This is a genomic window from Roseibium sp. (assembly GCF_051016195.1).
Classification (GTDB): Bacteria; Pseudomonadota; Alphaproteobacteria; order Rhizobiales; family Stappiaceae; genus Roseibium.
The window spans coordinates 1,806,026-1,863,225 of sequence record NZ_CP134616.1 but is presented as its reverse complement, the minus strand read 5'-3'; the positions used below and the strand labels follow the sequence as shown (position 1 = coordinate 1,863,225).

The following is a 57,200-nucleotide window of genomic DNA, read 5'->3' as shown; positions in this document are numbered from 1 at the left end:
CGATACCGGAACCAGCGAATGCTTTCATCTTTGCACAGTCGCAGAAGCAGCAGGAAGAAGAAGAGGACCTTAAAGTTCGACGTCCACGCCGCCCAAGACGGGTCGGCCTACGTGGACCGCAGAGCCTGAACGAGGACACGTGGCGCAAGTTTGGACGCATATATGGTGTCGATCTTTCACCTCCTCCTGCGCGCTTTATTCGGGTCTCGCGCGCCTTCGCGGAAACCGCGAACACAGGAGCGCTCGCATCGGATGAAGAGGTGGAGGATCTGCCTGCTTTTCCGCCGGTGCGCGCGGCGGCCTACAACGAGATCGACGTTCCGGCAGGTTATCTGGCAGATCGCGCCTGGGTGCATGGCGGGGGCTTGGGCAGCACACCAGATGGCGGGCTTGCCCGGGCTGGGATCACGGTCGGCCACATCCGTTTTGAACATGACGACGAACCCATAGATCTACCGGACATCGCCAACATCGTTCCGGTTCTCATCACTTCGCAACTTGAGGGAGCCTATTCCACTGCCGTTACAGTGCGCTGCCGCCGCAGCGCCCAAATCTATCGGCAATGGCAGATGTCATCCTACACAGCGCTGATTGAGGCCTATCGAGCGAAAAAAGACGCCTATGACGATGCGCGTGAAGACCATGAAGAGGCTCAAGCGGAGCTCGACCTGAATCCGCGCTTCAAGCGCCAGCATATGGAGCGCGAGATCAAAAGGCTGTGCATAGAGATGTTAACCAATCGCTTCGATATCAATGTCAGCGCAAATCATTACGAACAGGACGATGAAGATTGCTTTCCCAAGGTCCGTCAACACCCAGCGCTGGATCGTCATGCCGAGATCGTCAAGTTCTTCGAGCAAGCCTTTGACTGGGCAATTATGTCATACATTTTCTATCCCTACTTCTACGGACCGAAGCGGAGCTGGTCAGTTAAACTGTCGCTTGAGGCCACGCGCAATCGCTTGTTCTCGTCTTTCCTCACCAGCGGCATGGCAAGAGTGATGCTGCCTGTACGGATTGGGATGGAGGAAGCCGTGAATCTATTCATGGACACGGGGGAGATCTGGTTCGGTGGTGGACTTGTGCTCGATTCTCACAACGACCTCTACTTGTCCATCGCAGACGAGCTCTCAACGGGAATAGGCCGCGAACAGGAGATAGAGGCCGAGTGGGAGGTCAAGCTGCCAACGCATCACACGATCGTTCAATCCGCGGCATCTGCACTGATCGAAGACGGTCTTCCGTGTCGCGACGAAGAAATGCGTATCGGTCGCGGCAACAGCACTTTGGCGCCACTCCTGGACGATAACCAATCGCCATCGGGTTGACCTATGGGACGCCCCCTCGACCCAACCGTTGTTGGCGCAATTGAGCCGCTTCTGCCCTCCGAAGCTGCACCGCCCTCTTCGGTTCCCGGCCTGCGCCTCGGGGCCGAAAGCACCGACATGGTCGGGCATCTGGTTTTCTTACGCGACCCACTTGACGATGATCCTGTGGCGGAAATCGAAGTTTTTGCGAGCCGACAGGCCACGGCCCTTTTGAAGCTGGCTGCCGAAAAACGGCGCGACTTCGGGTCCTCCGGTTCGAGTTCGCAGGCCAAGATATTTCTCTATGTGGAATTGGAAGCCAGCCGCAATTCCCAAAAGGACGTTTTCTCAGAACTGGCATTTTCAGCGGTGCTCAATCCCGCATTCACCGAGGACGAAATTCGGCGGGCGTTTGAAGGATCGATAAGAATGTCCGGCGATATGACAGTACGGCTCGGGTATTCCGAGGACGCGTTTCGCCGAAGGATAATGGCGGCGCTTGAAGACCCGCCCTGGAACCTGCTCGACATTGCGGCGGACAACATCCTCGGTGGGCTGGCCTTTGCCGCAGACTTCCTCGGCAGCACATCCAGATCGCTATCCCACTATCTTGAGAACGAATCGCACATGACGAAGGCGTTCTGGAGCCCCCCTGACCGACCTGACAACTGGCGTGAGTTTTTGGACGACTTCGCCGGGCTGATCGACAGCTCTCTGGCCACAATCAAGGCAAAGCTCTCAGGGTTCCGCATTGACTTGATTGCCAAGATCGAGAAGTTCCTGGGCTTCAGCCTGCCGGAGTTCTTTACCGAGCCGATTAAGAAGGTCCAGAACAAATGGAATGCCGGAATAGACTTCCTAATCGGCAGGGTCAACGCGATTGGAAGCCTCAAGCCCACTGTGAAAGAGACCACGGACGCGGTCCTTGGTTTCCTGTCGGGGCTCTGGGATGGAATCGCCGACGCGCTTGCAGGAATATTCGATATGGTTGCCTTGGTTGCGTCCCTCATGGCCGCCTGGCTGCGCGCGAACAAGAACTTGAGCGCTGCAACTCAGGTTGTTCTCGAAACCGTTGATGAGATAGTCGGGGCGTTGACCCGCATCGAATGGTTGAAGCTCTGGGATTGGCTGGAACGAAACGCCGAAACACTGTGGGATGCAGCAACTGAACGTGCGACGCAGTTTTTTGACAGGGTTGTCACAAACACCGCCCTAGCAGGCTACTATTTCGGCTATCTGGTCTACATCATCATCGAGTTCATGTTACCACCGTTGAAATTCTCGACGATCATCCAGAACACCCGTCGTTTGCAAAGCGCAGCCTTTTTCCGAAAGGTTTTCGCCTGATGGTTGGCAAGATCGTTAAAAGCGCCAAGAAGGTTCCCAGCCCGCTGACGAAACCCAGCTTATTGGAAGAAATGTTAGGGGAGATCTCCAGCTTGGTTGTGCGGCGGACCCGGGGCGGTACGTCCGGCCTTGTACGGCAACTGGACCAAGCACTGATCGAAGTGCTTGAGGCAACGAGCGCGGTTGTCCAGCATTCAAACAGGGTCTTTCGCAAGCTTGCGGCCAGTCTCAATGACGTCGAACGTGCGTTCTTTAAGCGGATCACAAACGGTGACTGGGCGGAGATGCTGCAACTGGCTAAAAAATATTTGGGCAGCTACAAGTCCCCGCGCACTCCAGACTCCAAAGAGGCAGCGGTCCGTACACTCAAGGGATTCATCGCCGAGGTCCTGTTTTTTCGCAGCGATGTTTACCGCAAGGCCTTAAAGGAGGCCAGGGACCGCGCCAAAGCTCTCAAAATAGAGGGTCACGTAGTTCCTATCCGAGATGTTTTTGCACGAACGGTGGATGCTGCAGGAAAAGTCAGTCACGAGGCACTGACCGATGGCATGTTGGCGATCAAACGACCGGACGGCATCTGGCAGGTGCTGACTGTTTTTGAGCTCAAGTCGCGGTCTAATTTCCGCGACCTTGCCCGCGGGCGCGGAAAGAAGCTGAAGCCTGACGCAGAGACCGAAGGTCTGTTGGACGAAGAGATCGATGCCTGGCGCTTGTTCCGGCGCGAAGGCCAGCTGTCACGCGACTTTGAGCGACTTTCCGAGGCAACGGTTGAGTTCAATGGTCAACAATTGCCAGGAGGCACCCTTGCGATCAGCAAAAAGAACACTGTTTTCATGGGAATCCTGCCGGAGGGAAAACGACTCTCGAAGAAATCGAGAGATGCGATCAAAAGGGAGTTTCCAACCTTTGAACAAGCGCAGCACGTTGTCCGCGACCAAACGCTACAAGGCATCGCACGTGAACTTCTCGAGATTTTGTCAGGGCCCTGACGTGTCCAGTGTTGATCATCAAAAGTCGGGCTTGGCCCTTTTGCTGCTTGCTCATCATTTCCAGAAGTGCCACGGACAACAAAAAAGTAATATTTCAAAAACACTTAATCTCCTTCGCAAGCCAATACATTGATGATGTAGACGCGCCTGCCAGCGCAGCGCCAATTACGGTGTTGAGAAAGAAGTGTAGGTAGGAAGGAATGTAAGTATGAACATCACAATACTCGGGCCGGGTCTGGCGAAGAGTTTTTTCCAGGCGCATGGGATAGATGCATCCGGTAAGATAGTTCTGGTGAAAAGCTACATCGCAAAAAGATGCTGCCAGTCTTCTCGAAGCTGGCACCCTGTCTGATCGGGGTCAAGGCCTTCGCGACGGCCCATTGCTGGGCGCGTATGCTGATTACCATGGGCCATGACGTCAGGATCATGCCGCCGTCTTACGTAAGTGGGCCGGTCGGGTCTTTGCCGCAATCCGCAACAATAGCTGGAATGAACTAAAAACAGATATGTCTTGCTCGAGCAGGTTGCGGGCATTCACAAAAGTGCGAAGGAATATACAGACGGGAAGCCACTAACCCAAAACTCGGCGTTAGCCAGAGGTAGCTACACTTTTGTTAAATGATGCGGGAAGTGTTCGTTCTGCTAATTAACCTGTGGGTTTCAGATTGTCTTTGTGATTGTCTCGTCTTAAAGCAGACATCAATGTTGTTCACTCTTTCGATCGCACTCGCCTACGCGTTAACCAATATCGACGGCCTCTTTGCTTTCTTCGCAATCGCGACGTCAGGAAGGTACAGGCAGGCGCTGATCGGTTTCCTGTTTGCGCAGATGCTGGTCGTTACCGGAGCATATGTTGCCGGCGCAGGCGTGACGTTTTTGACACCGCACGCTCTCGGCTATCTCGGTATTGTGCCGTTATCTCTCGGTGTTTGGGAAGTTTGGAGAAACATGTCTCGCTCCGGAGACGAGACGGACACCTTAAAACCTGCACACTCTATCTTCAGCGCCGCAGTGATCTTCCTTGCTTTAAGTGCAGATACGTTCATCCTAATCGCTGCTTTTTTCGCCGATACAGCCGCAGTGCTCGACCGACACGTCCTTCTAGGCGCTCTTATCGCGGTAACGGGGCTTGTGGCCGCTGGCACCCTGCTTACCAAAAGCCTTGGGAACAACCGAAAAGTTCAGCTATTTTTCGAGAACCTCTCACCTTTCGTTATGATCGCCGCCGGGATCTACATCCTACTCGACACAGCAACGGATACCCTCTGAGGATCACTGGTCAGTTGAATTTCCATACGACTGGGTTTCACTTAACGCATTTGACCCGTCACCGCTCCTGCAATGCCAAACGGGCACCGAGCGCGCAATAAATACCACCAACGACTTTACTTTGCCATTTCACGACGGCCGGGTGCTTCTTAAGGAAACTACCGAGCTTGCCGGCCCCAACAGCGAAGATCACGGTACTGAATAAGCCTAGCAGCACGAAGATTGCACCGAGCACAGTCAACTGAAGCATGACCGAACCGTTTTCCGGTTTCACAAACTGCGGCAGGAAGGCAAGAAAGAACAACGCTGTTTTCGGATTTAGGAGTTCTGCGATGATAGCCTGGTTGAACGCCTTTTTTGCCGTGATCGGCTTGCTCCCCCGAGCGAGATCCAGAGGTGCCTTGTCAAAGATTGCGACAATGCCGAGATAAACAAGATAGGCGGCTCCTGCGTATTTGATGATGCTGAAAAGAAGCGCTGACGTCGCAATTATCGCCGATACACCGATGATCGCCATGAAGGTGTGCACAACGTCCCCGGCAGCAATACCTGCTCCTGTTGCGATTCCCGCCTTTGTTCCCGAACTCGTCGCCCGCGCCACGGTCAGTAGTGTTGCCGGTCCCGGTATGAACACGAACCCCAGGACGATAGTGACATAAGCAATCAGCGTAGCTGTATCGATCATTGATGTCTCCAACTGACGTTTGCCATGATGTTAGTTACGCGTCGCGTCGGCAACAAGCGTTGATACATCGACTTCGAATTGGAGCGGCTTATACCGTTCTTTTGAGTGTGCCGTTGCTCAGTTTGGAGCATTCAATTTTGAAGTTTCGTCAATTTCAGAGATTTTTTGAAACTCGGTCAACAACTCGGGGAAACTCTGGGCGAGATAGCGAACCACGCGCGCATTCTCGATCAAACGTTTCACGTATCCAGTTGCAATCACCAAATCGAGATGATCCTGGCCATAGGTTTGTTCAAGCAAATGAAACTCACGGTCTAGTTGAGCTGACTCTTGCTCCATACGCGAAATCTGTTCTTCGGTAAGCCCTTTTATTTTCTTCGGTTTTGCAGTCTCAACTAACTGCGAGGCAGGTGTCGCTCCAACGAGTGATTGCGCGTATGGACAAGAGTATTTGTTCATCGCGATCATAAGCTGGGCAGCTTCGATCTGCCTCAGGGGCTTCATTTTCCGCAACTCTTTGAAGGTGTTAATTGGGACATGCTTGTCCTTGAGAAGTTCGGCCACTTCGGCACAGATTCCTTCAAGTAGTCGGCGTTTCCGTTTGATGTTCTTGATGTTGACATTCAACACACGCGCCAGAACCTCTTCTGAAACTCCCTTTTCAATCGCTTTCAGGATCATTTGATGTTCCTGAATGGTCGCAAGCCGATTGACACGCTTGTTGTACGTGTAAGCTTCATCATCCGTTGCGATCAAACAGTCGACTTCTTCATGTCCAAGTTCCGTTAAGACCGATACTCTCATGTGTCCGTCCAACAGAAGGTATTGCCCCTTTTCGTCGCGGTCCGGGACAACAACTGGAGGCTCCGCTAAACCGGAATAGAAGATCGAGGACCGTATTTGACCGTATTTCTTGGACTTCTTTATCCTGTCCGACACAATTCGAAGAGGCATTATGCTAGAGATGGGTAACCTGATCGGCTCACGATGAAATGCCAGTTTAATCAATGGAGCTTGTTTTTGGATCATCGCGTCAGCTCCTGACGCTCCATCCGATCCGCAAGCTTCTTAGGTATTGTGTCTAATTGCTCGGATTTGAGCAGGTCAAGGAAACCATCGTTCGTGAGAAGTTCCTTCAGCGCGTGTGCGATGAAAATCAGCCGATTGCGCGTTGCATCCGCTTTTCGAATGAGGAGCTTTTTGCGATCAGTATCTTCCCGATATGCACGGACCAACGCCTCAGACGAAATCTTTCGCTTTCGCCTCACGCTGCTTAGAAGAGCCTTGCCTCGACGGTTTCGGCTCTCAACAACTTTCTTAGCAATTAGAAGCTTTCGTCCTCTAAGGATGTTGTTTTCATAAGCATTTTGAAGCGCGTCCTGAACTCCGTCGTCATCCGCATCAACAATCTCAACAGCAACGCTGATCGGAATGTGCCCAGCTTCAACAGAACGAAGCAAACGCTGCTCACCCTGACGTATGAGTTTGCCGATACCCTTTACATACTCGGTTGAAAGCCCTGTTTTTCGTGCGATTTCTGGTTCGTTGTAGCCGCGCTTTTTCATGCCTTCTATGTCACGAACCAAATCGATAGCTTGATGCTGCCGACGTGCGCAGTTTTCAACCAAGCTCTTCACCAAGCTTGTTTGAGTATCTGCCCGAATGACAATCGCGGGTATTTCCGTTTGCCCCAACTGTTTGAAGGCCTCTAGCCTGCCCTGCCCGCAGACCAGTTGGTAACGCGCTTCTGTTTCCTCTTCCGTCTTTGAAACGGTGATGGGCCGCTTTAAACCCACATCGCGAATGCTCGAGACGATTTCTCTAAAAACTTTCTTGTTACGTGCCCGAGGATTCAAGACCGAAATCTTGTGAACGGGAACCAGCTCGATTTGCAGTGTTTCGGCATCTGGTATCATGCGGCCACCTCGTGAATTGAGATGCGCTCCGCCAAAGCAAATAGTGGCCTCAGCGTTTCAAATCGATAGGCGTCGATCCAAATCCCATTGTCTTCAGAGAGCCTCAGAGTTTCGGCTTCAACATCGAACGTTGGGAGGATCAGATAATCCTTCGCGCTGGTGTTCTCCGCATTCATCCGCACCGCGATTGTAATGTCCGGATGCAGGCCCCGATCGAGCCGCACTTTCCAACGTAAAGAACCTGCGTTCGTTTGAAAACAACGACTTATTGTAAGCGAAGCTGTAAATTCCTGATTTATCGTCAGAAGGTCAGTAATCTCGTCTCTGGAGACAGCCCCTCCGGCCTTCTCGATCCCTGAGATCGTCTCATCGACCGTATCAGGGTAGCGCCGCCGTAGAGCCCTGTTTACTTCGATATAGCGATAGTCTCTTTCCGGAGTGTATCCAATCAGCTTGTACGCTTTCAGCAGCCCGCCAAAGCGATGGCTAAAGGCTTTGCTCGAAGGACAATCTTGCGTTTCATCGATTATCAATCCAGAAAGTACGCCTGTCCGTTCATAAACCGATCTCAACTGATCAAGCATCTCTTCATTGGTTAGATGATGTGAGCGGGCTTCAATTATTGCCCGAGCAGCATCGAAAGCGCGCGGGTCAACGATTGCCTCAAAAACATTGTCAGCGCGAACGAGCATCGACGCATCGTTTTTCAGTCGATACTGCTTGAGTTTGAAAGAAACGTGGTTCCAAACATTGTTGCCGATGTATTTTTCGTTGATGAGAATTTGATGCACGGTGCCCCTTGTCCAGGGACGGTCAAGGTCTGTGGTAACCCCGCGTTGGTTTAGCTGCTGGGCGATCGCTGTTTCATCCAAACCGTCTTCCACGAACCGTTGATAGATCCACCTGACAATTGCAACCTCCTCTGACGGCCCTGGAACGAGCACAACCCTATCAGTTTGAATGCTCTTTCTTTCACCGCGCGTCAGAAGACCTTTTGGTCGGCCATGCTCATCTCTAAGTTCACGGCGTAGCCCAAATCCAGCCATTCCACCTTGTCGGTAGCCCATTTCAATGAGGCGACACTGCCCAGCAAAAACCTTGACAGAGAGCTCTCGGCTGTACTCCGCCGCCATTCGTCGTTTGACGACCTTTTGCACGTCGGATCCAATACTGCCGTCATTTTCGAACTGTTCTGCGCAGTACTCCACCTGCACACCCGCGCGACGACACCGATATTCGTAGAACGCACTCTCGTCTGCATCTTGAAACCGCCCCCAACGGCTGATGTCGTAGACTAGGATCACCGAGAAATTTGCCTTGCCGCTTTCGATATCTAAGATCAACTGGCTGAGTCCGTCGCGACCTTCGATGTTTAAGCCACTTCGTCCGGAGTCGACGTACGTGCGAACGATCTTGAGACCACGCTTGTTTGCATAACGACGGATTGCTTCTGCTTGGTTTTCTGTCGAATACCTCTGATGTTCGGTAGACATGCGAACATACTCGGCGGCGTACGTGTTCACTTCGACACGCTCACCATCTTCGCTCTTATCGATCTCCTCTCTCGAACCCATCTTCCAGCCGTTAAGCGCAGGTACCAAAGACGAGTTTTTGCTGCTCAATCCGCAACAGCGAAAACCCCGTGAAAATTGTATCTGGAGAGGGGATGCAACATGTCGCCGAAAATGCGCAACAACTTGCATGCTGGTTCAATCGAACAACTGAGCTCAGAGGCTTATGCGGCGATCATTGCGACCGCGCTGCGTAGAGAACTTGGAGGTACACACAGAGCTGTAAAAACGGTGCGTCGATGGACCGGCGCGGGCGAACGTACAGTGACAAACTGGCTTGCTGCCGAGCACGGGCCAAGCGGGCCTCACCTAGCCATGCTCTCCCGTCATTCTGACGCGGTTCTTGAGGCGTTTTTGATCATGTCTGCAAGAGAACGAGCCGTGATCGGCCTGGAGGTTTCTCGTTTCAGAAAACTACTTTTGGGCACGCTGGAGCGACTGGAAGAAGTAATCGAGTGAAAAACGGAAAACCTTTAGTTGTCGCTTATGACAAACATTTTAACCATGGTTCCAGGATCGTTCCGACGGTACAGTCATTGGCGGATTTGAGATGGAAACATCGGCATCTTCGACTACTCCGCCACTCATCAGCGCCGAAAATATTCAAGCATCTCGGAATAAAAAAAACTAACTCATTAGTTTTCAAGCTCAATCGCAAAACAAAAATCGTCAGAACATTTGGACATGTTAAAAGGGATTTTCGGAATCACTCTAGTTTTAGGTTTATTACTTATTGACACAGTGTGAACATGCACATACGTGCAGCGCAGAAAAAAGAAAAATAAGGAATAAGCCAAATGAGACGATCAATCCTAGTGATCGCCACAGCGCTATCGTTTTTTGGTATCGCCGCACAAGCAGGCGCAACAGAATTCACCGGTAAAGTTGTCCGCGTTACAGACGGTGACACACTGCGAATTCAATCTACCGAGTACGGCGCACTTACTATCCGGCTTAACGGACTGGACGCCCCGGAAACCGGACGCACAGGTGGTAATGACGCGACGAGATTCATGCGGGACTTGGTAAGTGGGCAGCAATTGCGTTGTAAGGCAGTTGACCAAGACCGATATGGCAGGGTTGTCGCGATCTGTTACAGAGACGGCAAGGATATCGCCGCCCAAGCTGTCGCCGCCGGTGTCGCGCTAGATTGTCGACGTTATTCCGGTGGGCGCTACGCCAAGTTTGAACAGCCGGGAGTGGCCAACAAGATTGGTCGCAGGCCCTACTGCTAACAAAAAGATGCGGCAACAAAAACAACTCAGGCACAACTTTTAATTATTGATGAGCGCAATATACACTCAAAATGCGCCTTGTCGTTCAAAGTTCTCTTGCGAACTCGAACCATGCCGGTTGGCTAAGCTGAGCTGCCTGCAAGCTCGTGAGGAAATGTTATGGAAGAAAGTCAAACGAAACTGACCGCTGCAGAGGCTAAGGGCCTTCGCACCGCCAAAGAGCTTGAAGGCCATCTTTCTTGGCTTGAAACGTTTACTCCGGCAGCTTTGGGCGTCCTGGCAATCGCCTCGGGTATCTACACTTACCTGGGCGTCTCCTCTTTGCTGGAGGATACTGGTGCAATGAGTTTCTTCGCTGCAGTTGCGTATTCGATCGCCGTTTCGGTCGGGATCTTTGTTTTTTGGAGTTACATGCTTCGTTTAATGCCTGCGATGCGAAGCGCAGCTGGGTTCATTGGGCTTTCAGTCTCGATGCTAGCTGGATCAGCTGCAATAATTGCCATGTCAAGCTGGCTGAACGCGGCTGCGCTCGCGGGATCAGCGGCCGTTGAACAGCATCTCGACACTACAGTCCGTGACTACCAAGCAGCTCTGGAGCAGGCACACGAGATTGCCCTTTCCGGGCAAGCTCTCGGACGTGAAGTTCAGCGGGCGAAAGAGGCGTTCGAAGCGCTCGCCCAGCAAGAACGTTCTGGCGAGCTTTCAGGCACAGCTGGGGAGGGAGCAGTCTTTAGCGTTCTCACACAAAAAACAGAAGAACTACAAAATCTCGAGGAGCAGATAAGGGAACAGCAGCCGCTGATTGATTCTGCCTTTGACGAGGGCAACGAGATTCTTGGACGAATGAGAGCCCTGACTGTTGCGCCTGGTCCGGTTGAACAAAGATCAGTGGCGTTCTCTGAAGAAAGCGTTCGCCTAGCTGGGGTGATTACCAACCTGAATCAATATTCAGTTGCCCCGCTTGTCACACGAGCTGCTGAGGACCTGCCTGCATCTGTTGTTCTGCCCGAACTCGACGGTCGAAACAGCAGCGTGCGAGAAGCCCAATCAAGCACCATTGCCTCGGTTCTGAATGCGCTCGACCAACGCAGCCAGACCCTTAAACGTGCGGCTGATGAAGTGCTGGCTTTGGAGCCGCCGCAAGAGACTGCCTACAATCCGATCTCGAGCGCTGACGCAGTGATCAAATATGCTGGGAACTTCGTCCCCTCTTGGGCTGGCGCGATTGCAATCGATCTTTTGCCCGCCGTGCTAGTCTTCGTCCTCGCAATCACACAGGCATCGATCCGCAGTGGTCGAGACGGACTTAGCATCGAAGAGACCCTCACCTTGGCCGACCTGAAGGCAGCTATCAATGCGATGAAAGATGTCGAGGCTGCGATGGGCGCCGCGGACAAAGAAGTCTTACGCCGTGTCGCGAATGCGGAAGCTTCAGAACCTGCGAACTTAAATGCTGCGGAGTAGCGCGTCGTGTTTTCTGAACGCTTTGATACATCGCGGATCACTGTCCAACGCAGTTTGAAGTGGATACTGATCGCACAGGCAATATTGGCAACCGTACTGGTCCTTTCGCACTTACAAAGGCAATGGTTCCCTAGCTTCAGCGGGAACAATGCACTGCCTACCGGGCCAGCGACGCCCGGTGATCAAGTAAGGCGTTACGAACCAACCCGAACGCTCCCTGACCTTACCAAAACGCTGATGCCGTTAAATATCGACGTTCCAAGTGAGCTGCCTCCAAGGCTTCAATTCAAACTGATAGATGCTGGCGATTTGGGAGAAGCACTCTTTATGCATGGTCGCATTGAGACCGGTGATGCCGAGCGCCTTGCGAATTTCCTTGCTAGCACTCCGGAGCCACCGGGGTTGATAACCCTCCACAGTCCTGGCGGGGATGTCCAAGAGGCACTGACCATTGGACGTAGCCTACGTGCTACTGAAGTCAACACCACTATGTTGCCAGGCATGGTTTGCCTTTCTTCATGCCCATACATTTTTGCTGCAGGTGTCGAGCGGTCAGCGTCGAAAAGCTCAGCCATAGGGATGCATCAGCATTACTACAGGGCTCCGGGGTACATGCCCGTTCTCTTAGCCGTGGAAGGAATACAGTATGGTCAGGGTGAAACAATGGAGTATCTGATTGAGATGGGGATCGATCCCGGCTTGATGGTTTACTCGCTCAAAACGCCTCCCGAAGAAATCTACATTTTGGTTGAAGACGAGCTTCTCAGCTCCAAGCTTGCAACGGCAATGCTCGACTAGCACGAGCGATGTTACTGATATGCCGCAAACTTTCGTGTCGTTAGGAAATTGTGGAAAGCGTTTAGCATGGTCTTGAAGTGGCCCCGCTCGGTAGTTGGTGGGGATTGCTACAAATGACCGGAAAGGAGTCCAAATCCGACTCGGGATCCGGAAGGTACAAAACCCATCGGCTTGAATGGCGCTCTCGGCTGATTCACTCCGCACAAATTTTTTCTGGATCCAATGCGAACTAGAGGGCGAACGATTGTTCAAGTAGCCGCACGCACCCAATCCACGATAGTTTGTTTTACATAGCGCAGAACAAATTTTAAGCTTTCGATTTTGACTTCAGCTTCAATAGAAAGGTTAACTCACCTGAAACAAAACTGCTATTCGGTCTAATATCTTTGAGTTTGCGTTACGCGATGCTTGATCTGCAGCTTGAAACAACTCTTCCATTCTGGAGCGTACCCCTGCGAGCGTGTGTGCGGGTTGCTGCTCAAAGAAGGTGTAAATCGCATCAATTCCTAAATAGTCAGGGATCTCCCTACGCTCAGCGCTTCGAAGGCTAACGTCCTTTTTTGCTTCAATCCAGTAGGGATCTAGCTCTCTCGCCCAGCTTTCCGCCAGTTTCTCTAAGGACGGCAACGTTAAATGTCCGAATCTGTTGTAACCTTGGTTCTTTGAAGGTTGAGAAGATAGAAAACTATCCAAAGACTCTAGAAGAGAAACTGTTCGCTCGGGCCGAATATCCCAATGCGTTAGGCCTTCCAAGGTCGGCTGAAGCTCCTCAATCATCGCGCTCAATCTTGCGCCAGTCGGTCGTTCCATGTGTCTACCAGCTTTGACAGTTTCACCGTAGGCTTGGTGAAGCAGTCTAGTAACTTCCGGCTGATCTCGGATAATTTCCTGGCGATCTTCCCTCTCTCGCACAGCTAGCAGTCGCGGTGGCAAATACGAAGAACTGACCAGCGACGGAGAACGCCCACCAAGGGCAATTACGGTCATCGGTGACTTACCAACCAGAAGGCAAAGCTCAGCACCCCAAAGAGTTTGCGGCTCGATGCGAGCCATGGTCTGAATAAGGTCATTTGGCAATTCGCGCCGCATCTCCTCGAACAGGTCATACAGATTATTCTGTCGAAGCGGTCGTGGTTTCTTGTGCTGCTCAAGGATTAGGTCTGTAAGGTCACCGGCCGCGAACTCGAGAGACTCGTCTTCGAGGTCTGCAGCACCAACACCAGATAACAGAGCAATCGATTCAATGCGATCTCGACCCTTTTTGTCAGACGACAGAACAAGGCCTGGTAAGTCAAAGGTAGTGTAAGTTATTTTTCCATGAGGACTGTCGATGCGGTCAATGCGCCCCAGACCTTGAAGCATGCTTTTGATATCTGAGGTTACACCGACAATTCCAAGGGCGCGTGCTCTTTGAAGGTTGATGCCCTCAGCCATTTGAAAGGTCATGAACATAGCCCGGCGGCGATCGTCGGACGCCTTCTTACCATCAAGAGCGAGGTATTCTTGAGCTTCTGCACCATTTCGGGCAACTGTAACACCACTGCCAGGGCCCAATTTGTGATTGGCAGCCACGAGTATCACGTCGGGTTTTGGTCCCTTTCGGCTAGAAAGCAAGCGCGCAAATACCTCCAGAACGCCGATCCGCTCTGAAAGGAAAATCACCTGGCGATACTGACTAAGCATCTCCCCCATATGTTCCGAACGCTTCTCGTCGATCGCATCAAGTTCTGAACTCTGAAGCAATTCTCCTATGCGATCGCAAATCGGCGTTCTTGTCCTTTTGTCGAGGGGGAGTTCGCCGTTCTTTGGTATGACGGTAATCTTCGCAGCTTTACCGCCACGGCTTTCTCGCTCTGAGCGTCTGAGACTCTCGCCAATCGAGGTTCGGCCGCGGGCATCTGAATCCGCAGGCCGGCGGCGTTCCCAATCTTCTCGTGCGAAAGTGATCGACGACCTCAAAATCGCCAGAAAATTCCGAATATGGATTCGAGCCTTATCATGAAAGCGGACTTCGGTGTGGCCAGCGCGTTTTGGATCGGCTGACACAAGGGTGGTTCCTGTCGAAATGCTCTCAGCCAGCTCTCGAATTTCGTCCAGAATGTTTGATTGTTCCGGCGTTAAATCAGCATCGATCCTGATGCTTTCGGTCTCGGGATACGCGAAGATATCTGGTCCTCGCTCTTTGCTTTCTCCGACGCAGTGGCGCTGGCGCCTGACAACGTAGGGCGCCAAAGCGTAGGCCATATCTGCTTGGATTTCGCGTGGGTCGAGACGTTTCCCCGCAAGCCTTTTTTCGGCTTGCTCGATCGGTTTAGCGAGGTCAGCCTCAGACAAGAACATGTCATCCATGCCAGTTCGCCGACGATCTTCGAAGTTTTGCCGAAGCGCCCGTAGCTCATTAAGTTCGGACGCTCTTTCGCGCCCGCGCCGAAGGTTCTCGTTTATCCTGGCAGTGATCTCGGGGGGTACATAAATAGATGCCCGTCGCTCATGGAAAGCAAGCAATCCATCCAAGCCTTGATTTCCCATAAGCGTTGCCGACAAGCAAGACGTCCATATCGCAGGGCTTTGTTCAAAAACGAGCGAACGCCGCGAAGGTGCCAAATATCGAGAGTTCAAACGATGACTTTCGTCCACAATCACCGAAGCCGACGAGCGAGCGCCTCGATTGATTTCGGCCAACTCTTCCGCTTGGTCATTGTGCTTTTTTGATAATTGGCTGTGTTTGATGAGATCGAGGTTCGAAGGCTTGTTTTTGCTCCAATTGCTTAGAACGCTTGCTGGTATGATACCGAGAGCGCCATTGCGCGTTTGATCGGGACGTTCGTTGCCCTGCCTTAGTACTACGCTCGACTGCATCGTCGGCAGAACGGTGGCCAAATGCTTGCCGATGTCAGTCTTGCCGGCACCCGTCGGAGCTTCAATGAAGGCAAACCCGTGTTCATAGGCAGTTCCTGCGGCCTCGTAGACGAGTTCAGTCTGGAACTTTAAGGGGGGACGCCCAGTAGCGCCGTCTCCTCCGACACGCCAGGGTGAATATGAAGTCATTTCGTAAACGGTTCGCGCGAGCGCTTCTTCCGCACTCACTGGCTTCAGAAGCCCACGTAGAATCTCGAGGGCCTGTTCGGTCCAATCGGCTCCAAGCGACCAAAAATCTTCAGCAACCTGACGACGCATTTTGGCTAGGTCAGGGAACGCACGGAGATCATCAACGTATTCGAGATTGCGCCTGAGGCCGCCAAGTGAAAAGTTCGAGCTCCCTGCTAAAGCACCGTCACTACTCAGAAACAGCTTCGCATGCAGCATTGCATGACTGCGACCGAAACGGTCCCGCGCCCGGTCCGCATCGAATACTCGAAGCGATATGGCACGTGACGCAATTGCATCGTGAGCTAGAACAGCTCGAAGCTCGTCGAGTGATCTGAGCGAAAGACCACGGGTTTCGAGAAAATAATCTCGCGCTTCTTCTGACAGTTCGCGCCCGCCACCTTCCAGCCCGGTTTGATTGTCAGTATTCGTACCAAAAAGGATCCGGATCGTTTCGGCCGGCTCACATACGATACTCGGCCTTGCCTGAAGAATGATCGACATCGCGGAAAGGAAGTCTTGGTAACCAGTGATGACCAAAACGTCCGCTCCATCGAGAACGCCCTCAACGAGTTGTTGTACAGATTGTTCGCCGTTTGTCGCAAAGGCCAAGCCATGGCCTTTGAAGCTTTCGGTCGGTGGCATCGACTCAGCGTCGGCGTTCTCGGGCTCACGCACCTTGGTACTACGAAACAGAAATCTAGATATGAAACTGTCTTCTCGCTCACGCGCCATTCCGGTCACCTCAAGAGCTGACTTATGTTGCAATTGAATTGTTAAGCGTTGGCACCCCGACGCAAGGTGCGCTTTTTGAAGGTTACCGAAGTCTTACTACCGGCAAAAATACAATCCTTTCACAAGGCGAACCAACTCAAGTTGGGTTTTGTTACGAGTGCAGCTATTGGCCGTTCTTGCCAAAACGTTGACATTCCCAGCCAACTTTCAGTTCCACAAAAATGGGTTAATTCTGATAGTAGTTTTCAATCTATCCCGTTGCTTGGAGAGAAATCTTGCGCCCAAGCTTTCAGAGGCGCGAACTAGGGCAGTGGAGCTGACCTGCTCCCCTGATTGTCCGCATTCATAAGTTAGCGCTGTTCACGTTGTGATCCGTCATGGACTGTTTTGCAAATTCGTATGGTGTGAGCCCGTCGAGGCTCGTATGCGGTCGGTTCAGATTGTAGTCTATCCTCCAGTTTTCGATGATCTCACGAGCATAACGATAGCTTTGGAACAGGTGCTCGTTGAGACATTCGTCTCTCAAGCGTCCATTGAAGCTCTCGACAAAGCCGTTCTGCATGGGTTTGCGTGGGGCGATGTAGTGCCATTCCACGCTGCGATCCTGTTGCCATTTGAGCATGGCGTTTGACGTCAGCTCAGTACCGTTGTCGCTGACCACCATCAAGGGATAGCGACCACGGCGCTCCGCGATCATGTCCAGTTCCCGCGATACCCGGGTTCCGGAGATCGAGTTGTCGACGACAGTTGCCAGACATTCCCGGCTGAAGTCGTCTATGACACACAGGATACGGAACCGGCGTCCGTCAATCAGGGCATCGGAGACAAAGTCAAGCGACCACCGCTGATTGGCGGCTTGCGGCACAGCCATCGGCACCCGCGTTCCAAGGGCTCGTTTCCGGCCTCCACGCTTGCGCACCGTGAGACGCTCTTCCCGGTAGATCCGGTAGACCTTCTTCCAGTTGGCCTCGATGCCTTCGCGCTTCAGCAGCATGTGCAGCCGACGATAACCAAACCGCCTGCGCTCTGATGCCAGTTCCCTGAGCCTTTGGCGCAGGTCAGCATCGTCGGATCTCGTGGACCGATAGCGGTACACGCGCGGGTCGATACCGACCAGCCCGCAGGCGCGGCGTTGCGAATATCCCTTGGTCTCGATTGCCCAGCTCACGGCATTCCTCCTCAAGCCAGGCGTCAGAAGTTTTTTCCGAGCATCTCACGAAGCGTCGATACATCCATCATCGACTCCGCGAGCAGCTTCTTAAGTTTCGTGTTCTCTTCTTCGAGGGTCTTCAGACGTTTGGCCTCAGACACCTCCATGCCGCCGTACTTTGAGCGCCACTTGTAAAACGTCGCATCGCTGACGCCATACTTGCGGCATAGCTCGGCGGCTGAGATACCCGCCTGATGCTCTTTCAAAATGCCAATGATCTGTTCTTCAGAGAACCTGGATCGCTTCATCGTCTGTTTCCTTCAATTGGGAACAGACTAACCTCAAAACGAGGAAATTTCAGGGGAGCAGGTCACAACTAATAGGCCCATTAAGTCGAAATACCCAACGAATACTGAAGGCTGATTTTGAATTCCATATTCGATTTTATGCGAATTCATTCTTATTTCTATTTGAAAAAATAAGTAAAAATTAATTTTAGATCTATTTTAATTAAATTAATTGAAATATATAACGAATCTATCCTATTAGATCAGAGTTATACAATTGGATAAAGGAATATATTTACTTAACTTGAAGCTAGCCGTTTGTTTGAATGATTAGCTTACCGTCTCGATATAACGATATTGGTCCATCTTCGGAAACCTTTACCGCCAACCCAAATTTCGAACTAGCGGCAGCAGCTTGCGTTCTCCCCCCGCCTGGGATTCTCTCGGCTGAAGTTCCGAGTGAAATAATGTTCCCAGCAGATTCGATAGTTCCGTTTGGCTTCACGACGGTAAGTCCATCTGAACCAAAAACGCCAAACATACCAGCCCCGTCTAAAAATTCACTAATGTTCATTCCCTCGATCGTTTTAGATATACTGTTTTTAACCTTAGAGGTATCAATTGCGGACACGTAACGGGGTCGTTCTTTGCGGTCCGGTATAAGAATAAGACTCCCTATCCGCATAAGTGAAAGACAAAAAGCCACTCTAAATATTTTGGAAGCGGCCTCAACATTCTCCATATACTTAGAGATAAAACTCACTATATTTTCGACATGCACATATTGCCACTGACCGTTATTCAACCGAATTTCGGGTCCTTGTGACGTAAAAATCTGAACATCCCGATTGTTTCCGACTATCACTGCCCACGATGGGCCTGTCGTTGCCTGAATAAGTGGCATCAAATGTCGTCCATAGGCTCTATCAGACAACGACCAGTGCAAAGGTTCGCGTACCCTCAAAATCCCGTGCACATCCGACTGTCGATCGAGTATGTAGAATGCATTTCGACCATCAATGTAGCGATATGAAATTGGTTGGGAGAAAAAACTCTCTGACAATCGGATCTTCGTGTCAAAAGCTTCACATCAAAGTGTTTTTGCACCGCCTGTGAAAAAAGCTGGTTTACTTTTGGTATGACGACAAATCCGGATGTCGCGTTAACTCCCTCATAATTCTGCGATAGTAACAATTGGAGAAGTGACAAAACAAATGCTGGGCCCCAAAATCCCTCGCCAAGTTTATTATGCAAGAATTTGGCAACAATAGCGGTTCCAAGGACCAGGCGGCCAGAAAGTCGATGCATTTGTTGTGCCTCAGACTCGCCAATAGGTAATGTATGCTCCAGGACGTCAGGTACAAACTTTAAAAATTTTTTCTCTCTAGATGTGAAAGTAATACCATTTCTACTCAGCTTGAAAAGTATTGTTGATCCAGCATCAATATCAGCCCAAATTACAATATGTTTTTCGTCTCGAAAAAAGCCAGATCTCATATCTGAGGCTTTAACAACGTATTTCGCGTGTGCATCAAACGTAGGTACATATTCCACGTCCACTTTCGCACCCGGCACCAATTTTCTAATTGTTGATGCAATGAATTCTCGATCATACTCTCTCATGGTATACCTCAAATCTGTTACAAGACGACCCTTCAAAAACGGAACAAGACCACAGGTAATAACTAAATTTCCCGCAAGCCTACTTATACATCTACAAAACATATTGAATTAATTTAATATATTGGCGTTGTGACCATAAAATATATTGAATCTCTTCCAGATCGTTTATCTAATTCATCCCCGCAAGAGCCATACTATTTGTCTGGGCTTTGTGTTTTTTGCCTCAAAACAATTTCGCCTTCATTGGACCATGCGCAAATGTATAGATTTCGCGGCAATTTCCCCGTGCCAACTATTACATAGATGAAAGCATTTAATTCATGCTCCGACATTTCGAACAGTGTGGACATAGTTTTTATATCGTCTGTCGAAGGAATAGGTTTGGATTGTGGGTGAGAATGCCATGTACCCACAAAATGTCGCCCAAGAGAATACTGGTAATCGATAAATTCTTGTGTCGAAGGGCGGTGTGGAATAAAGGCGCTACGCTTTCGAATGTCTTTGGGAAACGGTCCTCCTGCCAATACAATTCTATGTTCTCTGTCAGTGCTAATAGAAAATAGGGGGCCGCCAGCTTCACGAGAAAACCAAGTAGTTTGTTGGTACTTTTTGAAATGATTCAATACGCTTTGTTCGATACACAGCGTCTCGCCGCTTGTACCTAACGCAAACTTTGTCATTTTCTACCCTTGCCACATACCCAGCAGTCTGGATTATGGGGCCAACTAAGGTGCTCCGAAAAGCCTCCTGACAGACGACTTCCCGCGATCTTTTCCCAGTCTTCACTCCAACTTCCACCATTGCTTTTTACGAGATCTGTATTTGCGCACCAAATCCGGTGCGAACGATCTGCCTCTACTCGGTCAAGGAGCGTATCAATTGAGATCTGGGCAATATGGGCATTTATCTGGGCAAGTTCGATTGGTCCGTAAGGCTGAAACATTGCTCCGCAGGCAGGCTCTTGCCGTAGTAGGTTTTTTGGCCACCTGGATACGCGTAATTGAGGAGTACCCAGCCTGTCGGTTCCGCAGGCAAAACAGCCGGTCTTCTTGTTGATAAGCAACGCGTGTCCCGCAGCAGCAAACGGTTCTACCCAACCAAAAACAACAGGAATGTCTTCGTACTGCTCCCGAAGATACTTGTTTAAACTTCCCTCGGCCTGCCAGCTTCCCATTGCACTTACGATTAAGTTGGATTCAGAAAAGAGGCTAGCTCGGTCATGAACAGCCTCCTCCCACCTTTTTGGAATACCAAAGACAGATTGCATGTGAGGAAACTTTCGAAGTAGGTAACGTGCCATACTAATAGCTTTGAACTTCCCCACGTCAGCAATGCCGAGCTCATGCCTTCCAACGTTAGCCGTTGTGAGCGTTTCCATATCTATAATAGTAAACCGGCCCACTCCGCACGCCATTCATTCATATCAACCTTGCAGGCGCAGGGCATCGAAATAGGGCTCGTTGCTCAGATCGCGGGCCATGCAAATCCAACCGTGACGCTTGGCCACTACACGCAGGCTGTTCGCGACGGCAGCGAGGTCATTGAGGCCCTGGATAGGGCCTACGGAACTCAAACAACCACCTAACAAACTGGGAGCGAATAGTTATGGGAATCGTCGTTGAAATCGGTGGGATGTCGTTTCCCACAAAGACGGCCTTTATTGAGCACTGCCAAGCAATTCTGCGCAAAGCGGAAGACAACAGTGAGATTGTCGGCGAGGACGCTACGTTCGTCGAGGCAGTCTTGAAGGCGCGCCCTGAAAAGGTCGAAGAGATTGGAACAAGGACAGCAACTCGATATTTGAGAATAAAACATAGGCACAACACGTCATGTTTTGCTGCAGAATTGGACGACGGGTCGTTGGTCCACTTTAGTTTCATGAAGTTCATTAATGCCTACCCGAAACCGACAGGTTCATAGGGTGTAGGGGTGCAGCCCTGCAGGTACGCTGCGGCCTGCACGCCGTACGTCCGTTAGCAGGGCTGCTTCCTACACCCCTCCATACCGCCCAGTTACAGTGGCTGCCCTGCCCGCCGATGCTGCAAGAACGCTGTATGGCGCGGCTGCAATATCAAAATACCGCTTAACTATCTGACTTTATTTGAGTAATTGCGCGCAAGTTCTCGCCGTGTTTTCCTGTCCTGTTCAGCACAGGAGATCGCCATGCAGGTCTTGGTTAGAGATAAGCGCACCAACAAAGAGAATTGGCTTCCGTTGGAAAAGGCGGCGGAATTGATGCACCTCGCCGCTGAGGAACTTGAGTGGGCGTTTGAAGAATTCGGGCAATGCGAGTGCGAAGACCACATTGCCGTCGACCAGAAATGGTAGGCTGACAACACCACTTAGCTAGTTCGAAAAAGCGCGGGCATCGGCAACACTGATGCTCGCTCAATTGCATATCCCTGCTTCTCGGGGAAAATGCTTCAACCCTCCCCCCTTGCGCGGGTCCCTTCCGAACTGCTGCCGGGGGACCCGTCTGGGCCTGGAACGTTCATTGCTCAATTTGCTCTCGTACGTCTCGGTGCGTCGTTTCGAAATTTTGCATGAAAAAATGAAGCCGACTCCACCACGAGTTACCGTGGGCAAAGAAAGGCTTGCCGCATCGCTAGCCTTACCGCCTCAAACGAGTTGATCGATTTAAGTTGGATCGAAGCACTGATTGTACGTTCTACGGCTGTCACAAGGTCGGTCCGGGTCACACCATTTGGGATGCAAACACCATCTCCAACACTGAGACTATCGACAGTGGCTTGGACATAGCCATTACAAAAACTTATCCAACTCTCGTCTGCACGCGTGCTCGCATCAGAAAAGTTTGATCCGCTCATTTGCATTCCTGGGTCGAAAGCCCAGGCAGGAAAAGAGACTAAACTCGCGGCCAAAAACAACTGAAACCGTCGCATTTCCAAGGCTCCTCAAATTCATCAAAAACGAAAATCGAAACATGAGGAGGCAGAAGCGTCAATTATGGTGTAGCGAACCAACTAAACGACACGATTTCACGCTTTGACGATCTTGGCTTGTTGTAACCGCGCCGTAACCTTGGCTATCGAGACCCTATTGCAAGCAAGACTGAGCTGACGCCAAAAACAACAAAAGCCGCGGCGAACCGCGGCTTTTGTTTATTCAAAATCTGGAGCGGGCGATGGGATTCGAACCCACGACCCCAACCTTGGCAAGGTTGTGCTCTACCCCTGAGCTACACCCGCATAGTGTCCAGCGCTCGGGCCGGTCGGCCTCCGCGTCGGTGGCGCAGTATATGGACCAAGCCGGATCGGATTGCAACAAGGAAATTGAAGAAATTTTTTTAGGCGTCTTTTTGTGGTCCACGCGAAGGTCAAGGCGCGAAAATCGGCGGAAAACAGGGGGTTTTCCGATCGATTTCCGCTTGTCGAGAGGTCCGCAATCGCGTTAAACAGCCCGGACCAACACATACTCGGGAGAAAACATGCCTGCGACACGCGACGACCTCCTGTCCTTTTTGGCCGAACTCGGCATTCCGGTTTCCACCGTCGATCACCAGCCGGTTTTCACCGTGGCCGAATCCGGCGACCTCCATGACCGGATCCCGGGCGGGCACACAAAGAACCTGTTCGTGAAGGACAAGAAGGGCCGCCTGTTTCTGATCGTCGCGCTCCATGATGCGGAGATAGATCTGAAGAAAGTGCACCAGATCGTCGGCGCCCAAGGCCGGGTTTCCTTTGGCAACGCGGATCTCCTGATGGAGGTTCTGGGTGTCGAGCCGGGATCGGTGACGCCGTTCTCCCTGATAAACGACCGCGGCAATCTTCGGGTCACGCCAGTGTTCGATGCGGCGATGATGCAGCATGATGTTCTCAACTACCATCCGCTCAAGAACGACGCGACCACGGCAATCAGCGCTGCGGATCTCCTGAAATTCGCCGAAGCCTGCGGTCACGAGCCGCGTGTCCTGGCCGTCAGCGAACAGGCGAAGGAGGCCGGGCTCTAGGTGATGGACTCATAAATGAGGCCGTAATGGTTTGAGGCGGCTTGCTTCTGGTCAAGGCGCGGAAGCGCAGGAAATGTCCCTCATTTTCAAGCCTTTCGCAACGCCGAGGAGGAGCAAGCCGGTCAAATCCGAAGGACATGGAAATGGCTTCACCCCGTGGCGTCAGCGTGCTTGACCGGGCAGGAAGCCCGCTCCGCACACCCTTCCTAACGGGATTTCGCCATTTCGCATGCCATTTCAGCCTCATTTATGGGTCCATCACCTAGGGCATGGGCTCATAAAAGAGGCCGCAACGCGGCCCTCCCGATACGGGAGTTTGTATTTCAACCGCGGCGGCTCCATGTTAGGAGCAGATTCGAAGTATCGAGATGCGAGATTGGCCGGTGTGAAATCCACGGCCGGAAAACACGAGGCGGGCATATGAGCAATGGCAACTACAGCGTCGGCGGCCAGGTTGGCGGCGGATTCGGTGCCAGCATGGGTGGCGGCTACGGCGGCCAGGGCGGCGGTTTCGGCGGCGGTGACGGCGGCGGCAACGGTGCGTCCGGCGGCGACCTGATTTTCGACGTCACCACGCAGACCTTCATGGCGGATGTTCTGGAGGCCTCCCGGCATCAGCCTGTGCTCGTCGATTTCTGGGCGCCCTGGTGCGGACCGTGCAAACAGCTGACGCCGATTATCGAGGCTGCGGTCAAGGCCGCCGGCGGTACCGTCAAGCTTGCGAAGATGAACATCGACGACCATCCGGAAATCGCCGGGCAGATGGGCATCCAGTCGATTCCGGCCGTGGTTGCGTTCAAGGACGGCCAGCCGGTGGACGGTTTCATGGGCGCGCAGCAGGAAAGCCAGGTCAAGGAATTCATCGAGAAACTGGCCGGCCCGGCCCCGGCGAACCAGACCGATGCCTATCTGGAACAGGGTGCGGCCCTTCTGGCGGAAAACGACTTTCCGCAGGCAGCCCAGATGTTCGGCGCCGTCATGCAGATGGAGCCGGACAATGTGAAGGCCATTTCCGGCCTCGCGCAGTGTTATCTCGGTGCCGAGGAACTGGACCGGGCCCAACAGGCGCTTGAGCTCATCCCGGAAGACAAACGGTCGGACGAGGCTTACGTGGCCGCGAAAGCCGCATTGGACCTTGCCGAACAGGCCGCCTCCCTCGGAGACCTCGCCGATTTCCAGGATCGCATCGCCAAGGATCCTCTGGATCACCAGGCGCGCTTCGACCTTGCCCTCGGCCTCAATGGCAAAGGCGACAAGGAAGGTGCCGTCGACCAGTTGATCGAGATCGTGCGCCGGGACCGGGAGTGGAACGAGGACGCGGCCCGCAAGCAGCTTCTGCAGTTCTTCGAAGCCTGGGGCTTCAAGGATCCGGCCAGCAATTACGGCCGCCGGAAACTGTCGGCGGTTCTGTTTTCTTGACGATTGCGATGCGTGACACACATTACCGGGTAAGACCGGTGTCAGGGGCCGGTGCCTGAACGAACACAATAAAAAGGCCAGGAAATGCAGGCGGGAAATGCCATTTACGAAACGATCGCGGATCTGCCACCTGTCTTGCCCGTCTTCCCGCTGTCCGGCGCATTGCTATTGCCCAGAACACAGCTGCCGCTGAATATTTTCGAACAGCGGTATCTCGACATGGTTGATGCCGCGCTTTCGGGAAACCGCCTCATCGGCATGGTGCAGCCCGCGTCCGAAAACGCATCTGCCGATTCCGATTCTCCGGTTCTCGCAAATGTCGGATGTGTCGGACGCCTGACGAGCTTCCAGGAAACCGGCGACGGGCGCTACCTGATCACGCTTCAGGGGGTAACCCGCTTTGCCCTCGGCAAGGAGATCAAAAGCTACAGCGCATTCCGCGAGGTTGAGTGCGATTTCGCGCCCTTCGCAACCGACCTGACCTGCGGGGACGGCGAGGAGGATGTCGACCGCAACGGTCTGCTCAAGACGCTGCGTGACTATCTGGACGCGAACAATCTTGAGGCTGACTGGCAAAGCGTCTCGGAGGCCGAAACCGAGGTGCTCGTCAATGCGCTGTGCATGATGTGCCCGTATGGTCCGCAGGAGAAACAGGCGCTGCTGGAAGCCCGCGACCTGAAGACGCGCGCGGAAACGCTTATTGCGATCACTGAGATGGATCTGGCAAGATCGCAGAATGACGGCGGCTCGACGTTGCAGTAGACCGCCAGACGCGCGTTCTCCCACGAGGATACCACCAATGAACGACACGCCCGAACGCCCGGTCGACCGGAAGCTGCTGGAGCTTCTCGTCTGTCCGGTGACCAAAACGACGCTCGAATATGATGCCGACGCCAGGGAACTCATTTCCAGATCGGCCAAGCTCGCCTACCCGATCCGGAACGGCATTCCGATCATGCTGCCCGATGAAGCCCGAGAGCTGGAAGACTAGGTGATGGAGGAGTCGCCGGACCCTTTTTTGATCACATAGAGAAAGCCATGCGGGCTATGAAGCTCTGCAGGAACATGATGATCAGAAGAAGAATGACGGGCGAGATATCGATGCCGCCCAGGTCCGGCATGAAGCGTCTGATCGGCCGCAGCGCGGGTTCCGTCAGATTGTAAAGCACGCGTCCGATGGTGTTGATCACCTGGTTGTTCGAATTCACGATGTTGAACGCATAGAGCCACGAAAATATGGCGCTCGCGATGATGACGAGTGAATAGAGGTAAAGTGCCGTGCTGATGACGTCCAGAAGCGATCCGACCAAAGCGTTCATGTGATTTCCTACTGCCGAAATGCATTTCTTTTCATGTAGCCCCCTAGCCGCGCCCCTGCAAGACGGCACTTTCAAGATCTTGCATTTGATTCAACGCGGTCTTTGCTCGCCTACGGGCAAATCCGATGCTCAAATGCAACACTTCGCCAAAACAAGGATTCCTTAGGCTTTGAGTAAGGCTGCTTCGTGCTATCTTGCACGCAAATAATCTCCATATGGATGTGGCTTTAATGTTCAAGACCTTGACACGCGTTGCGCTCGCTCTCGCCATGGGCGCCGCGTCCGGTAGCGCTTTCGCCCAGAGCGGTGATCTTTCCCCCGAGGATGCGACCAAACAGTTTGTTGTCGATCTTGGTCTCGGCGCGATCGTCAAACCGCGTTATGAATCAGCCGATTCCTATTTGGTTTACCCGATGCCGATCATTTCGGTCGGCCGCTTCTACCTTCCAGGACTCGGCCAGGTGGTCGATGGCCGCCGCAGAAGCGGTGTCTTCTTCTTCCCCTCGTTCAACTTCATCGGTGAACGCAAGGCGAGCGATAGCACTGACCTCACCGGCACGAGCACGGTTGACTGGGCACTGGAACTCGGACTTGGAGGCGGCTTCCGGACGGAGCATTTTCGTGCCTTCGCCGAACTTCGCCAAGGCATCAACGGCCACACCGGCCAGGTCGGCCAGCTTGGTCTCGACGGCATCCTCTACCCGGGTGACAAGTGGGAGTTCAGCTTTGGCCCCCGCGCAAGCTTTGCTTCCGGTGAATACATGGACACCTATTTCGGCGTCACTGCCACGGAGGCTGCCAACAGCGGCGGGCGCCTGACTCAATATGACCCGAGCGCCGGTTTCAAGAGCATCGGCGTCGCAGCGCGCGGCAGCTATGACTGGAACGACGACGTGCGTCTGCACATTCGCGGCGGCTATGACCGCCTCGTCGGCGATGCGGCCGACAGCCCGATCGCGGAAGCCGGCAGCAAGGACCAGTTCAGCATTGGTGTCGGTGTCAGTTACCGGTTTGCATTCGACGTTTTCTGAGCAGTAGGCCTGTTCGAACAAGGACTGCAAAAAAGGAGGCCCCTGCGCCTCCTTTTTCTTTGGTCAAGAACAGCTGAAACAGATCCCGCCTAGTAGGAGCACGGGATCAGTTCGATGCCCTTCGGCAGTTTGGTCGTCTCGTCACCGCAGGCACCCAGGATCCGGCTCGGATCGAGATTGTCCGCACCGGTGAGATCGGCACCGATGAGGCGCGTACGGCGCAGGAGCGCTCCGTCGAAATCGACATTTGTCAGGTTGGCATTGGACAGATCGGCGCTGACCAGCCGGACGCCTGAAAAATCCGCTCCGGAGAAATCTGCTCCGTCAGCCTTGATCCGGTCGAGTTTTCCCTGCCGGATACGCGCATTCTTGAAGTTTGCGCCGCTGAGGTCGACCCGTTCCAGGTTCACGCCGTCCATCTTGGCACCTTCGAAAGACGCACCGACGGCAACCGAGCGTATAAACGCGGCGTTGCGCAGGTCGGCGTTGTCGAAAACAGCGCCATTGGCAATGCTGGCATTGAGATCCGCGTCGCGCAGATCAACCCCGGTCAGGTTGGCATCGGTGAAGTCGGCTTTCTCAAGATCGGCTGAGCGCATGTTCGAGCCGGTAAAGTTGCTCCCGGCGAAGTTTGCCCGTTCAGCTTCAGCACGCCGCAAATCGGAGTTGCGGAAATCCCCTCCGGTCAGAACGGCTTCCTTCAGATCCGTTTCACGAAGATTGGTGCGGTTGAAATCCGGGTTCTCGACGTTCAGAAACCGGAATTCGGTCAGTCTTAGATCGCACTTGGGACAGCCGCCGTTCTCCTTGATCTCGGCCATCTTCTCTTCATCGCTGCCCGCCTGTGCCACGCCGGCAATCGACAGGAAAGCCATTGCACCCAAACCTGCTGCCAGAATATGCGTAAACCGGTACGTCATTCCAAAACCTTTTTTCAACCTGACCTAAAGATAGGTATCCGACAGCAACAGTTTAAGGACAGTTTCTGTCGAGAAAACACCTATTGACAAAAATGCTATGAGATTGCGGTCAAAATAGCACCCAAATTGTTCGCCTGCGGTGGAGGCGCACATCGGGTCAGGATCGGATCCGGGAAAACGCAGCGGGAAGAAAGAAGCGGGCGGGGTCGCAGTTGCCCGCTTCTTTCAACCACATAAGGCGCTGACGACGCACAACCTGACAATCAGCGTGCCAATCACATCGCAAAAGGCTTGCCAATTTGTTGTCGGTCAAAAACAACCAGATTTAGTCGGCAACGCAAGGAGCACCACAAAATGCTGATTTTGTTCAGGAAGTCTTCACATATCATGCATTGCATTCTGCAACGCTGGTTGCGAACGTGACTAACAAAGCGTTAATCGATTACGGAAGCGCGAGCGCACCGGGTCAGGCGAATTCATCCCTCAGATCAATCGTCGATCGCTTGCCGATATCGTCGAAATGCGTGTCCAGCCATTCCTTGGCAGTCTCGCGTCCGAGATCCCGCAGTTCGGTCAGAAACGCCCACTCGGCGTTCATTTTGGATGATGCCTGCAGCGGTTTGAGCTCACGCGCAAATATCCGGTGCATGTGAACTTTCATGTACTCGTCCTTTGAGAGCTTGCCTTCCTCGATAAGCCGCGTGACGAAGTCGATCGCCCGAAGCTCCCGCAACAAGGTGGAATTGAAGGTAATCTCGTTCAGGCGGTTGACGATTTCCCGGGCCGTCCTTGGAAGTTCGCGCCGCTCGAGCGGGTTGATCTGGATGAGAACGACATCCGGTGTGCCGGTATTGTAGAAGAGCGGGTAGAGCGGCGGATTGCCCATGTAGCCGCCATCCCAATAGGGCTCGCCATCGATCTCCACCGCCTGGTAAAGCTGTGGCAGGCAGGCCGATGCCATTACCGCATCCAGCGTCACTTCCTTTTCGCTGAAGACACGGATCTTTCCGGAAAAGACATTGGTTGCCGCGATGAACAGCTTGACGCCGGAGCAGCAGTGCACCTTTTCAAAATCGACCATTTTCTCGACAACGTCGCGGAGCGGATTGACGTTGAGCGGATTGAATTCGTACGGAGACGCGAAGCGCGACAGCACATCGAAATAGAGATAGCTGGGCGAGTGATCGAGGCTCCAGTTTCCCAGCAGGACGTCCAGCGGTGAGCGCTGGATGGGACTGAAGCGGGCCTCGTCGCTGACTTCGCGCCAGAAAGCCTCGAGACTGGCGCGGGCTCCGTCCTCGCCCCCTGCTTCCATGCCGCTTGCCAGCACGACAGCGTTCATCGCCCCGGCCGACGTGCCGGTAATTGCCTCGATGGAAAAGCGGCTGTCCTCCAGGAACCAGTCGAGGACTCCCCAGGTGAAGGCGCCATGGGCACCTCCTCCTTGCAGCGCTAAATTGATCTTCTTGGCAGCAGCCACGTCGGACGCCTTTCCGGAATGTCGGCCCTTGGAAACTTACTGAGCGGTCCAGCCGCCATCGATTGGCAGGACCGAACCGGTGATCGAGGACGCGGTATCGCTGCACAGGAACACGGCGTATCCCGACACCTGGTCGACCGTTACGAACTCCTTGGTTGGCTGGGCCTTGAGCAGCACGTCTTTCTTGACCTGTTCCTCGGTCATGTTGCGCGCCTTCATCGTGTCCGGGATCTGGGCCTCGACGAGCGGCGTCCAGACATATCCCGGGCAGATCGCGTTCACCGTGATCCCGTGTTCGGCCACCTCAAGCGCCACTGTTTTGGTCAGGCCCGCAATGCCGTGTTTCGCAGCGACGTAGGCGGATTTGAACGGAGATGCCACCAGCGCATGCGCGGAGGCCGTGTTGATGATCCGGCCCCATCCGCGTTGTTTCATGCCCGGTACGGCGGCGCGGATCGCATGGAAGGCCGAAGACAGGTTGATCGCGATGATCGCATCCCACTTGTCGACCGGAAACTCTTCCACCGGCGAGACAAACTGGATGCCTGCATTGTTGACCAGGATATCGACGGACCCGAAGTCCTTTTCCGCATCGGCCACCATGGCGGCAATTTCGTCTGCCTTGAGCATGTTGGCCGGCGAATAGGCACAGCGGACGCCGAAATCTGCTTCGATCGATGCGCGTGTCTTTTCGATTTCGTCGGCATCGCCGAGGCCATTGATGACAATGTTGGCACCCTGCGCGGCAAAGGCGCGGGCGCAGCCAAGGCCGATCCCCGAGGTCGATCCGGTAACGACAGCGGTTTTGTTGGCAAGCATGCAGGATCTCCCAGGAAAGAAAAAATCTGGAGCCACATTTCACCAGTTATCGCCGCACTGCAACATCACAATGACGAAAAGTGATGGGAAGCCCGCTTCAGTCCCGCTTGACGCGCTGCGCACCGGCGAGTGCCTTGTGCGCGCGCTCGCGCGCCACTTGCCTGTGGGCGTCTGCCTGGACGTAATCCTCTTCCCTGAGACCCAGCCGTTCAGCGAAGCGTTCGCGGATCAGCCCATAGAACGTCGCGTGCAGGCTGGAAAACACCCAGACAAGGATCAGCATCGTGCCCATCGGAAAAATCGCGGATCGGATCTGCTGCCAAAGCTCGCTAGCCGGAATCAGCCCGTCGCTGAGACTCAGGAGGAAGCCCCAGACGAACACGAGGAAACCGGCCAGCAGGCTCATGATCAAAGCCGCAAAAGCCATTGCCCAGCCCATCCCCGAGGTCGCATCCCAGCTTTCCTTGAGCGTCAAGGGATCGTCAACGGCAGTTGCGGGCAGGACAACGGAAAACCTTTGAACCACCATCAACGCGATGAAAGGTGCGAACACCATAAGCAGCGCACCGAGACCGCCGGTAAGCGCAGCAACTATCGACGCGGCGATGATCAGCGGGATAAGCGACAAAAACCCGATCAAGCCGAGAACGATCTGGAAGAAGATCACCCTCAGGGTCCGTCTGCCGACCACGATCGGAAAGTCGCGCGCATCGATCAGGATCCGGCGGACATAGGCAATCGCGATGGAAAACCCGACCAGAAGATTGGCGAGTGCCGCGAGTGTGCGAAGCGCGCCTTCATCCGCCTTGGCAACCGGTTCCGTCATGTAGGACACGGTGGAAAATCCGCTTTCGGGCATCAGCGCGGACCCGATGGCAAAATTGAGAGCGAGCAGAAGCAGGATATAAGCCCAGCCAGTTCTGAAGACCGTGCCGATATTGTGCTGCGCCAAGGACAATGATCGTTCCAGCACGGTAATGAACATGATGCGCCCCCAGGATGACCGACTATCTGAAGTATAGGTAGAAAGTCTTTAGGATTTCGCTAGCGCTGCGACTACAGGTTCCGAATCCGCACCCTTTTCGCCGCAGATATCAATCCAAAGCTGGAAAGTTGCGTTAAATTCCCTCATATGGTGGGCAAACATCCTCAACCGGTTGGCTTCAGTCATGATCGATGATTTCGCAAAACCCCTGCCCCGCCGCAAGTCCGTGGGTGTGATGGTCGGCAACGTCCAGGTTGGTGGCGACGCGCCCATTGTCGTTCAATCCATGACCAACACCGACACGGCCGATGCCGATTCAACCGTTGCCCAGGTCGCGGCGCTGGCGCGTTCGGGGTCGGAAGTCGTGCGCATCACCGTCGACCGTGCAGAGGCAGCTGCGGAAGTTCCGCGCATCAAGGAGCGGCTTTTGCGCATCGGCATCGATGTTCCGCTCGTCGGCGACTTTCACTATATCGGCCACAAGCTCCTGACCGACTATCCGGATTGCGCAGCCGCGCTCGACAAGTACCGCATCAACCCGGGAAATGTCGGCTTCAAGGCCAAACGCGACACGCAATTCTCGCAGATCATCGACATTGCTCTGAAGCACGACAAGCCCGTGCGTATCGGCGTCAACTGGGGGTCCCTCGATCAGGAACTGCTCACGAAGCTCATGGACGAGAATGCGGAGAGCGGCAACCCGGTATCCGCCGCAGCGGTCATGCGCGAGGCGATCATCCAGTCGGGCCTTCTTTCGGCGGAGCGCGCTGAAGATCTCGGCATGGGCCGTGACAAGATCATCCTGTCGGCGAAGGTCAGCCAGGTTCAGGACCTGATCGCGGTTTACGCCGATCTCGCGCGCCGCTGCGACTACGCGCTCCACCTCGGCCTGACCGAAGCCGGCATGGGCACAAAGGGCATTGTTTCGTCCGCCGCTTCCATGGGCATTCTCCTGCAACAGGGCATCGGCGACACCATCCGCGTGTCGCTCACCCCGGAACCGGGTGGCGACCGCACCCGTGAAGTGCAAGTGGCGCAGGAACTTCTGCAGGTCATGGGCTTCAGGGCGTTCGTGCCGATCGTGGCGGCGTGCCCCGGTTGCGGACGCACGACCTCGACGGTCTTTCAGGAACTGGCGAGCGACATCCAGGACCACATCCGCGAATCGATGCCCGCATGGCGTGAACAGTATCCGGGTGTCGAAAGCCTGAATGTCGCCGTGATGGGCTGTATCGTGAACGGTCCGGGCGAGTCCAAACACGCAGATATCGGCATTTCGCTGCCGGGCACCGGCGAAACACCATCGGCCCCTGTGTTTGTGGACGGCGAAAAAGTTGCAACACTGCGCGGTGAAGGCATTGCCGACGAGTTCAAGAAAATGGTTCTGGACTATATCGAGAAGCGCTATGGCACCGGCGCGGGTTCATCATCCGATGCAGCCTGACCCGGCCGAAGAGCAATCGCAATGATGCAGCAATCGGGCAGACCCGAAGCACCGAAAACGCCGCTTCTGGTGGTGACGTCCCAGGTGGTGAGGGGCGGCATCAGCGGCAGGGGCCTGACCTTTGCCCTTGAACGGATCGGACACGCCGCCTGGTTTCTTCCGACAATTCTGCTGCCCTGGCACCCGGGGCACGGCAAGGGCACACGGATCGTCGCTGCCTCGGAAGACTTTGCAGCGCTCGCTGGCGACCTTGCGACGTCAGAGAAGCTGGCCGAACTCGGTGGTGTCATGACGGGTTATCTCGGCAATGCCGAACAGGCAGCGCCGATCGCGGAGCTGGTCAAGGCCGTGAAGAAAGCCAACCCGGACGCGCTTTATCTGTGTGATCCGGTCATCGGTGACCATCACAGCGCGAGTGGCGGCGGCCTCTATGTTCCAAAAGCGACGGCAGAAGCAATTCGGGACGAACTGGTGCCGCTGGCCGATATCGTGACACCCAATTCCTTCGAGCTTGGCTGGCTGACGCAGCGCGATGTCGAAACCGAACTCCAGAACCTTTCCGCCGCGCGCTCGCTCGGTGCTGCGCGGGTTCTGATCACCTCCTCGCCGGCACTTCGCCGCAATTCGATCGCCAACTTGCTTGCGGGCGCGCGTGGCGCAGTCGCCGCCGAACATGCCGCCATCGACAATCCACCGCACGGCACCGGAGATCTCATTGCCGGCCTGTTCCTGTCGAACGTATTGGCCGGGTTCGACGATGAAGAAGCCTTGAAACGCGCCTCCGCCTCGGTTTTCGAGCTGGTTGCAAGAAGCGTCAAGAAGGGAGCCGACGAACTGCTCTTTGCCGAAGAACAGCAATCGGTGGTGCGCGCGATGGCGCTGGTAACGTCCCGCCGCGTGGTGGAAGCGAGAAGCCGTGTCTGACAGCGTCGGCACCTGGATCGCAGGCGTCGACGGCTGCAAATCCGGCTGGGTCGCCGTGTTGCGCAATCTTGAAGATCCGCGCGACCTCCGTCTTGCGGTCTTCCCGGCCTTTTCCGAACTCCTGGCGCACGATCCATATCTCTCGATCATCGCGGTCGACATGCCAATCGGTTTGCCGGAAAGGATCGGGCAGGCGGGCCGGGGACCGGAAAAGGCAGCCCGCAGGCATCTCGGTGAACGGCAGTCATCCGTGTTTTCGGTTCCCTCGCGCGCCGCCGTCTACGAAACCGACTACCGGCAGGCCTGCGATACAGCGCAACGCACATCGGAACCTCCCAGAAAGGTGTCCAAGCAGTGCTTTTATCTCTTCCCGAAAATCAGGGAGATCGATGCCCTGATGACACCGGAGCTGGAAGACCGGGTGTTCGAGGTGCACCCGGAACTCGCCTTCTGGCGGCTGAACGGTGAACGGGAAATGAGCCTGCCGAAGAAGGTGAAAAGCCGCACAAGTCCCAATGGCGTCGACCAGCGCCGGGATCTGCTCGTCTCAAAGGGACTGGCCGCTTCCTTCCTCAATCAGAAACCGCCGAAAGGCTGCGGCCGGGACGATCTCCTCGACGCGGCCGCCAACAGCCTGATCGCCGAGCGCTGCTTCAAAGGCATTGCAGAACCGTTTCCGGACCCGTTCGCACGGGACGAATGCGGATTACGCATGGCGATCTGGGCTTGAGAACGAGTCGGAATTGGCAATCTTGCCATCAGTGTGTCACCCGACTCGTGAATTCTTCTTTCCCTAGGCTACGCTGTGTAAGGTGCGTGGGCGCGCGGCAATCATCCGTGTCCGCCGTTGAAGAAGGATTTTCAAGCGATGCGACCCAAACTTTTTTTGGCTGCAGTGATCGGATTTACGCTCGCCTACTCCAGCCCTGTTGATTTTTCAGGTGTCCTTTCCGGATTGCCGATAGTTGCCGGCATTGGTTCCGCAAAGGCACAGAACGCAACACGCAACACCGCACGGCGCACCGCTCGCCGGACATCCCGGCGCGTCAACCGTCGGACATCCATCGCCGGATGCAGCCCATACAACGCCTATTACAACTGCGGCGGCGTCTATTATCGGCCAGTGGTTGAAAACGGCGTTACCGTTTATGTCGTTGTAAACCCTTGATTTTCCGGAGCCAGTCATGAAACATATTCTGCGTTTCCTCGCCATTTGCATTGGTTTCGGCTTTGCCGTACTCAACACAGCCGCGATGGCCCAAGGCCCGGTCAAGGGCGTGCTCGAAGCATGCGAGACGGAAATCACCACCTATTGCGACCAGGTAACGCCAGGCCATGGCCGGATGCTGTCCTGTATGTATGCCCACGAAGACAAGATCAGCGATACTTGTGCAAACTCCATCGTTGATCTGGCCGACGCGCTCGACTTCATGTTTGCCAATGCAAGCGAGGCGATCGCCATGTGTGCAGCAGACATCGAGGCCAACTGTTCTGGTGTCGAATTTGGCGGTGGACGCGTGCTCACCTGCTTGAAGGAGAATGCGGACAAGGTTTCATCGGACTGCCAGCCGGTCGTGAACGCGTTTGCGGAAAAGTTTGGTCTGGAAGACTGAACCGCATTTCGGACACGTAACCCGTCTGGCCGGTCCTTCAGGTCTGCAGCGCCCCGACGAGCGCAGTGATTTCCCGGGTGAGCTCTGAACCGCGCACGATCTCCCCGTGGCACGGAAGGATCATGGTCGGTTCCGATTCCGCCAGCTGTTGTTGCACCCAGTCTGAAAATCGTTGCTTATCCTGAAGCCCATATGTCGGAAATGTCTTCAGAAAACCGGCTCGCGCGCGCGCATCACCCTTTTCCAGAACGCCACAAAAGGCATCGGTGACGACCCAGACAAGCTCGTCTTCCGCGCGGATAACCATCCAGACCTCACCGGTCTTGAGCCCTGCGGGTTCAACCAGAGAAATACTGTCCGGAAGTGCATCGCGGAGCTGAGATAGATCTCCGAAACCGTGTCCGGTCACTTTTTCCAGTCTCGGCCTTGCCGCATCCGAGCCGACGGGCTTCGCATCCCGAAAAGCGTCGACATGCTCCGCAATGCCCTTGTTGTGATAGTGATTGGGGGCGAACAGATAACGGACGTCGAGCGTTTCTGACAGCGCTGCGACTGTCTTTTCGACCGGGCTGTAAAGACAGACCCCGCCCTTCGGTAGATCCACGATCGTGCATCGGAGATTGCCGCGGCGGATGGTTCTGAGCCCCGGAACGCCTGCAACATCTTCCGGAAGAGGGGCTTTCCTGGTCATGCGCTCCGCTCCATCGCCCGCAACTGATCGCACAGCACGCCAACCAGAAAACGTCCACCTTTGTTGGATCCGTCCAGACGGTTTTGAACGTGAACGCCCATGACCCCGGAAACCAGTCCCTTGGCAAACGACGCGTAGTCGATGGACGGGTCGACGCGTTTTTCCGCCACCGCGTTTTCAAGACAGGTCCGGAAGCAGCTTTCGAGCGCCTGCCAATAGCGCCGGACTGCCTTTTCAAGGCGCGGACTTCCGACCCTGGCGTTTTCAATGCCGGTGTTCACCACGAGGCACCCATGCTTGCTGGACGTCATCGACCCGTCGCTCACAAGTGCTTCCAGGAAAGCAATGATGTCCTGAACGGTGCCGTTTTTCATCGGCTGCATCGCGTGGTCGATGGCCTTTTCGCTGTAGAAGTCCAGGGCTTCCAGATAGAGCCCTTCCTTGCCGCCGAACTCGGTCCGGATCGCGAACTGGTTGAGGCCGGTCAGACGCTCCAGTTCCCTGAGGCCAAGGGCCTGGTAGCCGTGCTGCCAGAACGCGTGAACGACACGCTCAACGACTTCTTCCTTGTTGTAGCTTTTCGGGCGCGCCATCTGACCATTTCTCTACGACTGCAGTGAAATTATTCCTATACAATCGCAGAGAAATGTCAAGTGCATGACATTCGGGGCTTGAGTGGCTGCCCCTCTTCCCTTTTCCTCAGAACCTGATAAAACGCGCGCCGCCTGCCACAAGCAGGCCACCGGTCGCAGCCTACCCGGTGCCAGCGAAAACAAGGGACCACATCGTTGAAAGCACTTGTCATCTGTTCCGGCGGAATGGATTCCGTCACCCTTGCGCACAGGATCGCGCAGGATCACGAGCTTGCCGGCCTCATCTCCTTCGACTATGGCCAGCGCCACAGGAAGGAGCTTGAGTTTGCCGCTCTGTGCGCCGAAGAGCTCGAAATCGAACATATCCTGATGGACATCTCCAATATCGGCCGCCAGCTCACCGGCTCGGCGCTGACCGACGATGTCGATGTTCCGGACGGGCACTATGCCGAAGACACCATGAGAATCACCGTTGTGCCGAACCGCAACGCGATCATGCTTGCCATCGCCTATGGCATCGCGGCCTCGCGCGGTGCTGATACTGTCGCCACGGCTGTACATGGCGGCGACCATTTCATCTATCCGGACTGCCGTCCGGCCTTCACGTCCAGCTTCGAGACCATGCAGCGTTATGCGCTCGACGGATACGCCGAGATCAGCCTGTTCACGCCCTATGTCAGCATCAGCAAGGCGGATATCGCGGCTGAAGGCCTGCGGCTCGGCATCGACTACCGCAAGACCTGGTCCTGCTACAAGGGCGGCGAAAAGCACTGTGGGCGCTGCGGCACCTGCGTTGAGCGCCGGGAAGCCTTTTTCCTGGCAGACGGGATCGATCCGACGGATTACGCGGACCCGGACTACTGGAAAGCGGTCTGCAATGTATAGGATCACGAAGGAGTTTCACTTTTCCGCCTCTCATCAGTTGCATGGGCTGCCGGAGGACCACCCCTGCGCAAGGTTCCACGGTCACAATTACATTGTTGAGGTGGAGCTGGCCTCCGAAGAGCTGAACCCGATCGGTTTCGTCCTTGACTACAACGAGCTCAAATCCCTGAAAGCCTATATCGACGAGACGCTCGATCACCGCCATCTCAATGATGTGCTGGGCGACGACTGCGTGACTGCCGAACGTCTGGCAAGGCATCTTTACGACTGGTGCTTGAAGGAATGGCCGGAAACGGCAGCGGTGCGCGTCAAGGAAACACCGAAGACCTGCGCCGAGTACCGTCCTCCCGTCTATGTTCCGGTGGAGCAACGCCAATGACCGCCGGCACGATACGCGTCAACGAGATCTTCGGCCCGACCATCCAGGGAGAAGGTGCCCTGATTGGCCGGCCGACCGTATTCGTGCGCACCGGCGGCTGCGACTACCGCTGCTCCTGGTGCGATACGATGCATGCGGTCGACAGCGCCTACCGCGACGACTGGCAGCCGATGACCCCGGCCGCCATCCTGATGCAGGTTGATATTCTCGCTGGCGGCCACCCGCTCATGGTGTCGCTCTCCGGCGGCAATCCGGCCATTCAGCCGCTTGGGCCCCTCATTCATCTCGGGCGGGAAGATGGCTATCGTTTTGCGCTGGAAACCCAGGGCAGCATCGCAAGGGACTGGTTCCAGGATCTCGACCTCTTGACCCTCAGCCCTAAACCGCCGTCCAGCGGAATGGAAACGGATTGGCAAAGGCTCGCCGAATGCGTCGAGGCGGCAGGACCTGCAACCCGGATCGCGATGAAAGTGGTCGTTTTCGACGATGCCGACTATGCCTTTGCGCGCGAAGTTGCCAGCCGCTACCCCGATCAGCCGCTTTACCTGCAGCCGGGCAACCATACACCGCCGCACCCGGACGAAAGCGACGGTTTCATCGACATGAACGGCATCATGGACCGCATGCGCTGGCTGGTTGAAAAGGTGACATCCGACCGGCTTTATTCGGCGACCGTTCTACCGCAATTGCACACGCTGATCTGGGGCAACCTAAGAGGCGTCTGATCAAAGAACCAAACGTCTGTCGTCCGGACAGTGCCATCCGGACGAACAAGCGCGACAAGGAGTGCACCATGTCCGACAAGAGCATCTACGAAAACCTCACCCAGCTTGGTGCGGCAACGGATCTTCCGGACGATCCGCAAAAGGCCGTCCTGGAAAAGGTTCCGAACCCGCAGGCGGGTACAAAATACATGGTCCGGTTCGTTGCCCCGGAATTCACCTCGCTGTGCCCGATCACGGGCGCGCCCGACTTCGCCCATCTCGTGATCGACTATGTTCCCGGGGAGTTCCTGGTGGAGAGCAAGTCATTGAAGCTCTTCCTGGGATCCTTCCGCAATCACGGCGCGTTTCACGAGGATTGCACGGTATCGATCGGCAAACGGCTGGTCGACCTGCTGGACCCGGAATGGCTCCGCATCGGCGGTTACTGGTATCCGCGCGGCGGCATTCCGATCGACGTCTTCTACCAGACCGGCCCGGAACCGGACGGCGTCTGGATCCCGGAACAGGGTGTTGCCCCCTATCGAGGGCGCGGCTAGGGCCAGCCTTATTGCGGGGCCGGCAGGGAAAGCCCCGGTGCCGGTTCGATCGACTGGGTCGTCACCATTTCGAAATTCGGCGCGGTTGTCTCGTAGACAGCCTTGACGATGAAGCCGTCGTCGCGCGAGAGCCAGTAGGTATACCGGTTTTCGGTGACCATGCCCTGGCTGACCGTCAGGTCGGCGGCAACCTTTTCCAGCGCAACACCGTTTATGGTGTCTTCATCGCATGCCGCGTTGCGGATGGTTTCAGCATTGGTCTTTTTTGCCGCGATTGCCCCTTCTGCGTTTTGAGCGCTGTCGAGATCGCGCACCTTGGCCCAGGTTTTGCCCTCATCTGCCGACTGGTACATGACGTTCTGGTAAGTCAGCACCCAGGGCCCGGCCGGATTGGTCGGCACGGTCATGTGATGGTCCTGGCTGAGGTAGAGAAAATCATTGACCGTCTCCGGTGCACCCTTGAACTGGGTTGTCGCGACCGTCTTGGTCGGAACGCCCTGGTCGAGCTGCATGTAAACTTCCGTGAACCGGGCAATGCAGTCATCGGCAAGAGCAGGCTGTGAAAGCCCGGCAAGGATCACGGCAACCAAACCGGTCGACGTCCTGAGAGTTGTCATGTGCACCCCTTGAAAAATCTCATCTGAAACCGAGCCCTTGCCGGGCTGTCCGCTGTGTATTGCGCTCACTCGGCGGGAGCGCTGGCGCCGCCCGGCCGGGCCCCTTCGAAGGCCCTGTCCTTTATCTCGACGAACTTGTCGGACATCTGCGACAGCTTTGCATCCCATTCCGGGTTCGGGGTCTGGCCGTCCGTCACCTTGAAGAACACCTGCATCATCAGCGTGATGGCAAGCGGCTCCAGAACGGCCGCCTTGACGGCCCAGGCAAAAATGATGGCGAACACGAGACCGCCCGCGCTCCAGGATCCAGGCATCAGGTAAACCAGGCCGGCAGCAGGTGCGAGCATGAACAGGAACACAAGAATGGCGATGATATAGGTGAAGAGCGCGATGAAAGCGGCATTCTTCAGCATCGCTTGATAGTTCTGCCCGTAAAGCACCAGTGCTTCGCGCGCCGATGCCCAGGCATTGTCGGATCGCGTGCGGATCGCGTGGGCGAGAATGACTTCGTCAACGAACCCGACGGCCACTTTCATGAAAGCCCTGAAAAGCGAGACGAGACCGTTCAGGCCCGGGATCGGCAGCACGGATGCAATGCCTTCGACAACCCCGCTGATCGCGCGGATCACGCCTTTGACGAGCTGATCCAGCCCGAAAAGGGCACTCGACTGGACGAACCGTTCCTTGACCACGCTCGCGCCATAGGCAACCTGGCCCTGTCCGTCAGGCAGATCCTTGCCGTCCATCAGCTCGACCAGAACCGCAATGTGCCCGGCCTTCACGGTGTAGAGGAGATATTCGCGCAGGAAATAGATCACGGTCGCCGTCAGTCCGAACCCGATAAGACCACCCCAGAAAGCGAAGCCGGCCTGCGAATCCGGACCACCGAACCAGCCAACGCCGTATCCGACACCCGCACCAAATCCGGTAACGACAACGTAGGCAACGGCAATGCCGCCATAAACGATCACTCTGAAAATCAGATAAGGAAATGTCCGCACCATCAATCCGACAGCGCGGGAAAAATCAAAATCCCACATAAACTGGCTCCTGTGTTCGACAGGTTTCCACGACAACGGGAAGAAGGTTAGCCAATCTTTGGGCGCGGTCACAAGCGGTCGCGTCACAGTTTGGTGTTTTTGACGATCGGAACCGGGACGTTCGGCGCGTCAGCCCTCTGTCTGGTCCTTCGGAGTGTCGTGATCGTGCGGGTGGAATATCCCGTGATACCAGAAACTGTCCCACAGGTGCCGGTGCCCCGGCTTTTCGCGCATCTCGACAAGATCGAGATGTTCGCCGAAAAGAAGCACGTTCCCATCAGGGTCGCGGGTTTCAAACTCGCGCATGCGCCAGGGCTGGTCCTTGATATCCTCGGTGATGTTGGCACCCCCTGCCTTGGCGAGGGCATGATAGGCGTCAATGCCGTCGACGAAGCAATAGGCGGTGGTGCCACCGGGCTGATCACTCTGCGTCAGGTGAACGCCGGCTTTTCCGTATTCGAGAACCGCGTAGCGGACCGGTTCCCCCTCACCATCCGCCCACTCGAAGGCGACGGTGAATTTCAGGCTGTCCCGGTAATAGGCGATCGATTGAGCAAGGTCCTTGACCCGGAGCACCGGGGCGATATGCGAAACCTTGGGAGGCCGTTCTTGGGACATTGTTCAACCCCGATCTGACAGACTTCGGACGGTGGCACGGCCTCAATAGCATTCCAGTGCGGCCGTTGCGTTTTCGAACCGTCCGTCTGCGAGATCTTGCGTCGAAATCATGAAATAGACAATCCCGGCATCGCCCCATGACCAGCGCATGGCATCGTCGCTCGCCGCGTGCAGGAGCAACACGCGCGATGCCGGACCGCTTTTCGGTTCGGACTGAACGCCGTCGAAGGCCCCGCCGGTCCGGTGCGGCCGGTTGTCGTTCAGCCGCCGCCAGAACGGCTCGAACTGCGCGAGAACATCCGTCGGTATCAGCGACCGGAGTTCGGGATCGGCATAATAGTCGGCAACAAACTCCCAAAGCCGCACATAGGTCGCATTGTAGAGCCCGGACAGTGAGATGTCGCGTTCGAATGCCTGCAGGGTCTGTTCACTCCCGCCGGCACTCCGAAACTCGAAGTAGCTGGTTCGTGTCTGGTCGAGATGAACGGCAATGTCGGTCCATTCTCCGTGCAAAAGGGCTCTGTCCGGTTCTCCGGAGCGAAGTTGGTCAATGATGTCGCGAAGGTCGCGCAGTGCGTCCTGCCGCCAGCTCTCGTTGGCGCGAATGGCTTCCTGCCGGTAGTCGCGCAGCGACGCAGGCGAGGGAAATCGGTCGAGCACAGCGGTCAGCCTTTTGTCGCGTTCGAGCCTCTCCTCCATCTTCCAAAGGCGCTCGAGAGTGGCGCCGCCCGGCTCGCCATCCGCGTCTTCTGAGCCGGTCAATGATTGACCCATTTCCCTGATCTCGTGTTCCAGAGCAGACGTATCCGGCCTGAGAGACCGGTAGGCATCAGGGTCCTCCAGCGCCTCCAGAACCGTTTGCGGCAGATCAGGTTTGAGAGGCTGCTTGGCAAGGCGGGTCTCGATGGAGGCCAGGACGGCAAGCGCCATCCGCGCGGTGAACGGCTCGGGAACCGGTGGACGCTCGGCGTCGGACACCTCCTTGCCTGCGTAAAGCACGTGGGCGAACCGGTCCGGCGCAACCCGCAGGACTTCACCCTCGCGGACAACCCTGTTGGGCACGGTTACGAGGTCAACGGGCCACCGGCGCCAGGTGTTCGGGGCATCACCCGGACCCTCGGACTGCCCATCGAGCGGCCCGGTATGGGTTCCATCATGGACCGGACCCAACTCCGGTGGCGCGGCCCGCTCGGACCCGAGCGCGCGCGTATGGATCACCTTGAAGCCCTCGGTACGCCCGTCGAGATCGCAGGCGTTCGGATCAATGAAGAACAGGAGCCAGCCGTCGCGCGGCCCCAGCCCACCCCAGAGCTCCTCCGGCAGCTCCGCACAGCAGATCTGCGCGAGGAAGTGAAGCGGGATTTCGCCCCGCTGCGGGTGTTCGAGCGAAATCGATTTCGGCCAGGGCACGTTGTCGGGCATCATCGGCAGCCCGCCGAACCATGATTTCGGTTTTTCGTCGGCGCGGATCGGAACCTGCCGTCGCAGGACCACCGAAACCGTTTCCAGTATTTCGCGCTCTGCCCGCGGTGGTGTACCCGGATGCGAAGCGTCCCGGGCAGCGTCGGCTTCGAAGGCCAGCCGCGATCCGTCTGCGTCACCCTTCGGATGCGTCTGGACCTGCGCTTCGGGGACAGGGCGCCGGATGCGCCGTGCGGCGCGATTGCTGGATTGCACAAGGATATCGTGGATTCGATCCGGCTCGACCGTGAAGGCTGGCGAGGCCGTCGTCAACTTGGGGCTTCTGGGGAGAAAACCGACAATTTTAGACAAAAACAACCAAAATCCGATAATAAAAATCATTAATAGTAAAGTTAACCCTGCAATAAATACCAATCCGGCTTCGCTATAAATGTCCTCTGGCATTGCAACGTCCAAATATTATCATTCTCGCAGCTCATTTTTACTTTCAGATATTAAGTCTCAGTAAATTGAATTGTGAGAAAGATAACGAACACGCCAAGTTTCTTGACCGAAAACAAAAACGGGCCCCGCAGGGCCCGCTTAAGATCCGTAGAAGTGACAGCAGGGATCAGCTGTTGACCAGGTTCCGCAGCACGTAGTGCAGGATGCCTCCGGCCTTGATGTATTCAAGTTCGTCCTCGGTATCGACACGGCACAGGCACTCGATGGTCTTGGTGGTGCCGTCCTCGTAGGTGACTTCCACGTCCATCATCTGCCGTGGCTTGATGTCGGCGATGCCCCGGATGGTGACGCGCTCGGTGCCCTTGATGCCATGGGACTGCCAGCTCTCGCCGTCCTTGAAGGTCAGCGGAATGACGCCCATGCCGACAAGGTTGGAACGGTGAATACGTTCGAAGGACTGCGTGATAACGGCGCGCACGCCGAGCAGCTTGGTGCCCTTGGCCGCCCAGTCACGCGATGAGCCCGTGCCGTATTCCTTGCCCGCGAAGATGACGAGCGGCGTTCCGGCTTCCTTGTATTCCATGCAGGCGTCGTAGATCCATTCCTTCTTGCCGTCCTTCATGGTCACGCCGCCCTCGACGCCCGGCACCATCTGGTTCTTGATGCGGATATTGGCGAAGGTGCCGCGCATCATGACCTGATGGTTGCCCCGGCGCGAACCGTAGGAGTTGAAGTCCTTGCGGGCCACCTGGTGCTCGGAGAGATACTGGCCCGCCGGGCTGTCGGCCTTGATGGCACCGGCCGGAGAGATGTGGTCGGTGGTGATGGAATCCAGGAACAGGCCCATGACCGCGGCATTCTCGATATCCTCGAGCGGCTGCGGCTCCATGGTCATGCCTTCGAAATAAGGCGGGTTCTGGACATAGGTCGAGGAGACCGGCCAGGTGTAGGTCAGCCCGCCTTCCACCTTTATGTTCTGCCAGTGTTCATCGCCCTTGAAGACGTCGCCATAGCGGCCGCGGAACATCTCTTCGGTGATGGAGGCGCGGATCAGATCGGTGATCTCTTCCGTGCTCGGCCAGATATCCTTGAGATAAACCGGGTTGCCGTCCTGATCGTTGCCAAGCGGATCCTCGGTGATATTGACGTTGAGGTTACCGGCGATGGCGTAGGCAACAACCAGCGGTGGCGATGCCAGGTAGTTGGCGCGCACATCCGGGTTCACGCGGCCTTCGAAGTTGCGGTTGCCGGACAGAACCGAACAGGCGATCATATCATTGTCGTTGATTGCAGCCGAAATCGCCGGATCGAGCGGTCCGGAATTGCCGATACAGGTGGTGCAGCCATAGCCGGCAAGGTCAAAGCCGAGCGCGTCGAGATCGCCCTGAAGGCCTGCCTTTTCCAGGTAGTCGGTCACCACCTGGGAGCCCGGCGCCAGCGAGGTTTTCACCCACGGCTTGACGTTGAGACCCTTTTTCAGGGCGTTTCGGGCAACAAGTCCGGCCCCGATCAGAACCGACGGGTTCGAGGTGTTGGTACAGGACGTGATTGCCGCAATGACAACATCGCCGTTGCCGAGATCGAAGTCTTTGCCCTCGACCGCGACACGCTTGGAAAGCTCGTCCGCCTTTTTGAATTCCTCCGCCATGGTCTTGGCGAAGCCGCTGGCGGCGTCGGAGAGGTTGATGCGATCCTGCGGCCGCTTCGGCCCGGAGACCGCCGGAACGACCGTGGTGATGTCGAGTTCCAGCGTGTCGGTGAATTCGGGTTCCTCGCCGCCTGCGCGGAACATGCCCTGCGCCTTGGAATAGGCTTCCACCAGCGCGACACGGTCCTTGTCGCGGCCCGTTGCCTCAAGGTACTTCAGCGTTTCGCTGTCGACCGGGAAGAAGCCGCAGGTCGCGCCGTATTCCGGAGCCATGTTGGCGATGGTCGCGGCATCTTCCAGCGACAGGTTGTCGAGGCCGGGACCGTAGAATTCCACGAACTTGCCGACTACACCCTTCTGGCGCAGCATCTCCACGACCCGCAACACCAGGTCGGTTGCGGTGATGCCCTCGTTCAGCTTGCCGGTCAGCTTGAAGCCAATGACTTCGGGGATCAGCATGGAAATCGGCTGGCCGAGCATACCGGCCTCCGCCTCGATGCCGCCGACACCCCAGCCCAGAACAGCCAGCCCGTTGACCATCGTGGTGTGGCTGTCGGTCCCGACGAGCGTATCGGGATAGGCGACCGTTTCGCCGTTTTCTTCCTTGGTCCAGACTGTCTGGGCAAGGTATTCCAGGTTTACCTGGTGACAGATGCCGGTGCCGGGAGGCACGGCACGGAAGTTGTTGAACGCCGATTGGCCCCAGCGCAGGAATTCATAGCGTTCCTGGTTGCGCTCGTATTCCAGTTCCACGTTCAGTTTGAACGCGTCCTTGGTGCCGAAATAGTCGACCATGACGGAGTGGTCGATGACCAGGTCAACGGGAACCAGCGGATTGACCTTTTCCGGGTCGCCGCCGAGCTTCACCGCGGCATCACGCATGGCCGCAAGATCGACGACCGCGGGAACACCCGTAAAGTCCTGCATCAGCACACGCGCCGGCCGGTAGGAGATCTCCTGCGAAGACTTCTTTTCCTTCAGCCATTCAGCGCAGGCGACAATGTCTTCCCTGGTGACGGAGCGGCCGTCCTCGAAGCGCAGCAGGTTTTCAAGAACGACTTTCAGGGAAAAAGGCAGTTTGGACACGCCGTCCAGACCGTTTTTCTCCGCTTCGGGAATGGAGAAGTATGTATAGGTCTTGTCACCGACCTGAAGCGTTGTCTTGCAATTGAAACTGTCAAGGGACTGGGTCACGGCACGTGCTCTCCTTCACTGTCCGCAGCAGCAGGCCCGCGTCTGACCGGCTGCCTGTCATGATCTCCGACGGCTCCCGATTGGGGAACCGCATTTGCCCGTTTCGAGCTTGTTGCAGCGCATTTGATGTCGACCTGTGGGCTCTGCCGTCGAATGCGCGCCGCCTCGTTGCCCGCTATACAAAACTTTCGCGCCGATCACCAGCAAATGCGCGTGTCTGCACCTGAAACGAGGCGATAAGTGATCGGCCGTGATAGGCACGGCCGTGTCGAGTGGATGCACTTTATATACATCCGTATACAAAAATTTCCAGACACAGCCCGGACGATTTTGCGTCGATTTGCAACTGCTGGGCACGGTGCACGCCACTGTGCGGATTGACAATGTCAATACAACCATGGGTCGGGCCTTGTCGTCTGCACCGGGTTATTGCCACGTTAACCCGTAACCGCTATCAAACGGCCATGCGGCGCTTGTTTCTGACCTTGCTGATTTTCGGCCTGACGGCACCCCTGATTGCGGCCAGCGCGCAGGAACCGGTCCGTGAACCTCTGGAAATCGGACAATCAGGCGAGGAATATATGCGTTCGATCCGCCTGCGGGGGATCGACCCGGACGTTGCCTACTATGACCCGACCGCACCGGCACCCAAGCTTGAAACGGAGCAGCAGCCCCTTCAGCCCTTGGCACGCTCCGAAACGGAAGGCGCCTCGGCACCCGCCTCGCGTTGGACTTTCATGCTGATCGCAGGCCTGGTTCTTGCCGGCATCATCTTTGTTATTCTCCGGTTTGGCGGAAACATTGCGGTCACGCTGCAACGGGATGCCGAGAACCCCGAAAGCCGGCGCGGCTCCGGTCCGCAGAACACGCCGCTTTGGGCGGAAAAACTCGGATCATTCAACGATATCCTGCGGATCTCAGACCGGCGCGAGGCGCTGGTTTTGTTGACGCAGAAAGTTCTGGCCACACTGGCGAATACCAACGGCGTTCTCATGCAGCGCAGCTGGACGGCGCGCGATACGATGAGCAACATTCCACTCGCGGACGCCCAGCAATCCCTGCTGCGCACGCTCGTCCTGAACAGCGAGCGGGTTCAATTCGGAGACAGGGACGTTTCGGAGGACGAGTTCCGCGATCATGTCTCGTCGTGCCAGCAATTGCTTGGAGCTGGTGCGGCATGAGCGACACCTCCACGGCAAACCGGTCAGGCGGTCCGCGCATTGAGGTCATCGTGATCGCGGTCGTTTGCGTCATCGCTGCGCTGGCATTCTGGTACGTCATGTCACAGCGCCAGCAGACACTGCGCAGTTCGCCGTCCGGTCTGGACGGCCTTCAGGTCTGGCTGACCTCCAACGACGTGACGTCCTACAATTTTGCCGGTGGCTGGCCGATCGATCAGACGACGGTCGATCTCCTGATCGTGCCCGTCTACGACACCGCGCTCGACGTCGCGCGAACGCCTTCGGCATCAAAGGAGGAGTATCTGCTTCAGTCGGACGAGTATGACCTGGCGAGCGAGGCGATCCTCACCAAGGCACAAACCGTTCCAACGCTTGTCATACTGCCGAAGTGGCGCAGCGGAATGCGCCTGACCGGGATCGCGCATCCGGTGCTGCTGATCGACCAGGAAAGAATCAGGGACACGCTCGGAGAAATAACAGGGGGCGGTGCAGCGGACCTTTTCTACGGACGGACGCCCTTCACCGAATTCAGCTATCGCTCCACGGACGGCGCGACGCTGGAGGCCAGGCTCTATGCCGCGCAGATGTTTCGCAAGGAAGGGTGCGATCCCATAATCGGGACGTCGGACGCGATGATCCTCGGCAGCTGCCCGCTGCCCGCCGATGCACAATCGGACGAAGACGGTGTCCGCGATCGCGTGCTTGTCCTGTCCGACCCCGACCTTTTGAACAACCACGGCCTCCGTCTCGGCGACAACGCGCAAATTGCGGCGGACTTTTTGTCATCGCAAACCGACGAGGGCAACATCGTGATCGACTACAGCCGGATTTCCTGGCTGCGCGATCCTTTTCAGGAGCCGGTGCGCGAGCGGACCTGGGCCGACCTCAGTCGTTTCTTCGGTCCGCCATTTCTCATTCTGTGGCTCGGCGCAGGCTTTCTGCTCACGTTGTTTCTGTGGCGCGCTGCGCTTCGATATGGTCCGGTTCTGCGTGAACGGACCGCGCTCGGTTCAGGCAAGGCGCTTGCAATCGAGGCCCGGGCGCGGCTGATGCGTCTTTCCGGTCAGGATGGCGCGCTCGTCCATGAATACGCAGCCGCCCGGATTTCGGCGGTCGCGGCCGCGCTGTTCGGTCCTTCCCACGCCCGCCATTACGCCAGCGAAGACGAATTCCTCAGTTTCGCGGATCGCCGGCACCCGGATAAGGCAGCCCGGCTCAGGTCGGTTCTTGCGGAGATCAGACGACTTCCGGCGCGCATTCACGCCGCCGAGGCAATTCACCTCATAGACGAGTTCGAACAGGTTTTGGAGCAAATCACCCATGACGCTTGAGGTCCTACGCCAACGCACGGACGCCCTGAGAGCCGAGATTGGAAAAGCCGTTCTCGGTCAGGATGAAATCATCGACCTCCTGCTGGTCGCCCTGTTCGCGCGGGGGCACGTCCTGCTCGAAGGACCTCCGGGAACGGCAAAAACACTACTGGCACGCAGTTTTTCCGCGGCGCTGGACCTTGATTTCGGCCGCATCCAGTTCACGCCGGATCTCATGCCCGGCGACGTTCTCGGCACCTCGATCTTCGACTTCAGAACAAATGAATTCATCCTGACCAAGGGGCCGGTCTTTTCCCAGGTGCTGCTTGCCGATGAAATCAACCGCGCTCCGCCCAAGACCCAGGCCGCACTGCTGCAGGCGATGAACGAGCGGACGGTGTCAATCGACGGCACCGATCATTCCCTCGGCAGCGAGTTCATCGTTGTCGCGACCCAGAACCCGATCGAGCAGCAGGGGACGTACCCCTTGCCCGAAGCCCAGCTGGACAGGTTCCTGTTCAAGCTCATGATCGATTTCCCGCCAGAGGCCACGGAAATGGCGATTCTGCGCCAGCACGCGGCACAGCCGCTGGAATCAGGCCTGGAAACGGCAACGCTGTCGAAGGTACTGGACGCGGCCGCTCTCGCCGAGACCCGCAAACTCGTCGACGGCATCATCCTCAAAGACGACATTCTCGCCTATATCTTGCGTCTGGTGCGGGCGACACGCCAGAATTCCGAAATCGCATTCGGTGCCTCGACCCGCGCCGCCGATGCACTTGTCAGCGCGACGCGGGCAACAGCAGCGCTGAACGGGCGCGACTTTGCCATCCCCGACGACGTCAAGCGCCTGTTCGTGCCTTCGCTTCGCCATAGGATTGTTCTTGGTCCGGCCGCCGAAATCGAAGGGCGCAGCGCCGACCAGGTTCTCGACAACATTCTCAACCAGATCGAGGCTCCGCGCTGATACGTCCGTCAAACAGACTGCTCGCACTTGCCGGCGTGACGCTTCTGGTCTCGTTGATCATGATCGTCGCGAGCACGGCGCTGCGCGATCTCGCCATTCTGCCGTGGCTGCTTCTCGGGCTCCTGGTCGCATTTGACATGGCGTCATCGCTGCAACGGCCGAAAAACCTCACCTTCGAGGCTCCGCCGGAAATTTTCGTCGGCGAGACGGTCCGCCTCCAACTTGCTCTTGATCAGGCGCCACGGAAACTGAGCGCAAAACTGGAGTGGCCGGAAGGCCTGAGCGGCGAGCACGAAATCGCCTTCCAGCCCGGTGCCGACGGCGTCAGCCACGCGGAGATTGAGGTTCGTGCGGTGCGGCGGGGCATCTGGCAACTGGAACATCTCTGGCTGTTCTGGATCTCGAAACTGAGGCTGCTTGAATTCGTCCCGAAGCTCGATCTGGGTGCCGAACTTCGGGTCGTGCCCAACATCCGGCAGGTACAATCCGGCGAGATCACGACGACGGTGATGTCCACCCTTTACGGCGTCAAGGAAAACCGCGCCCTGGGTGAAGGCTCCGAGTTCCATCAGCTGCGCGACTTCGTCCCCGGCATGGATATCAAGTCGATCGACTGGAAACGCTCGGCCAAGCGCCGGTCGCTTGTCGCCAAGGAACTGCGCGCGGAGCGGAACCATCACGTGATCATCGCGCTCGACAACGGCTATCTGATGCGCGAGGAGATCGCCGGCCTGCCGAAGATCGACCACGCGGTCACCGCCGGTCTCGCAACCGCCTGGGCTGCCGCTGTCGGCGGCGATCTCGTCGGATACTATTCCTATGATGTCCGCCCGCGCACCTTCTCCGCCCCGGCCCCGGGGCGGATTGCCTTTGCCCGCCTGCGCAACTGGACCGCCGAACTCTCTTATGTCAGCCGGGAAACCAACCACACGCTGGCGCTGACCGAACTGAACGCGCGCACACCGAAACGCAGCCTGATCATCGTTTTCACCGATTTCATCGACACGACCTCGGCGGAACTTCTGATTGAGAACATCGGCATCCTTGCCAAGCGCCACCTCCTGATCTTTGTCGCTATTCGCGATCCCGACATGGAGGCGATGGTTGAAACCGCGCCGGACAACCTGGAGGGCGCGGCGACCCTCGTCGCGGCCAACCAGTCCATGAACGAGCGCAGGCTCGTGCTGGAACGGCTCGCGCGCATGGGGGTTACGATTGTCGATGCCAAGCCGAACGCGGTCACTGCCCGCCTGATTTCGACCTACCTGGAGATCAAGGCGCGGGAGATGATTTGATGCAGGATCAGGATCTCATGCGCTCGGCGCGGTTTCGCAAGGAACGGGAGGCGGACTGGCAGCGGCTCGAGCGCCTCGTCCTGTTTGCAGAAAGCCGTGGCGTGCAACACATGGACTTTGCCGAAGCGCGGGATCTTGCGTCCCTTTACCGGCAGGCAACCACATCGCTCGCGATCGCGCGCGAAATCTCGCTCGACAAGGCCCTGCTCGGCTACCTGGAGGCTTTGACCGCCCGCGCCTATCTGTGTGTCTACGCGCCCCAGGAACGGCTCGGCGGCCTTTTTCAGAGGTTCTTCTCGCACAGCGCACCCCTGGCGATGCGCCGCTCCTGGCCCTTCATCCTGCTCGGTTTCCTGTGCATGGGTCTCGGAGCTCTCTCCGGATACCTGCTCTATTTCGAAAGCCCGGACTGGTACTACGTCTTCATGCCGGCCGAGCTCGCGGGTGGACGCGGCCCCGACGCTACCTATGAAGCCCTGCGGTCGGTCATTTATGACGAGAACCCCAACTCCTCCGGGCTCGGTGCCTTTGCCACCTACCTGTTCTCACACAACACCCGCATCGCGATATTCGTTTTCGGGCTTGGCGTCTTCGCCTGCGCCCCCGCCATCGTTCTCACGTTCTACAACGGCCTGATGCTCGGAGCATTCTACGCGCTGCATGTGGACCGTGGCCTCGGGCCGGATATCGCCGGCTGGCTGTCGATCCACGGCGTGACGGAACTCTCGGCAATCTGCATCGCCTGCGCCGGCGGATTGAAGCTTGGAACCGCGTTGATGTTTCCAGGCGACGTCTCGCGCATCACGTCCCTGCGCCTGGCAGGCCGGGATGCCTTGAAACTGGCGCTCGTTGCCGCTCTGATGCTGCTGGTTGCAGCGTTTCTGGAAGGCTTCGGCAGGCAACTCGTCCAGGACATCTACATGCGCTTCATCATCGGCTGGGGGATCGGTGCGCTCTGGCTGATCTGGTTCCTGTTCGCGGGGCGGGACCATAAATGATCCCTCGGCTTCGCAGAAAACGGAAAAAGGAGCGCCCGTCGCGCGATCAGCTCATGCCGCCCGAAGGCGTTCCGCTGACCATGCAGATCGCCGGTGTCGGCGTCCGCCTCGGTGCACAGATCACGGATATCGCCATCACGACCGCTGCCCTGGTCTGCATCATGATCCTGCTGGCTACCCTGAACATCACAGGCCCGCAGACAATCGTCGCAATCGGCGCGCTCCTGTTCTTTCTCATTCGCGTTCCCTACTACATTCTTGCCGAACTGGTCTGGAACGGTCAGACGCTCGGCAAGCGCATCATGAAGATCAAGGTTGTCTCTCACGACGGCGGTCCCCTGACCACCCACGCACTTGTCCTTCGCAACATGATGAAGGAAGCCGAGGTGTTTCTTCCCGGGACCCTCGTTCTGATGCTGGACGCTTCCTCCCCGTTGTCATCGCTGCTTGCGTTCGGGTGGATCGCGGTGTGCCTGTTCGTGCCGGTCTTCGACCGCTATCGCCGCCGGCTCGGCGACATGATGGCCGGCACCCATGTCATTCACTTGCCCGTACCCGTGCTCCTGAAGGACCTTGCAAGGGAACCCCGCGCACTGACCCTGGACCGCAAGGGGTTCGTGTTCCTGTCCCATCAGCTCGACCACTACGGCGCTTTCGAGCTTCAGACTCTCGAGGGACTGCTGCGTGCGCAGGGAACCCGCCCGGCGGGCAATATTCTGGCGGAGCGGGACAAGACCATTGCAACTATCGTTGAAAAGATCCGTAAAAAGATCGGTTACGCCAGCCCTGTACCGCCCGCAGACCGTCTGAAATTCCTGCAGGCCTTCTACAAGGCGCAGCGCGAGCATCTGGAGCAGCGCCAGCTGTTTGGAGACCGGCGCGAAAACAAGCATTATGCAAAGAACGGCGAAGATGGCTGATTTCCGCCACGCTCCGGGCGCAGGCCCTGACCTGACGGCTTTCTCTCCAGACCTGGAGGAAACATGACGCAAACACTGGACAGCGAACCCCACATGCCTCTCGGGGTTGGGAGCCTTGTGGGGGAGAGTTTTTCCATTCTCTTCCGGCAGTTTTTCCCGATCCTCGTGATCGGTTTCGTGCCGAGCCTGCTGGGGGTCTTGCTTTCCGGAGCCCTTGTCGGGTTCGACACGGTCCTCAGCCTCGACGATACAGATACCTCGTCCGGCGGCGCGAGCGCTCTGATCAGCCTGGTCGATCTTGTCGTCTATTCGATCACGACCGCCTTCATGGTCCAGCTCGCGTACGACGCTAAACTGGAGCGGCCGGTCAGGCTCGGGAAATACATAGGTCCCGCCATGGCGTCGATCTTTCCCATCGCAATCCTCGGTATCGCCGTCGGCCTTCTCATGGGGATCGCCTCGCTCGCGTTCATCATTCCCGGTCTTTGGGTCTACGCGGTGTTTTCCGTCATGGAACCCGCCATCGTTATCGAAAGGCTTGGCTTCAAGGGCCTCGGGCGCAGCGAGAAGCTGACCAAGGGGTACCGCTGGCCGATCGTCGGCGCGCTCGTGATCACCTGGATCTGCGCCCTTGTGATCATAGTCGCCGCGCTCTTCGTCGCCGATCTGGCCATGACCAGCGGCATCCTCGCATTGTCGATTGTCGTCTACGCCGCCCTGACCGCCATCGGAACAGGCCTGATCAGCATCCTGACGGCCCTGATCTACGCCCGGCTTCGCGAAATCAAGGAAGGCGTGAGCGTTGACCAGATCGCAGCAGTTTTTGACTGACAGGCCAGTCCGGCTCCCTGTCCGCTGCGCTGCTTGTGGACCTGTTGCGATGCTCTTATTGTCAGGACCGCAGGATGATTTCACACGCCTGACGTGTCTGCATAACGTCCTGACGATTTTTGGTTTAAGAGATTCCTTTTTGACGAAAACGGAGCAATTGCATGACGGACACAGGTTACAGCCAGGCCAAGCCCCCCCTCGGTGTCGGCTCTATCGTGGGGGAGAGTTTTTCGATCCTGTTCGGCCACTTCATCAAGATCATCATCATCGGTTTCGTCCCCACGCTGATCGGGTTCCTGATTTCGGGCGCCCTGACCGGCTTCAATGTGGCCCTCGGTCTGGAAGTTCAGGAATTCTCCGGCCCCGGCAGCGTGGTTGCGAGCATTCTCTCCTTGCTCATCAACATGGTCGTCTACTCCATCACGACGGCGCTGCTCGTTCAGCTTGCCTATGACGCAAAGCTGTCCCGTCCCATCCAGCTCGGCCGCTACATCGGACCCGCCATCAGCGTCATCGTGCCTCTTGCAGTCATAACGATCGTCGTGTCGATCCTGGTATCCATCGGCCTGGTCCTGTTCATCGTGCCCGGTCTCTGGGTCTATGCAGTGTTTGCCGTGATTGCCCCGGTCATCGTGATCGAACGTGCCGGCTTCGGTGCAATGGGCCGCAGCAGCTTTCTCACCAAGGAGTATCGCTGGCCGATCGTTGGAGCATTGATTCTCGGCATCATCCTGTCCGTGATCATCAGCTTTCTTGCGGTGTTCGTGGTCGGTCTGATTGCCAGCATCGGTTCAATCGGACTGATCATCGGTATCGTGCTCTTTGCCGGCATGTCCACACTCGGCGCCGGCTACGTGAGTATCCTCATCGCGCTGATCTACGCCCGACTTCGCGAGGTCAAGGAAGGCGTGAACGTCGACCAGATCGCGTCCGTCTTCGATTGAATTGGGCACCCTCGGCGTCCTCCACGGGCGCCGAGGGCAGCCTACCTCATGTTTCAGCAGCACACCGTCGCGGGAGCATTTCCGCTTGAGCTCAGACCCGAGCCAACCTACGGTCGGCCAAGAAAAATCAGGAAATTTCAGGTTTAGATAATTGCGAAGTCCGACTGAACAGGCCCCATTGGGCCCTCCTGATGCAGAAGATCAGGCACAGCCGTACGTCACGGCACCGGAACCCAAGGCGCCATTGGGTGTCGGCACCATAATCGGAGAGAGTTTTTCCATCCTGATCAAGAACATTTTCAGGATGATCCTGGTCTCTTCGGTGCCCATGGCACTTTTCATCGTGCCAATCGGCCTGATGCTCTCCAGTACGGGGGCGATCAATCTCGAAGACCCGACCGCCAACTGGCCGATGGTGGCTGCTTATACGGTCACGTCCCTGCTGACGTTCTGTGCCGCGATTTCCCTGATTTCCGCGGCGGTCACGAAGCTGACCTATGATGCAAAACATCAAAAGACGAGAAGTCTGCGGGAGATATCCGGGCCTTCGCTGGCAGCCGCACCCGCTATTGTCCTGCTTGGCGTTGCCATCGGTGTTGCTCTGCTTGCGCTCCAGGCCTCCATGTTCGCCCTGGGGTTTGTGACACCGTTGCTCTCATTCGTGGCACTGCCGGCGTTCTTCGTGATCTACCTCTGGTCGGTTGCCGCATTCTCCCTCATGCCTTCGGCAGCCGTCATCGAGAAGAAGGGCTTGCGCAGTCTTGGGCGAAGCATGGAACTCACGAAAGGATACCGGCTGCCTGTACTGGGAACGATGTTTCTGGCCGGTTTGTGCAGCGTCGCAGTTCAGCTTGCGTTCTCGATAGCCACGGTTTTGCTGACTGCATTGGCTTCACTGGTTTCGGACACCTTGAGCGGAATTCTGTCTTTCGCATCCTCCCTGGTCACCTTCGGTCTCGTAATCGGCTTCATTTGTATCGTTGCCTGCCTCGTCTACCTGCGGCTGAGGGAAGTGAAGGAAGGCGTTGGCATCGAACAGATTGAGCAGATTTTCGATTGACTCAGGATGCCCGCCGATCGGGTCCTGCCCGGTCCAGCGCACCCGGCCCCGCCAGACACACAGACTTCATCCATGGAAGCAGTGCGCATTTGACAGAGATTAAGGCCGCCGAAATTTCTTGCGTGATACCTGTGCGCGGCACTAACAAGACAAACGTGCCTTGTCATGCGGAGCAGTCTTCTGAAACTTGTTGCCGAAAAGCTGACGATCGACCGCGGTGGACGCCGGGTGTTTCAGGATCTGTCCTTCACCGTTGAAAAGGGAGAAGCTCTTGTCGTGACCGGTGCCAACGGCATCGGCAAGTCGTCTCTGCTGCGAACGCTGGCCGGGCTGGTGCCGCTCGCCTCCGGAACCTTGCGTCTGGACGGTGGGATGCCTGATCTTATGCCCCAGGAACAGGCCCACTATTTCGGCCATCAGGATGCCGTCAAACCGGCTCTCTCGGTTCTGGAGAACCTCCATTTCTGGCAAAGTTTCACCGCGTCCTGTGAACCGGGAAGCTTCAGTGGCGGCAGATGCTCGCCGGGCGAAGCGCTGGAAAAACTCGGGATCGGTCACACCGCCCAGCTTCCAGCGGCCTATCTGTCTGCCGGACAGAAACGCCGACTGTCTCTGTCGCGGCTTCTGATCACGCCGCGTCCGATCTGGCTCATGGACGAACCGACATCCGCGCTCGACAAGGCGTCCGAACATCAGTTGCTCGGTCTCATGAACGCGCATCTGGAGAACGGCGGTCTCATCATTACCGCGACACATACCGACCTCTCACTCGACAGGATCCGCAAGCTGCACCTGGAGGCCGGCGATCCGGCGGCGCTGACGATGGAGGATGCGCTGTCATGAGCAACTGGGCGATGGCCTTGTTCATGCGCGATATGCGTCTGTCGGTCCGCATCGGCGGCAGTGCACTCGTGGGTGTCCTGTTTTTTCTCGCGGTCGTCACCGTTATTCCATTCGGCGTTGGTCCGGACCTCAACCTGCTGGCCCGCATCGGTCCGGCCATCCTTTGGATCGGGGCGTTACTGGCAACGCTGCTCGGGCTCGACCGGTTGTTCCAGGCCGATCGCGAAGACGGCACTCTCGACCTGATGATGATGTCTGCCCGCCCGCTTGAAATCGTCGTGCTGGTGAAATGCCTGGCCCACTGGATCGCGACCGGCCTGCCGCTGGTTGTCGCAGCCCCGCTCCTTGGCGTGTTTCTGAACCTCGACCCGGTCTCAACGGGGGCGGTCACCGTGACACTTCTCGTCGGAACGCCGGCACTCACACTGATCGGAGCAATAGGCGCGTCGCTCACCGTTTCGCTGCGGCGGGGAGGCTTGCTGCTTGCCGTTCTCGTCATCCCCCTGGCCATCCCCGTGCTCATATTCGGCGTTAGCGCAGCGGATGCAGCCATTCACGATCCGGTCCCGTTTCTGACCCCGTTTCTGATCCTGTGCGCGCTCACGCTGATCGCCGCCGTTGTCGGCCCCGTTGCTTCGGCAGCCGCCCTCCGCTTCGCATCGGATTGAGCAG

Annotated in this window: 58 protein-coding genes and 1 tRNA gene (1 of these 59 cut by a window edge); 35 read left to right on the top strand and 24 right to left on the bottom strand. The window is 56.4% G+C overall.

All coding sequences use genetic code 11. The features are described from left to right. From RDA78_RS08655 to RDA78_RS08640, 4 genes are all read left to right on the top strand, one after another. Positions 1–1,328 carry the final stretch of a hypothetical protein gene (locus RDA78_RS08655; protein WP_434054919.1) on the top strand. It extends 1,954 nt beyond the left edge of the window, so only the last 1,328 of its 3,282 coding nucleotides appear in the window; its start codon lies off the left edge, out of view; the stop codon is at positions 1,326–1,328. A gap of 468 nt (positions 1,329–1,796) precedes the next feature. Continuing rightward, positions 1,797–2,654 (top strand): hypothetical protein, encoded by an 858-nt coding sequence (locus RDA78_RS08650; RefSeq protein ID WP_434054918.1) that lies wholly within the window; start codon positions 1,797–1,799, stop codon positions 2,652–2,654. Next, a complete protein-coding gene (locus RDA78_RS08645; protein WP_434054917.1) occupies positions 2,654–3,643 on the top strand; it encodes a hypothetical protein in 990 nt (329 codons plus the stop codon). The genes RDA78_RS08650 and RDA78_RS08645 overlap by 1 nt, the downstream gene beginning before the upstream one ends. A 702-nt stretch (positions 3,644–4,345) precedes the next feature. Further along, positions 4,346–4,912: a hypothetical protein gene (locus tag RDA78_RS08640; RefSeq protein ID WP_434054916.1), complete on the top strand. Its 567-nt coding sequence runs from the start codon at positions 4,346–4,348 to the stop codon at positions 4,910–4,912. Between the two features lie 58 nt (positions 4,913–4,970). On the opposite strand, the gene RDA78_RS08635 is transcribed toward RDA78_RS08640, so the two are convergent. The 4 genes from RDA78_RS08635 to RDA78_RS08620 form a co-directional block, all read right to left on the bottom strand. After that, positions 4,971–5,597: a LysE family translocator gene (locus RDA78_RS08635; protein WP_434054915.1), complete on the bottom strand. Its 627-nt coding sequence runs from the start codon at positions 5,595–5,597 to the stop codon at positions 4,971–4,973. Between the two features lie 117 nt (positions 5,598–5,714). After that, positions 5,715–6,626 (bottom strand): plasmid partitioning protein RepB C-terminal domain-containing protein, encoded by a 912-nt coding sequence (locus RDA78_RS08630; protein WP_434054914.1) that lies wholly within the window; start codon positions 6,624–6,626, stop codon positions 5,715–5,717. Beyond that, complete coding sequence (locus RDA78_RS08625; protein WP_434054913.1) at positions 6,623–7,513, bottom strand: ParB/RepB/Spo0J family partition protein; 891 nt, start codon at positions 7,511–7,513, stop codon at positions 6,623–6,625. The genes RDA78_RS08630 and RDA78_RS08625 overlap by 4 nt, the downstream gene beginning before the upstream one ends. Continuing rightward, positions 7,510–9,135, bottom strand: a complete 1,626-nt coding sequence (locus RDA78_RS08620; RefSeq protein ID WP_434054912.1) for a recombinase family protein — start codon at positions 9,133–9,135, stop codon at positions 7,510–7,512. Before RDA78_RS08620 ends, RDA78_RS08625 begins: the two co-directional genes overlap by 4 nt. 51 nt (positions 9,136–9,186) lie before the next feature. Between RDA78_RS08620 and RDA78_RS08615 the strand changes: the two genes are divergently transcribed. From RDA78_RS08615 to RDA78_RS08600, 4 genes are all read left to right on the top strand, one after another. Continuing rightward, a complete protein-coding gene (locus tag RDA78_RS08615; RefSeq protein WP_434054911.1) occupies positions 9,187–9,543 on the top strand; it encodes a hypothetical protein in 357 nt (118 codons plus the stop codon). A 338-nt stretch (positions 9,544–9,881) separates the two neighbouring features. Next, the gene (locus RDA78_RS08610; protein WP_434054910.1) at positions 9,882–10,319 is read left to right on the top strand and encodes a thermonuclease family protein; all 438 of its coding nucleotides are present in this window, start codon (positions 9,882–9,884) and stop codon (positions 10,317–10,319) included. 159 nt (positions 10,320–10,478) lie between these two features. Further along, on the top strand, positions 10,479–11,783 hold the full coding sequence (locus RDA78_RS08605; protein WP_434054909.1) for a hypothetical protein: 1,305 nt from the start codon (positions 10,479–10,481) through the stop codon (positions 11,781–11,783). 6 nt (positions 11,784–11,789) lie between these two features. Beyond that, positions 11,790–12,581, top strand: coding sequence for a hypothetical protein (locus tag RDA78_RS08600; protein ID WP_434054908.1), 792 nt, complete (start codon positions 11,790–11,792; stop codon positions 12,579–12,581). A gap of 345 nt (positions 12,582–12,926) precedes the next feature. Here RDA78_RS08600 and RDA78_RS08595 read toward each other — a convergent pair whose 3' ends face one another. From RDA78_RS08595 to RDA78_RS08570, 6 genes are all read right to left on the bottom strand, one after another. Next, the gene (locus tag RDA78_RS08595) at positions 12,927–16,280 is read right to left on the bottom strand and encodes a hypothetical protein (RefSeq protein WP_434054907.1); all 3,354 of its coding nucleotides are present in this window, start codon (positions 16,278–16,280) and stop codon (positions 12,927–12,929) included. Positions 16,281–16,746: 466 nt separating this feature from the next. Next, positions 16,747–17,861 (bottom strand): IS3 family transposase gene (locus RDA78_RS08590; protein ID WP_434052603.1). Its coding sequence is split into 2 segments (ribosomal slippage): positions 16,747–17,606 and positions 17,606–17,861, totalling 1,116 coding nucleotides; the frame shifts between segments, so codons are not numbered across the junction. 289 nt (positions 17,862–18,150) lie between these two features. After that, a complete protein-coding gene (locus RDA78_RS08585) occupies positions 18,151–18,744 on the bottom strand; it encodes a hypothetical protein (RefSeq protein ID WP_434054906.1) in 594 nt (197 codons plus the stop codon). 56 nt (positions 18,745–18,800) lie between these two features. Beyond that, positions 18,801–19,463: a hypothetical protein gene (locus tag RDA78_RS08580; RefSeq protein ID WP_434054905.1), complete on the bottom strand. Its 663-nt coding sequence runs from the start codon at positions 19,461–19,463 to the stop codon at positions 18,801–18,803. 194 nt (positions 19,464–19,657) lie between these two features. Then, positions 19,658–20,143 (bottom strand): Mov34/MPN/PAD-1 family protein, encoded by a 486-nt coding sequence (locus RDA78_RS08575; protein ID WP_434054904.1) that lies wholly within the window; start codon positions 20,141–20,143, stop codon positions 19,658–19,660. Beyond that, the gene (locus tag RDA78_RS08570) at positions 20,140–20,865 is read right to left on the bottom strand and encodes a ThiF family adenylyltransferase (RefSeq protein ID WP_434054903.1); all 726 of its coding nucleotides are present in this window, start codon (positions 20,863–20,865) and stop codon (positions 20,140–20,142) included. The genes RDA78_RS08575 and RDA78_RS08570 overlap by 4 nt, the downstream gene beginning before the upstream one ends. Positions 20,866–21,068: 203 nt before the next feature. Between RDA78_RS08570 and RDA78_RS08565 the strand changes: the two genes are divergently transcribed. Then, on the top strand, positions 21,069–21,383 hold the full coding sequence (locus tag RDA78_RS08565; RefSeq protein ID WP_434054902.1) for a DUF3223 domain-containing protein: 315 nt from the start codon (positions 21,069–21,071) through the stop codon (positions 21,381–21,383). Between the two features lie 243 nt (positions 21,384–21,626). Further along, positions 21,627–21,791, top strand: coding sequence for a hypothetical protein (locus RDA78_RS08560; protein ID WP_434054901.1), 165 nt, complete (start codon positions 21,627–21,629; stop codon positions 21,789–21,791). A 245-nt stretch (positions 21,792–22,036) separates the two neighbouring features. On the opposite strand, the gene RDA78_RS08555 is transcribed toward RDA78_RS08560, so the two are convergent. After that, positions 22,037–22,291, bottom strand: coding sequence for a Rap1a/Tai family immunity protein (locus tag RDA78_RS08555; RefSeq protein WP_434054900.1), 255 nt, complete (start codon positions 22,289–22,291; stop codon positions 22,037–22,039). A 306-nt stretch (positions 22,292–22,597) separates the two neighbouring features. Then, positions 22,598–22,672 (bottom strand) — tRNA-Gly (locus RDA78_RS08550). Positions 22,673–22,911: 239 nt separating this feature from the next. Between RDA78_RS08550 and RDA78_RS08545 the strand changes: the two genes are divergently transcribed. The 4 genes from RDA78_RS08545 (at position 22,912) to RDA78_RS08530 (ending at position 25,843) form a co-directional block, all read left to right on the top strand. After that, positions 22,912–23,433, top strand: a complete 522-nt coding sequence (locus tag RDA78_RS08545; protein WP_434054899.1) for a prolyl-tRNA synthetase associated domain-containing protein — start codon at positions 22,912–22,914, stop codon at positions 23,431–23,433. A gap of 420 nt (positions 23,434–23,853) precedes the next feature. Continuing rightward, positions 23,854–24,852, top strand: a complete 999-nt coding sequence (gene trxA / locus RDA78_RS08540) for a thioredoxin (RefSeq protein WP_434054898.1) — start codon at positions 23,854–23,856, stop codon at positions 24,850–24,852. A gap of 84 nt (positions 24,853–24,936) precedes the next feature. Beyond that, on the top strand, positions 24,937–25,614 hold the full coding sequence (locus tag RDA78_RS08535) for an LON peptidase substrate-binding domain-containing protein (protein WP_434054897.1): 678 nt from the start codon (positions 24,937–24,939) through the stop codon (positions 25,612–25,614). Between the two features lie 37 nt (positions 25,615–25,651). Next, complete coding sequence (locus RDA78_RS08530) at positions 25,652–25,843, top strand: Trm112 family protein (RefSeq protein WP_434054896.1); 192 nt, start codon at positions 25,652–25,654, stop codon at positions 25,841–25,843. Positions 25,844–25,874: 31 nt separating this feature from the next. Here the strand turns inward: RDA78_RS08530 and RDA78_RS08525 are convergent, their stop codons facing one another. Beyond that, positions 25,875–26,171, bottom strand: coding sequence for a YggT family protein (locus RDA78_RS08525; protein WP_434054895.1), 297 nt, complete (start codon positions 26,169–26,171; stop codon positions 25,875–25,877). Positions 26,172–26,401: 230 nt separating this feature from the next. On the opposite strand from RDA78_RS08525, the gene RDA78_RS08520 reads away from it, so the two are divergent. Further along, positions 26,402–27,202, top strand: coding sequence for a MipA/OmpV family protein (locus RDA78_RS08520; protein WP_434054894.1), 801 nt, complete (start codon positions 26,402–26,404; stop codon positions 27,200–27,202). An 89-nt stretch (positions 27,203–27,291) separates the two neighbouring features. Here RDA78_RS08520 and RDA78_RS08515 read toward each other — a convergent pair whose 3' ends face one another. From RDA78_RS08515 to RDA78_RS08500, 4 genes are all read right to left on the bottom strand, one after another. Further along, the gene (locus RDA78_RS08515) at positions 27,292–28,122 is read right to left on the bottom strand and encodes a pentapeptide repeat-containing protein (RefSeq protein WP_434054893.1); all 831 of its coding nucleotides are present in this window, start codon (positions 28,120–28,122) and stop codon (positions 27,292–27,294) included. Between the two features lie 466 nt (positions 28,123–28,588). Continuing rightward, positions 28,589–29,602, bottom strand: coding sequence for a patatin-like phospholipase family protein (locus RDA78_RS08510; RefSeq protein WP_434054892.1), 1,014 nt, complete (start codon positions 29,600–29,602; stop codon positions 28,589–28,591). A gap of 36 nt (positions 29,603–29,638) precedes the next feature. Beyond that, positions 29,639–30,421, bottom strand: coding sequence for a 3-hydroxybutyrate dehydrogenase (locus tag RDA78_RS08505; protein WP_434054891.1), 783 nt, complete (start codon positions 30,419–30,421; stop codon positions 29,639–29,641). 97 nt (positions 30,422–30,518) lie between these two features. Continuing rightward, positions 30,519–31,406, bottom strand: a complete 888-nt coding sequence (locus RDA78_RS08500) for a 4-hydroxy-3-methylbut-2-en-1-yl diphosphate synthase (protein ID WP_434054890.1) — start codon at positions 31,404–31,406, stop codon at positions 30,519–30,521. A 184-nt stretch (positions 31,407–31,590) separates the two neighbouring features. On the opposite strand from RDA78_RS08500, the gene ispG reads away from it, so the two are divergent. The 5 genes from ispG to RDA78_RS08475 all read left to right on the top strand — a co-directional run bounded on the left by ispG (position 31,591) and on the right by RDA78_RS08475 (position 35,387). Continuing rightward, entirely contained in the window at positions 31,591–32,850 is a 1,260-nt protein-coding gene (gene ispG, locus RDA78_RS08495; RefSeq protein ID WP_434054889.1) for a flavodoxin-dependent (E)-4-hydroxy-3-methylbut-2-enyl-diphosphate synthase, read from the top strand. Positions 32,851–32,871: 21 nt separating this feature from the next. Continuing rightward, positions 32,872–33,774, top strand: a complete 903-nt coding sequence (gene pdxY, locus RDA78_RS08490; protein WP_434054888.1) for a pyridoxal kinase — start codon at positions 32,872–32,874, stop codon at positions 33,772–33,774. Then, positions 33,767–34,504, top strand: a complete 738-nt coding sequence (locus RDA78_RS08485) for a DUF429 domain-containing protein (RefSeq protein WP_434054887.1) — start codon at positions 33,767–33,769, stop codon at positions 34,502–34,504. The genes pdxY and RDA78_RS08485 overlap by 8 nt, the downstream gene beginning before the upstream one ends. Before the next feature lie 117 nt (positions 34,505–34,621). Next, positions 34,622–34,942 (top strand): hypothetical protein, encoded by a 321-nt coding sequence (locus tag RDA78_RS08480; RefSeq protein WP_434054886.1) that lies wholly within the window; start codon positions 34,622–34,624, stop codon positions 34,940–34,942. Between the two features lie 16 nt (positions 34,943–34,958). Next, the gene (locus tag RDA78_RS08475; protein ID WP_434054885.1) at positions 34,959–35,387 is read left to right on the top strand and encodes a cysteine rich repeat-containing protein; all 429 of its coding nucleotides are present in this window, start codon (positions 34,959–34,961) and stop codon (positions 35,385–35,387) included. 37 nt (positions 35,388–35,424) lie between these two features. Here RDA78_RS08475 and RDA78_RS08470 read toward each other — a convergent pair whose 3' ends face one another. Beyond that, positions 35,425–36,078 (bottom strand): hypothetical protein, encoded by a 654-nt coding sequence (locus tag RDA78_RS08470; protein WP_434054884.1) that lies wholly within the window; start codon positions 36,076–36,078, stop codon positions 35,425–35,427. After that, positions 36,075–36,671: a TetR/AcrR family transcriptional regulator gene (locus RDA78_RS08465; RefSeq protein WP_434054883.1), complete on the bottom strand. Its 597-nt coding sequence runs from the start codon at positions 36,669–36,671 to the stop codon at positions 36,075–36,077. The genes RDA78_RS08470 and RDA78_RS08465 overlap by 4 nt, the downstream gene beginning before the upstream one ends. Positions 36,672–36,866: 195 nt before the next feature. On the opposite strand from RDA78_RS08465, the gene queC reads away from it, so the two are divergent. The 4 genes from queC (at position 36,867) to queF (ending at position 39,196) form a co-directional block, all read left to right on the top strand. Next, positions 36,867–37,556 (top strand): 7-cyano-7-deazaguanine synthase QueC, encoded by a 690-nt coding sequence (gene queC / locus RDA78_RS08460; RefSeq protein ID WP_434054882.1) that lies wholly within the window; start codon positions 36,867–36,869, stop codon positions 37,554–37,556. Next, a complete protein-coding gene (gene queD / locus RDA78_RS08455; RefSeq protein WP_434054881.1) occupies positions 37,549–37,935 on the top strand; it encodes a 6-carboxytetrahydropterin synthase QueD in 387 nt (128 codons plus the stop codon). Before queC ends, queD begins: the two co-directional genes overlap by 8 nt. Further along, complete coding sequence (queE, locus tag RDA78_RS08450) at positions 37,932–38,660, top strand: 7-carboxy-7-deazaguanine synthase QueE (protein WP_434054880.1); 729 nt, start codon at positions 37,932–37,934, stop codon at positions 38,658–38,660. Before queD ends, queE begins: the two co-directional genes overlap by 4 nt. A gap of 68 nt (positions 38,661–38,728) precedes the next feature. Beyond that, a complete protein-coding gene (queF, locus tag RDA78_RS08445; protein WP_434054879.1) occupies positions 38,729–39,196 on the top strand; it encodes a preQ(1) synthase in 468 nt (155 codons plus the stop codon). Positions 39,197–39,204: 8 nt separating this feature from the next. On the opposite strand, the gene RDA78_RS08440 is transcribed toward queF, so the two are convergent. From RDA78_RS08440 to acnA, 5 genes are all read right to left on the bottom strand, one after another. Beyond that, on the bottom strand, positions 39,205–39,813 hold the full coding sequence (locus RDA78_RS08440; protein ID WP_434054878.1) for a hypothetical protein: 609 nt from the start codon (positions 39,811–39,813) through the stop codon (positions 39,205–39,207). A gap of 65 nt (positions 39,814–39,878) precedes the next feature. Then, positions 39,879–40,853 (bottom strand): hypothetical protein, encoded by a 975-nt coding sequence (locus tag RDA78_RS08435; RefSeq protein ID WP_434054877.1) that lies wholly within the window; start codon positions 40,851–40,853, stop codon positions 39,879–39,881. Between the two features lie 129 nt (positions 40,854–40,982). Continuing rightward, a complete protein-coding gene (locus tag RDA78_RS08430; protein ID WP_434054876.1) occupies positions 40,983–41,471 on the bottom strand; it encodes a glyoxalase superfamily protein in 489 nt (162 codons plus the stop codon). 42 nt (positions 41,472–41,513) lie between these two features. Further along, a complete protein-coding gene (locus RDA78_RS08425) occupies positions 41,514–43,205 on the bottom strand; it encodes a DUF1963 domain-containing protein (protein ID WP_434054875.1) in 1,692 nt (563 codons plus the stop codon). Between the two features lie 298 nt (positions 43,206–43,503). Further along, positions 43,504–46,179 carry an aconitate hydratase AcnA gene (acnA, locus tag RDA78_RS08420; RefSeq protein ID WP_434054874.1) on the bottom strand — a complete coding sequence of 892 codons (2,676 nt, stop codon included), beginning with the start codon at positions 46,177–46,179 and terminating at the stop codon, positions 43,504–43,506. A 464-nt stretch (positions 46,180–46,643) separates the two neighbouring features. Here acnA and RDA78_RS08415 point away from each other — a divergent pair, with 464 nt between their 5' ends. The 11 genes from RDA78_RS08415 (at position 46,644) to ccmB (ending at position 57,196) form a co-directional block, all read left to right on the top strand. Further along, complete coding sequence (locus RDA78_RS08415; RefSeq protein ID WP_434054873.1) at positions 46,644–47,360, top strand: hypothetical protein; 717 nt, start codon at positions 46,644–46,646, stop codon at positions 47,358–47,360. Next, positions 47,357–48,691 (top strand): hypothetical protein, encoded by a 1,335-nt coding sequence (locus RDA78_RS08410; protein WP_434054872.1) that lies wholly within the window; start codon positions 47,357–47,359, stop codon positions 48,689–48,691. The genes RDA78_RS08415 and RDA78_RS08410 overlap by 4 nt, the downstream gene beginning before the upstream one ends. After that, complete coding sequence (locus RDA78_RS08405; RefSeq protein WP_434054871.1) at positions 48,681–49,637, top strand: AAA family ATPase; 957 nt, start codon at positions 48,681–48,683, stop codon at positions 49,635–49,637. The genes RDA78_RS08410 and RDA78_RS08405 overlap by 11 nt, the downstream gene beginning before the upstream one ends. Before the next feature lie 35 nt (positions 49,638–49,672). Continuing rightward, the gene (locus tag RDA78_RS08400) at positions 49,673–50,932 is read left to right on the top strand and encodes a DUF58 domain-containing protein (RefSeq protein WP_434054870.1); all 1,260 of its coding nucleotides are present in this window, start codon (positions 49,673–49,675) and stop codon (positions 50,930–50,932) included. Beyond that, on the top strand, positions 50,932–51,930 hold the full coding sequence (locus tag RDA78_RS08395; RefSeq protein WP_434054869.1) for a stage II sporulation protein M: 999 nt from the start codon (positions 50,932–50,934) through the stop codon (positions 51,928–51,930). Before RDA78_RS08400 ends, RDA78_RS08395 begins: the two co-directional genes overlap by 1 nt. Further along, on the top strand, positions 51,927–52,850 hold the full coding sequence (locus RDA78_RS08390) for an RDD family protein (protein ID WP_434054868.1): 924 nt from the start codon (positions 51,927–51,929) through the stop codon (positions 52,848–52,850). Before RDA78_RS08395 ends, RDA78_RS08390 begins: the two co-directional genes overlap by 4 nt. 63 nt (positions 52,851–52,913) lie before the next feature. Then, positions 52,914–53,681: a hypothetical protein gene (locus RDA78_RS08385; RefSeq protein ID WP_434054867.1), complete on the top strand. Its 768-nt coding sequence runs from the start codon at positions 52,914–52,916 to the stop codon at positions 53,679–53,681. A 161-nt stretch (positions 53,682–53,842) separates the two neighbouring features. Next, a complete protein-coding gene (locus RDA78_RS08380; RefSeq protein WP_434054866.1) occupies positions 53,843–54,625 on the top strand; it encodes a hypothetical protein in 783 nt (260 codons plus the stop codon). Between the two features lie 178 nt (positions 54,626–54,803). Continuing rightward, positions 54,804–55,685 carry a hypothetical protein gene (locus RDA78_RS08375; RefSeq protein WP_434054865.1) on the top strand — a complete coding sequence of 294 codons (882 nt, stop codon included), beginning with the start codon at positions 54,804–54,806 and terminating at the stop codon, positions 55,683–55,685. A gap of 180 nt (positions 55,686–55,865) precedes the next feature. Beyond that, a complete protein-coding gene (ccmA, locus tag RDA78_RS08370; RefSeq protein ID WP_434056122.1) occupies positions 55,866–56,528 on the top strand; it encodes a heme ABC exporter ATP-binding protein CcmA in 663 nt (220 codons plus the stop codon). After that, positions 56,525–57,196, top strand: a complete 672-nt coding sequence (gene ccmB, locus RDA78_RS08365) for a heme exporter protein CcmB (protein WP_434054864.1) — start codon at positions 56,525–56,527, stop codon at positions 57,194–57,196. Before ccmA ends, ccmB begins: the two co-directional genes overlap by 4 nt. Positions 57,197–57,200 lie beyond the last annotated feature (4 nt).

Bases quoted from the DNA above. Each gene is read 5' to 3' on its own strand.
- RDA78_RS08650 (WP_434054918.1), top strand. From the start codon at position 1,797: ATGGCGGCGCTTGAAGACCCGCCCTGGAACCTGCTCGACATTGCGGCG.
- RDA78_RS08645 (WP_434054917.1), top strand. From the start codon at position 2,654: ATGGTTGGCAAGATCGTTAAAAGCGCCAAGAAGGTTCCCAGCCCGCTG.
- RDA78_RS08640 (WP_434054916.1), top strand. From the start codon at position 4,346: ATGTTGTTCACTCTTTCGATCGCACTCGCCTACGCGTTAACCAATATC.
- RDA78_RS08635 (WP_434054915.1), bottom strand. From the start codon at position 5,597: ATGATCGATACAGCTACGCTGATTGCTTATGTCACTATCGTCCTGGGG.
- RDA78_RS08630 (WP_434054914.1), bottom strand. From the start codon at position 6,626: ATGATCCAAAAACAAGCTCCATTGATTAAACTGGCATTTCATCGTGAG.
- RDA78_RS08625 (WP_434054913.1), bottom strand. From the start codon at position 7,513: ATGATACCAGATGCCGAAACACTGCAAATCGAGCTGGTTCCCGTTCAC.
- RDA78_RS08615 (WP_434054911.1), top strand. From the start codon at position 9,187: ATGTCGCCGAAAATGCGCAACAACTTGCATGCTGGTTCAATCGAACAA.
- RDA78_RS08610 (WP_434054910.1), top strand. From the start codon at position 9,882: ATGAGACGATCAATCCTAGTGATCGCCACAGCGCTATCGTTTTTTGGT.
- RDA78_RS08605 (WP_434054909.1), top strand. From the start codon at position 10,479: ATGGAAGAAAGTCAAACGAAACTGACCGCTGCAGAGGCTAAGGGCCTT.
- RDA78_RS08585 (WP_434054906.1), bottom strand. From the start codon at position 18,744: ATGCCACTTATTCAGGCAACGACAGGCCCATCGTGGGCAGTGATAGTC.
- RDA78_RS08580 (WP_434054905.1), bottom strand. From the start codon at position 19,463: ATGAGAGAGTATGATCGAGAATTCATTGCATCAACAATTAGAAAATTG.
- RDA78_RS08575 (WP_434054904.1), bottom strand. From the start codon at position 20,143: ATGACAAAGTTTGCGTTAGGTACAAGCGGCGAGACGCTGTGTATCGAA.
- RDA78_RS08565 (WP_434054902.1), top strand. From the start codon at position 21,069: ATGGGAATCGTCGTTGAAATCGGTGGGATGTCGTTTCCCACAAAGACG.
- RDA78_RS08560 (WP_434054901.1), top strand. From the start codon at position 21,627: ATGCAGGTCTTGGTTAGAGATAAGCGCACCAACAAAGAGAATTGGCTT.
- RDA78_RS08555 (WP_434054900.1), bottom strand. From the start codon at position 22,291: ATGAGCGGATCAAACTTTTCTGATGCGAGCACGCGTGCAGACGAGAGT.
- RDA78_RS08545 (WP_434054899.1), top strand. From the start codon at position 22,912: ATGCCTGCGACACGCGACGACCTCCTGTCCTTTTTGGCCGAACTCGGC.
- trxA (WP_434054898.1), top strand. From the start codon at position 23,854: ATGAGCAATGGCAACTACAGCGTCGGCGGCCAGGTTGGCGGCGGATTC.
- RDA78_RS08535 (WP_434054897.1), top strand. From the start codon at position 24,937: ATGCAGGCGGGAAATGCCATTTACGAAACGATCGCGGATCTGCCACCT.
- RDA78_RS08530 (WP_434054896.1), top strand. From the start codon at position 25,652: ATGAACGACACGCCCGAACGCCCGGTCGACCGGAAGCTGCTGGAGCTT.
- RDA78_RS08525 (WP_434054895.1), bottom strand. From the start codon at position 26,171: ATGAACGCTTTGGTCGGATCGCTTCTGGACGTCATCAGCACGGCACTT.
- RDA78_RS08520 (WP_434054894.1), top strand. From the start codon at position 26,402: ATGTTCAAGACCTTGACACGCGTTGCGCTCGCTCTCGCCATGGGCGCC.
- RDA78_RS08515 (WP_434054893.1), bottom strand. From the start codon at position 28,122: ATGACGTACCGGTTTACGCATATTCTGGCAGCAGGTTTGGGTGCAATG.
- RDA78_RS08505 (WP_434054891.1), bottom strand. From the start codon at position 30,421: ATGCTTGCCAACAAAACCGCTGTCGTTACCGGATCGACCTCGGGGATC.
- RDA78_RS08500 (WP_434054890.1), bottom strand. From the start codon at position 31,406: ATGTTCATTACCGTGCTGGAACGATCATTGTCCTTGGCGCAGCACAAT.
- ispG (WP_434054889.1), top strand. From the start codon at position 31,591: ATGATCGATGATTTCGCAAAACCCCTGCCCCGCCGCAAGTCCGTGGGT.
- pdxY (WP_434054888.1), top strand. From the start codon at position 32,872: ATGATGCAGCAATCGGGCAGACCCGAAGCACCGAAAACGCCGCTTCTG.
- RDA78_RS08475 (WP_434054885.1), top strand. From the start codon at position 34,959: ATGAAACATATTCTGCGTTTCCTCGCCATTTGCATTGGTTTCGGCTTT.
- RDA78_RS08470 (WP_434054884.1), bottom strand. From the start codon at position 36,078: ATGACCAGGAAAGCCCCTCTTCCGGAAGATGTTGCAGGCGTTCCGGGG.
- RDA78_RS08465 (WP_434054883.1), bottom strand. From the start codon at position 36,671: ATGGCGCGCCCGAAAAGCTACAACAAGGAAGAAGTCGTTGAGCGTGTC.
- queD (WP_434054881.1), top strand. From the start codon at position 37,549: ATGTATAGGATCACGAAGGAGTTTCACTTTTCCGCCTCTCATCAGTTG.
- queE (WP_434054880.1), top strand. From the start codon at position 37,932: ATGACCGCCGGCACGATACGCGTCAACGAGATCTTCGGCCCGACCATC.
- queF (WP_434054879.1), top strand. From the start codon at position 38,729: ATGTCCGACAAGAGCATCTACGAAAACCTCACCCAGCTTGGTGCGGCA.
- RDA78_RS08440 (WP_434054878.1), bottom strand. From the start codon at position 39,813: ATGACAACTCTCAGGACGTCGACCGGTTTGGTTGCCGTGATCCTTGCC.
- RDA78_RS08435 (WP_434054877.1), bottom strand. From the start codon at position 40,853: ATGTGGGATTTTGATTTTTCCCGCGCTGTCGGATTGATGGTGCGGACA.
- RDA78_RS08430 (WP_434054876.1), bottom strand. From the start codon at position 41,471: ATGTCCCAAGAACGGCCTCCCAAGGTTTCGCATATCGCCCCGGTGCTC.
- RDA78_RS08415 (WP_434054873.1), top strand. From the start codon at position 46,644: ATGCGGCGCTTGTTTCTGACCTTGCTGATTTTCGGCCTGACGGCACCC.
- RDA78_RS08410 (WP_434054872.1), top strand. From the start codon at position 47,357: ATGAGCGACACCTCCACGGCAAACCGGTCAGGCGGTCCGCGCATTGAG.
- RDA78_RS08405 (WP_434054871.1), top strand. From the start codon at position 48,681: ATGACGCTTGAGGTCCTACGCCAACGCACGGACGCCCTGAGAGCCGAG.
- RDA78_RS08395 (WP_434054869.1), top strand. From the start codon at position 50,932: ATGCAGGATCAGGATCTCATGCGCTCGGCGCGGTTTCGCAAGGAACGG.
- RDA78_RS08390 (WP_434054868.1), top strand. From the start codon at position 51,927: ATGATCCCTCGGCTTCGCAGAAAACGGAAAAAGGAGCGCCCGTCGCGC.
- RDA78_RS08385 (WP_434054867.1), top strand. From the start codon at position 52,914: ATGACGCAAACACTGGACAGCGAACCCCACATGCCTCTCGGGGTTGGG.
- RDA78_RS08380 (WP_434054866.1), top strand. From the start codon at position 53,843: ATGACGGACACAGGTTACAGCCAGGCCAAGCCCCCCCTCGGTGTCGGC.
- ccmB (WP_434054864.1), top strand. From the start codon at position 56,525: ATGAGCAACTGGGCGATGGCCTTGTTCATGCGCGATATGCGTCTGTCG.